General features: G+C 71.3%; 55 protein-coding genes, 1 tRNA gene and 2 pseudogenes (1 of these 58 cut by a window edge). 36 read left to right on the forward strand and 22 right to left on the reverse strand.

What is annotated here, in order from left to right; translation table 11 throughout:
* Positions 1-111, forward strand: a pseudogene (locus tag ACMGFG_RS15815) (IS6 family transposase); the annotation flags it as partial.
* A 205-nt stretch (positions 112-316) separates the two neighbouring features.
* Here the strand turns inward: ACMGFG_RS15815 and ACMGFG_RS15820 are convergent.
* Positions 317-391 (reverse strand) — tRNA-Ile (locus tag ACMGFG_RS15820).
* Between the two features lie 101 nt (positions 392-492).
* Here ACMGFG_RS15820 and ACMGFG_RS15825 point away from each other — a divergent pair.
* On the forward strand, positions 493-999 hold the full coding sequence (locus ACMGFG_RS15825; protein ID WP_436931292.1) for a macro domain-containing protein: 507 nt from the start codon (positions 493-495) through the stop codon (positions 997-999).
* A 6-nt stretch (positions 1000-1005) separates the two neighbouring features.
* Here ACMGFG_RS15825 and ACMGFG_RS15830 read toward each other — a convergent pair whose 3' ends face one another.
* Positions 1006-1869: an ATP-grasp domain-containing protein gene (locus tag ACMGFG_RS15830; protein ID WP_436931293.1), complete on the reverse strand. Its 864-nt coding sequence runs from the start codon at positions 1867-1869 to the stop codon at positions 1006-1008.
* A gap of 210 nt (positions 1870-2079) precedes the next feature.
* Between ACMGFG_RS15830 and ACMGFG_RS15835 the strand changes: the two genes are divergently transcribed.
* The gene (locus ACMGFG_RS15835) at positions 2080-2511 is read left to right on the forward strand and encodes a universal stress protein (protein ID WP_436931294.1); all 432 of its coding nucleotides are present in this window, start codon (positions 2080-2082) and stop codon (positions 2509-2511) included.
* Between the two features lie 87 nt (positions 2512-2598).
* Here ACMGFG_RS15835 and ACMGFG_RS15840 read toward each other — a convergent pair whose 3' ends face one another.
* Complete coding sequence (locus tag ACMGFG_RS15840) at positions 2599-3129, reverse strand: 50S ribosomal protein L16 (protein WP_436931295.1); 531 nt, start codon at positions 3127-3129, stop codon at positions 2599-2601.
* Positions 3130-3227: 98 nt separating this feature from the next.
* Entirely contained in the window at positions 3228-5606 is a 2379-nt protein-coding gene (locus ACMGFG_RS15845; protein ID WP_436931296.1) for a hypothetical protein, read from the reverse strand.
* Between the two features lie 844 nt (positions 5607-6450).
* Here ACMGFG_RS15845 and ACMGFG_RS15850 point away from each other — a divergent pair.
* Positions 6451-7449 (forward strand): glutathione S-transferase family protein, encoded by a 999-nt coding sequence (locus ACMGFG_RS15850; RefSeq protein ID WP_436931297.1) that lies wholly within the window; start codon positions 6451-6453, stop codon positions 7447-7449.
* 19 nt (positions 7450-7468) lie between these two features.
* Here ACMGFG_RS15850 and ACMGFG_RS15855 read toward each other — a convergent pair whose 3' ends face one another.
* A complete protein-coding gene (locus ACMGFG_RS15855; RefSeq protein ID WP_436931298.1) occupies positions 7469-8557 on the reverse strand; it encodes a hypothetical protein in 1089 nt (362 codons plus the stop codon).
* Positions 8558-8733: 176 nt separating this feature from the next.
* Between ACMGFG_RS15855 and ACMGFG_RS15860 the strand changes: the two genes are divergently transcribed.
* The 7 genes from ACMGFG_RS15860 to ACMGFG_RS15890 all read left to right on the forward strand — a co-directional run bounded on the left by ACMGFG_RS15860 (position 8734) and on the right by ACMGFG_RS15890 (position 13549).
* Positions 8734-9702, forward strand: a complete 969-nt coding sequence (locus ACMGFG_RS15860; protein ID WP_436931299.1) for a beta-ribofuranosylaminobenzene 5'-phosphate synthase family protein — start codon at positions 8734-8736, stop codon at positions 9700-9702.
* Positions 9703-9786: 84 nt separating this feature from the next.
* The gene (locus ACMGFG_RS15865) at positions 9787-10629 is read left to right on the forward strand and encodes an RAD55 family ATPase (protein ID WP_436931300.1); all 843 of its coding nucleotides are present in this window, start codon (positions 9787-9789) and stop codon (positions 10627-10629) included.
* Positions 10630-10752: 123 nt separating this feature from the next.
* Complete coding sequence (locus tag ACMGFG_RS15870) at positions 10753-11670, forward strand: hypothetical protein (RefSeq protein ID WP_436931301.1); 918 nt, start codon at positions 10753-10755, stop codon at positions 11668-11670.
* A gap of 4 nt (positions 11671-11674) precedes the next feature.
* Positions 11675-12442, forward strand: coding sequence for a DUF8135 domain-containing protein (locus ACMGFG_RS15875; RefSeq protein WP_436931302.1), 768 nt, complete (start codon positions 11675-11677; stop codon positions 12440-12442).
* Positions 12443-12556: 114 nt separating this feature from the next.
* A complete protein-coding gene (locus ACMGFG_RS15880; protein WP_135365568.1) occupies positions 12557-12880 on the forward strand; it encodes a transcription factor S in 324 nt (107 codons plus the stop codon).
* A 106-nt stretch (positions 12881-12986) separates the two neighbouring features.
* A complete protein-coding gene (locus ACMGFG_RS15885; RefSeq protein WP_436931303.1) occupies positions 12987-13211 on the forward strand; it encodes a hypothetical protein in 225 nt (74 codons plus the stop codon).
* Positions 13208-13549 (forward strand): hypothetical protein, encoded by a 342-nt coding sequence (locus tag ACMGFG_RS15890; RefSeq protein ID WP_436931304.1) that lies wholly within the window; start codon positions 13208-13210, stop codon positions 13547-13549. The genes ACMGFG_RS15885 and ACMGFG_RS15890 overlap by 4 nt, the downstream gene beginning before the upstream one ends.
* A 48-nt stretch (positions 13550-13597) precedes the next feature.
* Here ACMGFG_RS15890 and ACMGFG_RS15895 read toward each other — a convergent pair whose 3' ends face one another.
* Positions 13598-13858 carry a MarR family transcriptional regulator gene (locus ACMGFG_RS15895; protein WP_436931305.1) on the reverse strand — a complete coding sequence of 87 codons (261 nt, stop codon included), beginning with the start codon at positions 13856-13858 and terminating at the stop codon, positions 13598-13600.
* A 133-nt stretch (positions 13859-13991) separates the two neighbouring features.
* Between ACMGFG_RS15895 and ACMGFG_RS15900 the strand changes: the two genes are divergently transcribed.
* Complete coding sequence (locus tag ACMGFG_RS15900; protein WP_436931306.1) at positions 13992-14447, forward strand: SHOCT domain-containing protein; 456 nt, start codon at positions 13992-13994, stop codon at positions 14445-14447.
* A 107-nt stretch (positions 14448-14554) separates the two neighbouring features.
* On the forward strand, positions 14555-16420 hold the full coding sequence (locus ACMGFG_RS15905; protein WP_436931307.1) for a receiver/sensor box histidine kinase: 1866 nt from the start codon (positions 14555-14557) through the stop codon (positions 16418-16420).
* 77 nt (positions 16421-16497) lie between these two features.
* On the opposite strand, the gene ACMGFG_RS15910 is transcribed toward ACMGFG_RS15905, so the two are convergent.
* The 3 genes from ACMGFG_RS15910 to ACMGFG_RS15920 form a co-directional block, all read right to left on the reverse strand.
* The gene (locus ACMGFG_RS15910; protein WP_436931308.1) at positions 16498-17361 is read right to left on the reverse strand and encodes a hypothetical protein; all 864 of its coding nucleotides are present in this window, start codon (positions 17359-17361) and stop codon (positions 16498-16500) included.
* A gap of 73 nt (positions 17362-17434) precedes the next feature.
* The gene (locus ACMGFG_RS15915; RefSeq protein WP_436931309.1) at positions 17435-18310 is read right to left on the reverse strand and encodes a ZIP family metal transporter; all 876 of its coding nucleotides are present in this window, start codon (positions 18308-18310) and stop codon (positions 17435-17437) included.
* Between the two features lie 131 nt (positions 18311-18441).
* Entirely contained in the window at positions 18442-19128 is a 687-nt protein-coding gene (locus tag ACMGFG_RS15920; RefSeq protein WP_436931310.1) for an SDR family oxidoreductase, read from the reverse strand.
* 134 nt (positions 19129-19262) lie between these two features.
* Between ACMGFG_RS15920 and crtID the strand changes: the two genes are divergently transcribed.
* Genes crtID through cruF form a run of 3 tightly spaced genes read left to right on the forward strand, consistent with a single transcriptional unit; the run spans position 19263 to position 22638 of the window.
* Positions 19263-20816: a bifunctional phytoene desaturase/3,4-desaturase gene (gene crtID / locus ACMGFG_RS15925; RefSeq protein ID WP_436931311.1), complete on the forward strand. Its 1554-nt coding sequence runs from the start codon at positions 19263-19265 to the stop codon at positions 20814-20816.
* A 30-nt stretch (positions 20817-20846) separates the two neighbouring features.
* The gene (locus ACMGFG_RS15930; protein WP_436931440.1) at positions 20847-21725 is read left to right on the forward strand and encodes a prenyltransferase; all 879 of its coding nucleotides are present in this window, start codon (positions 20847-20849) and stop codon (positions 21723-21725) included.
* Positions 21715-22638, forward strand: a complete 924-nt coding sequence (cruF, locus tag ACMGFG_RS15935) for a bisanhydrobacterioruberin hydratase (RefSeq protein ID WP_436931312.1) — start codon at positions 21715-21717, stop codon at positions 22636-22638. Before ACMGFG_RS15930 ends, cruF begins: the two co-directional genes overlap by 11 nt.
* Positions 22639-22693: 55 nt before the next feature.
* On the opposite strand, the gene ACMGFG_RS15940 is transcribed toward cruF, so the two are convergent.
* Entirely contained in the window at positions 22694-23350 is a 657-nt protein-coding gene (locus ACMGFG_RS15940; RefSeq protein ID WP_436931313.1) for an HAD family hydrolase, read from the reverse strand.
* A 154-nt stretch (positions 23351-23504) separates the two neighbouring features.
* Between ACMGFG_RS15940 and ACMGFG_RS15945 the strand changes: the two genes are divergently transcribed.
* The 4 genes from ACMGFG_RS15945 to ACMGFG_RS15960 all read left to right on the forward strand — a co-directional run bounded on the left by ACMGFG_RS15945 (position 23505) and on the right by ACMGFG_RS15960 (position 26064).
* Complete coding sequence (locus tag ACMGFG_RS15945; protein ID WP_436931314.1) at positions 23505-23777, forward strand: DUF7571 family protein; 273 nt, start codon at positions 23505-23507, stop codon at positions 23775-23777.
* Between the two features lie 57 nt (positions 23778-23834).
* Positions 23835-24365, forward strand: coding sequence for a GNAT family N-acetyltransferase (locus tag ACMGFG_RS15950; RefSeq protein WP_436931315.1), 531 nt, complete (start codon positions 23835-23837; stop codon positions 24363-24365).
* Positions 24366-24468: 103 nt separating this feature from the next.
* Positions 24469-24843, forward strand: a complete 375-nt coding sequence (locus ACMGFG_RS15955; protein ID WP_436931316.1) for a rhodanese-like domain-containing protein — start codon at positions 24469-24471, stop codon at positions 24841-24843.
* 102 nt (positions 24844-24945) lie between these two features.
* Entirely contained in the window at positions 24946-26064 is a 1119-nt protein-coding gene (locus ACMGFG_RS15960) for an NADH:flavin oxidoreductase/NADH oxidase (RefSeq protein ID WP_436931317.1), read from the forward strand.
* A gap of 6 nt (positions 26065-26070) precedes the next feature.
* Here ACMGFG_RS15960 and lipP1 read toward each other — a convergent pair whose 3' ends face one another.
* Together lipP1 and ACMGFG_RS15970 are read right to left on the reverse strand one after the other, a co-directional pair.
* A complete protein-coding gene (gene lipP1 / locus ACMGFG_RS15965; RefSeq protein ID WP_436931441.1) occupies positions 26071-27033 on the reverse strand; it encodes a LipP1 family hormone-sensitive lipase in 963 nt (320 codons plus the stop codon).
* Positions 27034-27232: 199 nt separating this feature from the next.
* On the reverse strand, positions 27233-27958 hold the full coding sequence (locus tag ACMGFG_RS15970) for an alanyl-tRNA editing protein (RefSeq protein ID WP_436931318.1): 726 nt from the start codon (positions 27956-27958) through the stop codon (positions 27233-27235).
* Between the two features lie 189 nt (positions 27959-28147).
* On the opposite strand from ACMGFG_RS15970, the gene ACMGFG_RS15975 reads away from it, so the two are divergent.
* Positions 28148-29356, forward strand: coding sequence for a CaiB/BaiF CoA transferase family protein (locus ACMGFG_RS15975; RefSeq protein ID WP_436931319.1), 1209 nt, complete (start codon positions 28148-28150; stop codon positions 29354-29356).
* Positions 29357-29368: 12 nt separating this feature from the next.
* Here the strand turns inward: ACMGFG_RS15975 and ACMGFG_RS15980 are convergent, their stop codons facing one another.
* On the reverse strand, positions 29369-29998 hold the full coding sequence (locus ACMGFG_RS15980) for a TetR/AcrR family transcriptional regulator (RefSeq protein WP_436931320.1): 630 nt from the start codon (positions 29996-29998) through the stop codon (positions 29369-29371).
* A gap of 127 nt (positions 29999-30125) precedes the next feature.
* On the opposite strand from ACMGFG_RS15980, the gene ACMGFG_RS15985 reads away from it, so the two are divergent.
* Positions 30126-31481, forward strand: a complete 1356-nt coding sequence (locus ACMGFG_RS15985; RefSeq protein ID WP_436931321.1) for an amidohydrolase family protein — start codon at positions 30126-30128, stop codon at positions 31479-31481.
* Between the two features lie 85 nt (positions 31482-31566).
* Positions 31567-32451 (forward strand): fumarylacetoacetate hydrolase family protein, encoded by an 885-nt coding sequence (locus tag ACMGFG_RS15990; protein WP_436931322.1) that lies wholly within the window; start codon positions 31567-31569, stop codon positions 32449-32451.
* Between the two features lie 27 nt (positions 32452-32478).
* On the opposite strand, the gene ACMGFG_RS15995 is transcribed toward ACMGFG_RS15990, so the two are convergent.
* Positions 32479-33489, reverse strand: a complete 1011-nt coding sequence (locus ACMGFG_RS15995) for a TatD family hydrolase (RefSeq protein WP_436931323.1) — start codon at positions 33487-33489, stop codon at positions 32479-32481.
* A 162-nt stretch (positions 33490-33651) separates the two neighbouring features.
* Here ACMGFG_RS15995 and ACMGFG_RS16000 point away from each other — a divergent pair, with 162 nt between their 5' ends.
* From ACMGFG_RS16000 to ACMGFG_RS16030, 7 genes and pseudogenes are all read left to right on the forward strand, one after another.
* The gene (locus ACMGFG_RS16000) at positions 33652-34692 is read left to right on the forward strand and encodes a WD40/YVTN/BNR-like repeat-containing protein (RefSeq protein ID WP_436931324.1); all 1041 of its coding nucleotides are present in this window, start codon (positions 33652-33654) and stop codon (positions 34690-34692) included.
* Position 34693: 1 nt separating this feature from the next.
* Positions 34694-35104, forward strand: coding sequence for a DoxX family protein (locus ACMGFG_RS16005; protein WP_436931325.1), 411 nt, complete (start codon positions 34694-34696; stop codon positions 35102-35104).
* A 125-nt stretch (positions 35105-35229) separates the two neighbouring features.
* Positions 35230-35785: pseudogene (locus ACMGFG_RS16010) on the forward strand (NAD(P)/FAD-dependent oxidoreductase).
* 94 nt (positions 35786-35879) lie between these two features.
* Positions 35880-36284: a universal stress protein gene (locus ACMGFG_RS16015; protein WP_436931326.1), complete on the forward strand. Its 405-nt coding sequence runs from the start codon at positions 35880-35882 to the stop codon at positions 36282-36284.
* A 129-nt stretch (positions 36285-36413) separates the two neighbouring features.
* Positions 36414-36722 (forward strand): hypothetical protein, encoded by a 309-nt coding sequence (locus tag ACMGFG_RS16020; RefSeq protein WP_436931327.1) that lies wholly within the window; start codon positions 36414-36416, stop codon positions 36720-36722.
* 57 nt (positions 36723-36779) lie between these two features.
* Entirely contained in the window at positions 36780-37043 is a 264-nt protein-coding gene (locus tag ACMGFG_RS16025; protein WP_436931328.1) for a DUF7553 family protein, read from the forward strand.
* A 624-nt stretch (positions 37044-37667) separates the two neighbouring features.
* Positions 37668-38279 (forward strand): DUF998 domain-containing protein, encoded by a 612-nt coding sequence (locus ACMGFG_RS16030; RefSeq protein WP_436931329.1) that lies wholly within the window; start codon positions 37668-37670, stop codon positions 38277-38279.
* Positions 38280-38333: 54 nt separating this feature from the next.
* Here ACMGFG_RS16030 and ACMGFG_RS16035 read toward each other — a convergent pair whose 3' ends face one another.
* From ACMGFG_RS16035 to ACMGFG_RS16055, 5 genes are all read right to left on the reverse strand, one after another.
* On the reverse strand, positions 38334-38798 hold the full coding sequence (locus ACMGFG_RS16035) for an NUDIX domain-containing protein (RefSeq protein ID WP_436931330.1): 465 nt from the start codon (positions 38796-38798) through the stop codon (positions 38334-38336).
* Between the two features lie 673 nt (positions 38799-39471).
* Positions 39472-40206, reverse strand: coding sequence for a hypothetical protein (locus ACMGFG_RS16040; RefSeq protein WP_436931331.1), 735 nt, complete (start codon positions 40204-40206; stop codon positions 39472-39474).
* Entirely contained in the window at positions 40196-41791 is a 1596-nt protein-coding gene (locus ACMGFG_RS16045; protein WP_436931332.1) for a protein kinase domain-containing protein, read from the reverse strand. Before ACMGFG_RS16045 ends, ACMGFG_RS16040 begins: the two co-directional genes overlap by 11 nt.
* A gap of 112 nt (positions 41792-41903) precedes the next feature.
* On the reverse strand, positions 41904-43376 hold the full coding sequence (locus ACMGFG_RS16050; RefSeq protein ID WP_436931333.1) for an MATE family efflux transporter: 1473 nt from the start codon (positions 43374-43376) through the stop codon (positions 41904-41906).
* Positions 43376-44203, reverse strand: coding sequence for a TetR/AcrR family transcriptional regulator (locus tag ACMGFG_RS16055; protein ID WP_436931334.1), 828 nt, complete (start codon positions 44201-44203; stop codon positions 43376-43378). The genes ACMGFG_RS16050 and ACMGFG_RS16055 overlap by 1 nt, the downstream gene beginning before the upstream one ends.
* 168 nt (positions 44204-44371) lie before the next feature.
* Here ACMGFG_RS16055 and ACMGFG_RS16060 point away from each other — a divergent pair, with 168 nt between their 5' ends.
* Complete coding sequence (locus ACMGFG_RS16060) at positions 44372-44680, forward strand: Hsp20/alpha crystallin family protein (RefSeq protein WP_436931335.1); 309 nt, start codon at positions 44372-44374, stop codon at positions 44678-44680.
* A gap of 78 nt (positions 44681-44758) precedes the next feature.
* Here ACMGFG_RS16060 and ACMGFG_RS16065 read toward each other — a convergent pair whose 3' ends face one another.
* Positions 44759-45721: a C-terminal binding protein gene (locus ACMGFG_RS16065; protein WP_436931336.1), complete on the reverse strand. Its 963-nt coding sequence runs from the start codon at positions 45719-45721 to the stop codon at positions 44759-44761.
* 154 nt (positions 45722-45875) lie between these two features.
* On the opposite strand from ACMGFG_RS16065, the gene ACMGFG_RS16070 reads away from it, so the two are divergent.
* The 4 genes from ACMGFG_RS16070 (at position 45876) to ACMGFG_RS16085 (ending at position 53392) form a co-directional block, all read left to right on the forward strand.
* Complete coding sequence (locus ACMGFG_RS16070) at positions 45876-47150, forward strand: AGE family epimerase/isomerase (protein WP_436931337.1); 1275 nt, start codon at positions 45876-45878, stop codon at positions 47148-47150.
* A 129-nt stretch (positions 47151-47279) separates the two neighbouring features.
* A complete protein-coding gene (gene gcvPA / locus ACMGFG_RS16075) occupies positions 47280-48611 on the forward strand; it encodes an aminomethyl-transferring glycine dehydrogenase subunit GcvPA (protein ID WP_436931338.1) in 1332 nt (443 codons plus the stop codon).
* Position 48612: 1 nt separating this feature from the next.
* Positions 48613-50067 carry an aminomethyl-transferring glycine dehydrogenase subunit GcvPB gene (gcvPB, locus tag ACMGFG_RS16080; protein ID WP_436931339.1) on the forward strand — a complete coding sequence of 485 codons (1455 nt, stop codon included), beginning with the start codon at positions 48613-48615 and terminating at the stop codon, positions 50065-50067.
* 211 nt (positions 50068-50278) lie between these two features.
* Positions 50279-53392, forward strand: coding sequence for a PAS domain S-box protein (locus ACMGFG_RS16085; protein WP_436931340.1), 3114 nt, complete (start codon positions 50279-50281; stop codon positions 53390-53392).
* Positions 53393-53515: 123 nt separating this feature from the next.
* On the opposite strand, the gene ACMGFG_RS16090 is transcribed toward ACMGFG_RS16085, so the two are convergent.
* Complete coding sequence (locus ACMGFG_RS16090; protein WP_436931341.1) at positions 53516-53689, reverse strand: DUF7838 family putative zinc beta-ribbon protein; 174 nt, start codon at positions 53687-53689, stop codon at positions 53516-53518.
* A gap of 110 nt (positions 53690-53799) precedes the next feature.
* Between ACMGFG_RS16090 and ACMGFG_RS16095 the strand changes: the two genes are divergently transcribed.
* Complete coding sequence (locus ACMGFG_RS16095) at positions 53800-54336, forward strand: cob(I)yrinic acid a,c-diamide adenosyltransferase (RefSeq protein ID WP_436931342.1); 537 nt, start codon at positions 53800-53802, stop codon at positions 54334-54336.
* 23 nt (positions 54337-54359) lie between these two features.
* On the opposite strand, the gene ACMGFG_RS16100 is transcribed toward ACMGFG_RS16095, so the two are convergent.
* A protein-coding gene (locus tag ACMGFG_RS16100; protein ID WP_436931343.1) for an MBL fold metallo-hydrolase crosses the window boundary here: on the reverse strand, positions 54360-54454 show its final stretch. Its footprint extends 856 nt past the window's final position; only the last 95 of its 951 coding nucleotides appear in the window; the start codon falls outside the window, past its right edge; the stop codon is at positions 54360-54362.

Here is a 54454-nt window from a genome sequence, read left to right on the forward strand (position 1 = left end):
GAGGTAAAACGCCGAACCAATTCGTTCTCAAACTGTTTCAGTCACGTCGATCCGGCAACCGCCGACGACTGGCTTAGCTCTTTCGCGTTCGCATGGAATCGGCTTATCTGAACACTGCCCTACGACGAAGGCGAGGATACGCTATCGCTCGCCGGCTCCGAGCGCGAGATCCGGACACGGTTGACCGAGGCCGCCGCGGAGGCGCCCGAGGAGTCGTACAAGTAACCACTCAGCGGCCGGAGTGGCACGCCGCTCGCGCCGACCACCTCGGTTGTCGAAAAACCGGCAGAGATGGCCGCTTTCCTTTATTCTGGAGTGGGCCCGCCCGGATTTGAACCAGGGACGAAGCGGTTATGAGCCGCTCTCTCTAACCAGACTGAGATACGGGCCCTCGCGTCTAGCGGTTCCGGACGCCCGCCCTTTAGCCTACCGGGTTCGTACGCCCCACGGGCCGGGAACGCCTTTTAGCCGCTCGCGCCCGGAGCCTCGGGTATGGAGTTCGACACCGTCCAGGGCGACATCGCCGCCCAGTCGGCCGACGCACTGGTCAACGCCGCGGGGACGAGCCTGCGGATGGGCAGCGGCGTCGCGGGTGCGCTCCGGCGGGCCGCGGGCGGGCCGATCAACGAGGAGGCGATGAACAAGGGGCCGGTCGACCTCGGCGCCGCCGCGGTCACCGGCGCCTACGAACTCGACGCCGACCACGTGATCCACGCCGCCGCGATGCCACACTACGGCGACGGCCGGGCGACCGAGGAGTCGATCCGCGACGCGACGCGCAACGCGCTCGCCGCCGCCGACGAACTCGGCTGCGAGTCGGTCGTCGTCCCCGTGCTCGGGACCGGCGCCGCCGGCTTCGAGTTCACCGAGGGCGCGCGGATCGTCTCCGAGGCCGTGGCCGAGTACGACCCCGACACGCTCTCTGACGTACGGGTCATCGCCTACGCCGACGAGGAGTTCGCCGAACTGGAGCGGGTCGCCGAGGAAGTCCGGAACTAGACCGTCTCAGGCGTCGGCTGTCCGCCGAATCAGGTCGGCGAGGTCGTCCCAGAAGCCGTCGGCGTACTTGTCGGCGTCGTCGATGGTCGGGCGGGCGTTGGTCTCGTTGACGACCGCGCGGTCGTCGGTCACGAGCAGGTCGACGCCGAGGAAGGGGATGTCCAGCGCGTCGGCGGTCCGCTCGGCCAGCTCGCGGAGTTCGGGGTCGAGGTCGACGCGGCTGGCCTCGGCGCCGCGGTGGACGTTGTGCTTCCACTGGCCGGCGGCGAGGGCGTCGTCGGGGAGTCGGCGCTCGACGGCGCCGACGTACTCGCCGTCCAGCACCATCACCCGGTAGTCGGTCGCGTCGTGGAGGAACTCCTGGACGAGGAAGGACTTGTCGCCGGTCGCTCGAAAGTCGTGGACCAGATCGAGGTAGTCGACGACGCCCAGTAGCGAGTCCAGGTCGCCGGCCTTCGCGACGCCGACGCCGCGGGTCGTGGAGTTGGGCTTGACGACGACCGGCGAGTCGAGGGGTTCGACGGCCTCGACGATATCGGACTCGTCCGCGGGGTTCGAGACCATCACCGTCTCGGGGACCGGCACGTCGGCGGCGGCGAGACGGGCGACGACCCCCGCTTTGTTTCGCGAGCGGAGGACCGCCTCGCGGTCGTTGACCCAGGGGACGGCGAGGGCGGCGTCGGCGACGCCGCCCTCCATCAGCCGGGGCGGGAAGACGAACCCGGCGTCGAACTCCGCCCAGGGGGGGTCGGTCAGGTGGACCGTCCGCTCGCGGGTGCGGACGTGTTCGACCGCGATGTCGCGGTCGGCGAGCGGCCCCTGCATCCGCTCGTACGTTTCGGCGTTGGTGGCGACCGCCAGCCTGCGCATACCTGTCGGTTGGCGGGTTTCGACAAAAACCCGCCGACCGCCGCCCCGCGAACGAGCCCCGCCGCGAGGGCCCGAACGACAGGACGAATAGTCGATAATCGGGTGGATTATCGGACATTGTTGAAAATAATTCACCATAAGCGTTTGTTCGATCCCTGTGCGCTGGGAATGCCGGAAACCGGGATGGTTCCGGGGTCGGAAGGGTCGCGTGTGTACGACGAGATACTCTACCCGACGGACGGGAGCGAGGGAGCGGACGCCGCGCTGGAGCACGCGCTGACGCTGGCGGACGCGATGGACGCGACCGTTCGCGTGCTGTACGTCGTCGACACGACGTATCTCGGCAGCGCCGCGGCCGAGGGGACGACGGTCGAGTCGCTGCGGGCCGCGAGCGAGGAGGTCGTCGCGGAGACGGTCGAGACCTTCGCCGACCGGGGCGTCGAGGCGACCGGCGAGGTGCGCGAGGGCGAACCGTACAAGGAGATCCTGGCGGCGGCCGAGGGATCGGGCGTCGACGCGGTCGTGATGGGGACCCACGGGCGGCGCGGACTGGACCGGTACCTGCTGGGGAGCGTCACCGAGAAGGTCGTGCGCGCGGCCGACGTGCCGGTGTTGACGGTCCGGCTCGGCGACGGGGAGTGACGGGGCACCGGTGACGCCGGCTGCGGGGCCGTCGCGGCCGGGGAGACCTGCCGGTCACCGACGGGAGAGACCGAGAGGAAGGTCGCCTCAGGCGATCAGCAGTTCCTCGCCGCGCTCGACCTTGATGCGGCAGGGCGGGGTGATCTTGTTGTACGCGCGGCGGAACGCCTCCTTGACGGCGTCGGCCTGGTCGACGTCGCAGTAGGCCGTGAAGAGGCGCTCGCCGGACTGGATGCGCGCGGCGGTGCCGACGATCTTGCCGAACGACTGGCGCATGCCGTCGGAGACACGGTCGGCGCCGGCGCCGGTCGCCTGTTTGTTCTCGCGGATGACCTGGTGGGGGAACTTCCGGAGGACCATCTTGTAGTTGCCCTCGCCGAGCTCCTTGATCAGGTGGCGGTTGGCCGAGAGCCGCGAGGCCTCCATGGAGCCGTGGCGCAGCTGGACCGACTCCTCGACCACGAGGCTGATCTGGACCGGGTAGTCCTCGGGGTCGGCGTTCTTGTCGCCCATCTGGTGCTGTGCGATCTTCGAGCCGGGAATACCTGTGATGTACTCCCGTCGGGTGTACGCGGGCTTGTCGATGTCCCGGTACATCGAGGCAGGTTTGTCCGACATAGTCTTGCCGTAAACGAGTCCGAGCGCGTGGATAAAGCCTTCGAACCCGCCCGGCCCCCTGCGAACTGATGACAGCCGCTCGCCGCGTTCGCGGTCCCTCACTCGCGGTCCGCGTCCGCCTCGTCGTCGGGGGCCGGGACCTCGGAGCCGCCGAGTTCCTCGACCAGCGCGTCCGGTTCGACCACGTCTACACCGGTCTCGGCCGCGCGCTCGCGGACTGCGGGCGGGGGCGCTGCGCCCGCGACGAGGACCGCCGCGTCCAGCCGCTCGTCGCGCTCGACGGCGGCGGCCAACCGGTCGACGGCGTCCCCGTCGAGGGTCGACGCGTCGTCCGCGGGGACGGTGAGTACGCCCACGCACACGCCGACCGGTCCCGGCGGCGTCGCGCGGAGATCGGGACCAGCCGCTGCATCGTCGCCGTCGACCGCGCCGTCATCGGCCGCGTTGTCGACCGCGCCGTCGTCGATAGCGTCGGCGCTCCACCCGGCTGCGCGGAGGCAGTCGGCCACGGTTTCCCCGAACGCCTCGGCGCCGAGCGCCGCCAGCGCCGCCGGCGTCCACCCGTTCGACGCACCGGACCCGGGGTCGCCGTCGGATCCGCCCCTCGTGGTGCACCCGCTCGTGTCCCGCGGTTCGGCCGCGCCGTCCGCTTTCTCCGCCCCGTTCCCGAGGACGGTATCGGCCGACTCGGCTGCGTCGGCGACGACCTCGGCGTCGGCGGTGTCGGCGACCGCATCGGCGACCCTCTCCGCGTCGGTCGTGTCCGCGCCGGCGTCGGCGTCAAGCGGCTGGCTGGTCGCGTCGGTATCGGCGGCGTCGGCATCGCCCCCCGTCGTGTCGGTGTCGGTCGTCCCGGCGGCGTCGCCCGCGGTCCCGGTCCGCTCGGCGGACAGCCACTCGTCGTCCCCGCCGTCGTCGGCGAGCATCCAGCCGTCGCCCATCGCCGCGGACGCGTCGTCGGCCTCGGCGGTCGCCGCGTCGGTGCCTCCGCTCGCGGTACCGTCCTCGTCGGCGTCCGCTGCGGGCCCTGCGCCGTCGGCGCCGTCGGCGTCCGCGTCGCGGCCGTCCTCGCCGGGCGAGACGACGACCGTCCCGGCGTCGGAGACCTCGTGGTCGTCGTCGGGGTCGGGGCGGCAGTCGGCGAGCCGTTCGTCGAGCGCCTCGACGGCGTCGAGCGCGTCGGGGACCCGTTCGCGGGCGACCGACCGGGCGGCGTCGAGCGCCGTTTCGGCGCGCTCGCAGGCCGCCGCGGCCGCCCCGGGCGGGGCCTCCTCGGCCGCGTCGAGCGCCCCGCGGGCCCGCTCGCAGCGTACCTCGACCAGCTGTCGGGCGACCGTCGCCAGCCGCTCGCGGACCGCCTCGCGGTCGCCCTCGAAGCGCGGCTCGTCGCGCCCCCAGTCGAGCGACCGGACCTGTTCGTACCGCTCCAGCGCCCGCTCCCACCACGCCTCGGCGGTCTCGAGGTCGTCGGCCCCCCGGGCCACCTCGACGGCCTGCTCGGCGCGTTCGAGCGGCGCGGCGGCCAGCCGCTCGCGCTCGGTGGCCAGGTTCGCCCGCCGGCGCTCGATCAGCTCGTCGCCCGGCCGGTCGGCGTCGACCGACAGCGCCGCCGCGTAGCTGTCGGCCGCCCGCTCGAAGTGGTCCGCGGCCGCCTCGTAGGCGTGGTCGTCCCAGCGGGTGTGGCCCCGCTCGCGGGCCTGCTCGGCCTGCTCGGCGTAGGCGCGGCGCTCGACGGCCGCCAGCCGCGCCCGGCAGTCTTCGGCCCGGTCGGCGATCGACGCGGCGGCGCCGTCCAGCGGCGCCGCGGCCTCGCGGGCGTCGTCCAGCGTCTCCCGCACGTCCCCGACCGCCGCCAGCACCACGTCCACGTCGCCGGCCTCGAAGGCCCGCTCGATCCGGTCGAGCGTCTCCGCGGCGCTCTCGAGGTGGCGCTCGGCGCGCGACCAGATCCCCGCGGCGGCGTCGACGAACTCCCGGACCTCGGTCAGGTCCCCCCGCGACGGGAACCGGTACTGCGCGCCCGAGACGAGGTCGACGACGAGCGCCTCGTTGAGTAGCCCCGCCTCCGTCCGGGCGTCGACCACGTCCGCCAGCGGGACCGAGCGCGTCCGGTCGCCCCCGGCGCGGCCGGCGGCGAACAGCACCCGCGTGTCGGTCACCAGCGCCGCAGCGCTGTGGTCGCCGTCCGGCGCGACCTGCCCGGTGTCGACGGCGTCGTCGCCGTTCGCGACACCCTGTTCCGTCCCGGCGTTCGCGACCCTCCGTTCCGCGTCGCCGGCGTCGTTCGCCTCCTCCTCGGTCCGTTCGACCGTGAACCCCCGTTTCTTGTTCCGGACGACGAACCGCGGCGTCTCGCTCGGCTCGACGTACTCGGCGAGCGGCCGGTCGTGCAACAGCCCCCGACCGATGAGCCCGCCGCTCCCCGTCTCCGTGAGCACCTGTGCGTCCCCGTTCTCGACTTCGATGACGTGTTCCATGTCGCCCCCACCGCGCGTGACTGGCGTAACCGTCGAATGGGTGATACTAAACGCTTGCGTCGGTTCGGCGTGTGTCCGATTTCTGTGTGCCATCACCGCTGTTCCCCGACGAACAGTCACCGGTGGTATCGACTCTCCCGCCAGCGGCTGTCCCGACCGCACAGGAGACAACAAGCGCTGAACGCCCTCGCCGGGCTCGCTCTGAGTTGACTCGACCGCACTCGACAGCAAGCGCTGAAAGCCCTCGGCCCGCTCGCTAGCAGTCGTCTCGACCGTACTCGACAGCAAGCGCTGAAAGCCCTCGGCCCGCTCGCTAGCAGTCGTCTCGACCGCACTCGACAGCAAGCGCTGAAAGCCCTCGGCCCGCTCGCGGTCGCTGTCTCCGAAAATCGGAGATTTTCGGGATCGGGCGAGAGCACAGCTCTCGCAGACCTCGCGAATCTTCGATTCGCTCAGTGACGAGAGAGCTTCGCTCTCTCGAACCAAGCGGGATATCCGCGCTCTCCGCACCGCCCGCGCGGATAGGGCCCGCTCAGACGACTGAAGTGAACGCGGCGCGCCTCGCCCTTTCAGTCCGCCAGGAACAGCACCGCGACCGCCCCGCATGGCACCGCAACGGGCCACGAGCCTCCCCAGCCGATTCGCTCCGTCACTCCGTTCCTCCGCTCATCCCTCGCGCGGCTACGGTCGCGCGCACGAGAGCGCGCTCCAGCGCGCGCCGACCGCATTCGGTCGTTCGGTCGTCGAGCGTCCGGGTCGGGGGTATCGCAGGGTGGACGCGCGTCCGGTTACTCGTGTGTCACTGGTGCCCTTTTGGGTGTCGCGGCCCAACGGACGACCAGCCATGAACAAACTCGTCGACGGCGAGTGGCGGACGGATGTCGAGGGCTACACGAACGACGACGGGGAGTTCGAGCGCGAGGAGACGAGTTTCAGGGACCGCGTCGAGGACGACCCGGACGCCCGGTTCCAGCCGGAGGCCGGCCGGTACCACCTCTACGTCTCCTACGCCTGTCCGTGGGCCCACCGGACCCTGCTGATCCGGTCGCTGAAGGGGCTCGAAGACGCCATCTCGGTCGACGTGGTCGACCCCTACCGCGACGACGACGGCTGGCAGTTCACGCCCGAGAAGGAGGGGTGCACGCCCGACACCGTCAACGGCAGCGACTACCTGCGGGAGGTCTATCAGAAGGCCGACGCCGACGCGACCTGCCGGGTGACGGTGCCGGTGCTGTGGGACAAACAGGAGGAGACCATCGTCAACAACGAGTCCGAGGAGGTCCTGCGGATGCTCGACACGGAGTTCGACGAGGTGGCCGAGCGCGACGTGGACCTGTACCCCGAGGGGTATCAGGAGGAGGTCGACCGGATCGTCGACGACATCTACGAGCCGATCAACAACGGCGTCTACCGGGCTGGCTTCGCGAGCTCCCAGGAGGCCTACGACCGGGCCGTCGACGACCTGTTCGACGCACTGGACCACTGGGACGAGGTGCTGGCCGACCAGCGCTACCTCGCCGGCGACCGCCTGACCGAGGCTGACATCTGCATGTTCACGACGCTGGTCCGGTTCGACAACGTCTACCACACCCACTTCAAGTGCAACGTGAAGGCGATCCACGAGTACGACAACCTCTGGCCGTACCTGCGCGACCTCTACCAGACGCCGGGGGTCGCCGAGACGGTGAACATGGACCACATCAAGGAGCACTACTACACGACCCACCCGGATGTCAACCCCAAGCGGCTGATCGCCCGCGGGCCGGACCTGGCGTTCGACGCCGAACACGACCGCGACGAACTGCCGGGCAGCCCGCCCGCGGAGCTGCTGCCGCTGGCCTGACGGGGCGGTTCGAGCCCGGTCAGTCGTCGTCACCGGGGACCGGACGCTCCGAGAGGTCGCCGACGCGGGCCGCGAGTTCCCGGTCCAGCGGCGAGTCGGGGTGCGTGCGGACGGCGAGCGTCGAGCCGTCGTCGAACCGCGCGGTGACCGTCCGGCGGCGCCGCCGGACCACCTCCATCCCCTCGAAGTCGTCGCCGTTGCGGACGGCGTGGACGACCAGGGCGAACCCGCCGACCGTCGCCAGCGCGAACAGCGGCGGGAGCACCGTCCCCTCGAGCGCGACCAGCGCCGCGAACGGGCCGACCGCGAGCGCCCCGGCCCCCCAGCGACCGAGCGGGTCGGCGCCGGCGCGACCGCGGACGCGCCGCTCGAGGCCGGCGAGTGCGTCGGCGAGGGTCGCGAGCGGGCCGAAGCGCCGGAGCCGGTCGGTGAGCGTCCGACCGTCGAGTGCGACCCCCTCGCGGCGGACGTGGTCGGCGGCGAGCGCGCCCCCGACGGCGGCCAGCGCGAGCGCCGGCGTCAGCGGGACGGCGGCCGTCCCGAGGACGCCGAGGAAGGCGACGACCGACGCGCAGTAGCCGAGGGCGCCGAGCAGCCGGGCGTCGCGGCCGCGGACGCCGACGGTCGCGTCGACGGAGCTGCGGACCCCTGCGAGGCGGTCGAGGCCGACGCTGACGAGGCCGTCGTCGGTCGCGGCGACCAGGCGGTCGCCGGTGAGGCCGACCGTCGCCCGGTCGCCGCGGCCGTCGAGCAGCCGGGCGCCGTCGACGGCCTGCAGCGACTCGTCGGGGCGGAGCTGACGGCGGAGCGAGGCGGTCCCGCGCCCGGGCGGCGACGGGGCGGTCCACGCTTCGACGGTCGTCGCGTCCGCGAGGACCGCCGCCAGCGGACCCGGGCTCCCTCCGTCGGTCCCGTCGCCCGTCGGGTCGTCGTGGTTCCCCCTCGCGCTCCCGGACGGGAACCGGCGGTCGGTCGGTTCCACGCCGTTCCCGCCGCTGGCCTCCGGGACTGACGGACCGCCGTCGCCCACCGTCGACGCGTTCGGCTCCCCCTCCCGGTCGCGAGCGGACTCCTCCCGGCCGTCGCCGGGCGGTCGTTGCTCACTCATGCCAGGGGCTACGCCGCCCGACACCGATTGTAAATGACGGCTTATCGGCCCGGACGGCCCGGGCGCGGCCGATTCGCGGGTGCGACCGGGCGGGCGGTCGAGCGGTGCCGTCACGGACTCCGGCGACGCCGGCCGCTGTCGAAAGGCCGTAGGGCCGGGGGGACCTCGGTGACGGCATGACCCGGGTCACGGTCGGCGGGCGCCTCCACGTCGGCTTCCAGAATCTCTCGCTGGCACACGAGCGCCTCTACGGCGGCGTCGGCCTCGCGCTCGCCGAGCCGCGGCTCGACCTGCGCGCCGAGCGCGCCGACGGGGTCGACTGCGACGACGACGCGGCGCGGCCCTACGTCGAGCGGGTCGTCGACCACCTCGACGCGCCCGGCGCGACCGTCCGCGTCGACGAGCGGCTCCCCCGCCACGCCGGGCTCGGCAGCGGGACGCAGCTCGCGCTCGCCGCGCTCGTCGCCGTCGCCAGCGCCTACGACATCGACGTCGACCCCCGCGAGTGCGCGCCGGCACTGGGCCGCGGTGGGCGCAGCGGCATCGGCGTCGCGACCTTCGAGTCGGGCGGGTTCGTCGTCGACGGCGGCCACCCGACCGAGCGGTTCACCACCGCGCCGCCCGCGGAGGGCGAGTGGGCGGTCCCGCCGGTCGTCGCCCGCCACGACCTGCCCGGCGACTGGCGGTTCGTCCTCGCGATCCCCGACGCGGGACCGGGCCGCAGCGGCGACGAGGAGGACGAGAGCATGCGCTCGGTCGTCGAGCGCGCCGACCCGGGCATCGCCGAGGACATCGCGGTCGTGGTCACCCAGCAGTTGCTCCCGGCGGCTGCGACGGGCGACCGGGCGGCCTTTGGCGACGCGGTCGCACGGCTCGGCCGGCTCAACGGCGCGTGGTACGCCGACGAGCAGGGCGGCGTCTACCGCCCGCCCGCGGGGGCGATCATCGACGCCCTCTCGGACCACCCGGCGGTCGCCGGCGCCGGCCAGTCCTCCTGGGGCCCCACCGTCTACGCGCTGACCGACGCCGACTACGCGCCCGACGTGGCCGACGCGGCCCGGACAGCACTCTCGGACGTGGGCGAGGGCGGCCGCGTCGTCGTCGCTCGCCCGCGCAACGAGGGCGCGACGGTCGGGGACGCCTGAGGACCGCCGCAGCCGGTCGAGCCCGTTTCAGCGAGCGAGAATCGCGGGGCAACAGGTAAACGGCCGGCGGCGGATGGTGGTCGCATGGACCGGATACCCTTCGGGGTCCGCCAGCTCGACACGACCCTCGGCGGCGGGGCGCCGACGGGCAGCGTCGTCCTCGTCGCGGGCGAGGGCGGCGCGGGGTCGCGGGAGTTCCTGCACACGAGCACGCTGATGAACGCCCTCGCGGAGGCCGACGGGGAGTTACACGACCTCTACTACGGCGACGTGGCGGCCGGCGCCGCCACGCCGGCGGAGATCCACTTCGTCTCGTTCACCGCCGACGAACGGCGCTTCGCCGACGAAGTCGGGATGACCATGGACGACGACATCGTCGACGCCGGCATGGAGGCGGTCCGGTACCACGACCTCTCCGAGCAGTACTTCCACCAGAGCCCCGTCCCGCGGGACTGGTACGCCGAGGAGACCGCCGACATCAAGGACCTCCGGGCGCGCCAGGAGCGCGACGACATCCTCGGCGAGCTCGGGCGCCTGCTCGTCGAGCACGCGCCGGGGAACCTCGTGGTCATCGACTCGCTGTCGGACCTCATCAGCACGGCCGGCCGCGACGAGAACGTCAACTGGTCGGACGTCGTCTTTCTCATCAAGGGGCTCCAGAAGGGCGCCAACGAGTGGAACGGGGTCATCCTCGTCCACGTCGGCCGGGAGACGGTCTCGGACACGGAGTACGGCCAGCTCGTCGACAGCGTCGACGGCACCCTGGAGTTCGAGTGGGCCAGCGGCGGCTCCACCCGCGCGCGGACGCTCGTCGTCAAGCAGTTCCGCGGCGTGCTCTCGCGGATCGACGACGAAAACATCGTCCAGTTCGAGACCGAGATCGGCGACGGCGGCTTCGACATCAGCGACGTGCGCAAGATCCGATAACGGGAAGCGAACCCGAGTCCGCCCGATCGTCGCTCAGAGCGGTGTTCTCGACGAGTACTCCGAGTTCGATTTTCGAGAACCGGTGGCAAACCCTTAACTGCCTACTCGCGTCAAGGGGAACTAATGGCGAGCGAGTCGTCGGACGACGCCGGTGTGTCCGTGTCGCTCCCCCCGGACGTAGAGGCCTGGCTGGACCGCAAGGCCGCCGACCTGGGGGTCGACCGCGAGGCCGTCGTCGTCCAGTTACTCGCCGCTTACCGCGCCGCCGAGGAGTTCGACGACGCGGACGTGGCCGCCGCCCTCGGCGGCCGCGACGTGGAAGACGAAGTGCGGGACGCGGTCGCCGACCGCCTCCCGGACATCGCCGAGGCCGTCGCCGAGCGCGTCGACGCCGGCGGGGACGTCGACGCCGTCGAGGAGGGGCTGTCGGCGGAGATCGACCGCGTCGAGTCGGAGTTCACCGACAAGATTCAGGACGTGCGCGAGCGTGTCGTCCAGGTCAAACGCGAGGCCGACGGCAAGGCCGAGACCGACCACACACACCCGGAGTTCGACGAGTTCTCGACGGCCGTCGACGACCTGGAGTCGTCGCTCGCCGCCCTCGAATCGCGGGTCGACGAGGCGGCCGACGACGCCGCCGCGGCCGAGGAGCGGGTCGACGCCCTCGACGACCGCGTGAGCGAGATCGAGCGGGCGACCGACCGCCTCGACGAGGTCGAGGAGCGGTTGCGGACGGTCGCCTGGGTGGTCAGCGACCTCCGGGAGGCCGAACAGGCCCGGTCGAGCGGCACCAGCGCCATCGACCGGCTCAAGGCCACGGCGGCGGAGCTCGACGTGGACCGCGCGGTCTGCGAGAACTGCTCGCAGGCCGTCGACATCGCGCTGCTGCACGAGCCGAAGTGCCCCCACTGCGACGCGACCGTCAGCGACGTGGCGCTGCCGGGCGGGCTGTTCGGCAAGCCGAAGCTGACCGTCGCGCGCAAGCTGGAGGCCGGCGACGAGGACCGCTCGAACGTCCCCGACGCCGCCGACGGGAGCTGATACCGTGACCGACGACCGGAACACCGACGACGCCGACGACTCCGGGAAGTCCGGGGAGGACGCCGACGAGCACGGCGGGGCGTCGGGCGACCGCCGCGACCCGTTCGACTCGTTCGACGACTACCGCGACCGCGAGGGCGACCCCTTCGACTCGCTGGGCGAGGCTCCGGACGGCGACCGGAGCGGCGGGACCGGGGGCGACGACTCCGGGGGCGACGAGGAGTCCGCGGGCCGGGAGCCGGCCGCCGGCGTCGACCCGGACCCGTTCGAGTACGTGGACGACCGGGACGGCGGGAGCGAGCGGACCGACAGCGGAGTCGCCGGCGACCCGCTCGACAGCGGGGCTGGAGGCGACTCGTTCGACGGCGACAGCGGGGGCGGCGACCCGTTCGGCGAGCGGGGCGATGACCCGCTCGCGGACGTAGAGGTCTCCGAGGGCGACCCCTTCGAGTCGGCGTCGAGCGCCTTCGAGCGGTCGGGCGTCGAGGGGATCGACCCCGACGAGGTGTGGGACCGGCTCACCGCCGACCCCGACGCGGACGCGGCGGCCGGCGGGGACGGCGAGGTCGACCCGCCGGACGGCGACGAGGACGACGTGGTCACGGTGTCGAAACACAGCTACTGCGAGGGCTGCGAGCACTTCTCGCCGCCGCCGGACGTGACCTGCACCCACGAGGGCACGGACATCCTGGAGTTCGTCGGCGTCGACGACGTCCGGGTGAGCAACTGCCCGGTCGTCGAGGAGCGGCGCGAACTCGAAGAGGACGCCTGAGCGGGAGCGGGCGGTTCACGGCCGGCGGGACGGACGACCCGGGGGATCGGACGACTGGGGACGACCGCGAGAGCGGGGTATACTTACGGCCGGGCGGCCAACGGGCGTGGTACCATGCAGTTCTGCGACGACTGCGGATCGATGATGCACTCCGAGGGCGGCGAGATGGTCTGCAAGAGCTGCGGCGCCACCGCGGGCCGCGACGACGAGCTGGCCGAGCAGTTCGTCAGCACGGCCGAGCAGTCCGGCGACGAGGTCGTCGAGACCGAGGAGGGGGCCAACTTCGAGGGGAAGCCGAAAGACAAGAGCGTCACCTGCGAGGACTGCGGCAACGGCGTCGCCTGGTACACGATCAAACAGACCGGCTCCGCCGACGAACCGCCGACGCGATTCTTCAAATGCACGGAGTGTGGCCACCGCTGGCGGGAGTACAACTGATCTGCGTGGGCGCGGCGGGGTCGCTGCCGACGGGCCGACAGGCGCCGGTGGTCGCCGCGTGGTCCGTACGAGGGTATATGTCAGACCAGTCCAAAGCCGAGGTGGGATGAGCTCCGACGATACCACAGCCACGGATGCGACGGTCGACGAGACGACGACGTGGCCGGAACTGGCGATCGGCCTCTACGAGCGGCTGACCGGCCGAGGGGCAGCGATCACCTACGAGTTCGAGGACATGGAGGTCGACGTGCCGAGCAAGGCGGGCGAGGACGCCGAACACGCCCACTGGCGCGTCGACGGGACCCTGCGGATCACGACCGAAGAGGAGTGACCGGGCGGACGCTGGCGGTCGACGCGGAGCTGGTCGTCGAGAACGGGGGCCGGACCTACCGCGTCTGGAGTGAGGACGACCGGCTCGTCCTGAACGCGCCGTCGCTCTCCGCGCTGCGGGCGCTCGGGGACCTCCGGGATACGCTCCCGCCCGGTGTCGCGCCCGACAGCCGCCTCGCGGACGCGGGGCTGACGGTCGAGCTTCAGGTGCGACGTGCGCACGTGGCGTCGCTGGGCGCGGGGGCTGCGGGCGACCCGCTCGGTCGGTTCGTCACGGGTACGGACGCGACACTGAACCCGACTGGCGTCCTCGCGGCCGTGGTCCGCGCGCTCGGCTGACGGGGACGAACGACGCCGGTCCCGTGGGTGGATCTCGTGCTCCTCGGCCTATCGCGCGGTCGCCTCCGGACTGACGGTCCAGTAGGCGCCGCGGTGGCGGACGAGCCCCCGGTCTTCGAGGCGCGCGAGGGAGACCCCGACGCTCCCGCGGGGGACGCCGGTACCCTCGCAGATCTCGGCGGGCGTGAACGCCGCCGCGCGGCGCTCGGTGAGGAAGGCGAGCACGCGGTCGGCGTTCTCCGAGCCGGCCGCGGGCGGGCGGAGCCGCTGCTCGGGCGTCTCCTCGAACTGGTCGATACTGATGGGCATAGGGCCTCTACGCCGGCTGCGAGTATAGCGCTGTCGGCGCCGATGGGATGCGCACTCGGGGGCGTCCGAGGCGGCGGCCAACCGGGCGCGGTCGTCCCCGAGAATTATGGCCCCCGGCCCGGTAGCGTCGGCCATGAGCGACGGGACGGACGACGCGACCGACGACCCGATGGAGGCGCTGGTCGGGATCGTCGCGGTCGCGACGCTTCCGCTGGCGGCGCTGGCGGCCATCTTTATCGGCGGGAACGCGCCCGCCGTCGTCGCCATCGTCGGGTGGTTCTTCCTCGTGCCGGTGCTGGGGATCCTCTCGGACCACGTCGACCTGCGCGAGTACCTCGGCGAGCGGGGGGACCGCGACCGGACGGCCGGCGGGGCTCGCGGCGAACGCGAGGAGGCGGACGACGCCCTCCAGCGGCTCCGCGAGCGCTACGCCGCCGGCGAGATCGACGACGTGGAGTTCGAGCGCCGGCTCGAACGCCTGCTGGAGACGGAGGGCGTCGAGGTGCCCGAGGGCGCCGACCTCACTGACTCCGCCGGCGCGGGCGTCGACCTGTCGGCCGACACGGAACCCGAGCGCGAGCGGGAGTGAGCTGGTCCGGCCGAACCGGAGCCGACCACCGCCGTACGCCGCGCGCTCGTTTCCCCGCCGATACTGTGCCCCAAACCGTTATGAACGGCCTGTGCGTTGGACCACTGATGAGTCGGTCGTCTCCGGACCCGGTCCGGGTGCTCCACGTCGACGACGACCCCGAGTACGCCGAGTTCGGCGACGCGGTCGCGGCGGCGAACGAGCGACTCGCCGTCGAGAGGGTGACCGACGCCGAGGCGGCCCTGGAGCGCCTCGCCGACGGCAATGTCGACTGCGTCGTCGCCGAGTACGACCTGCCGGGGCGCGACGGCCTCGCGCTCCTCGACGCCGTCAGGGACGACCACTCCGACCTCCCGTTCGTCCTGTTCACCGACGAGGGGAGCGAGGCGGTCGCGAGCGAGGCCATCGCCGCGGGCGTCACCGACTACCTCCCGAAGGGCTCCGACGCCGACCGCCCGGCGAAACTGGCCGACCGGGTCGAGGCGGCCGTCGAGTCCGCCCGCGCCGAGCGCGAGCGGCGGCGGCGCCTGGCGGCGATCGACGCCGCCCGGGAGGGCATCGCGATCATCGAGGCGGACGGCACCTACAGCTACGTCAACGAGGAGTACGCGGACCTCTACGGCTACGAACCCGAGGAGATGGTCGGCGAGTCGTTTCAGATCACCTACCCCGACGGGGCCCTGGAGACGGTCAGGGCGGACGTGATGCCCGCCGTCGAGGGGACGGGGTTCTGGCGCGGCGAGACGACCGGGCTCCGGGCCGACGGCACCACGTTCGTCGAGGACCACACGCTCACCAAGACCGAGGGGGAGCGGCTCGTCTGCAGCGTCTTCGACAAGACCGACCGCGGGGGCCACGAGGACGCCATCGAGGGGATCCACACCACCGTCCGCGGGCTCATGGAAGCGACGACATTCGAGGGGGTGGCGGAGACACTCGTCAGGGCTGTCCGGGACGTGGTCGGCCTGTCCAACAGCGCTGTCCACCGCTACGACGCGGACGCCGAGGCGCTGGTCCCGGTCGCCTGGACCGACGAGGGCGAGGACCTGCTGGGCGAGATCCCCGCGATCCCGCGCGGCGAGGGGCTCGCGTGGGAGGTCTTCGAGTCGGGCGAACGGCGGGTGTACGACGACGTGTCGACGGCCCCCGGGCGGTTCGCCGAGGACACGCCGATCCGGAGCGAGCTGATCCTCCCGCTGGGCGACCACGGCGTCCTCCTGGCCGGCTCGGCCGAGCCCGACGCGTTCGACCAGGTGGACGTCACGCTGGCCGGGACACTCGCGGTCCACGCGACGACGGCGCTGGACGGCATCCGCTCGGAGCGGGAGCTCCGGGCCGAGCGCGAGGCGCTCGAACGACAGAACGAGCGGCTCGAACGGCTGGCCGGCATCGTCAGCCACGACCTGCGCAACCCGCTCACCGTCGCGAAGGGGCGGCTCGAACTGGTCGCCGACGAGACCGACGACGAACACGTCGCGGCCATCGAGCGGGCCCACGACCGGATGGAGACCCTGATCGAGGACCTGCTGGCGCTCGCCCGGGAGGGTGAGGGGGCGACCGACCCCGAGCCCGTCGCCCTCGCCGCCGCGGCGCGGGAGTGCTGGGAACACGTCGGGACCGGCGATGCGACGCTGGTCGTCGACGCCGCGTCGACGGTCCGGGCCGACCCCGGTCGCCTGCAGCAGTTGCTCGAAAACTGCGTCAGGAATGCGGTCGAGCACGGCGGCGGCGACGTGACCGTCACGGTCGGCGACTGCGAGGACGGGTTCTACGTCGCCGACGACGGCCCCGGGATCCCCGAGGACGAGCGCGAGCGCGTCTTCGAGGCCGGCTACACGAGCACCGACGACGGCACCGGCCTGGGGCTGAACATCGTCGCGGGCATCGCCGAGTCACACGGCTGGGACGTGGCGGTCCACGAGAGCGAGGGCGGCGGCGCGCGATTCGAGTTCACCGGCGTCGAGACCGTCTGAGCGGCCGGTTCGACGCGGAACGCGACGGGGATCCGCGGGCGAGTGGGCGACACCGACCGGAGAGCGGCCGCGCCGGATCACTCCGTGGCGTCGGCCGCGGCGGTGGACTCCCCGGAGCCCCCGTCGGCGAGCCGCCAGACCAGTTCCGCGCCGGCGGCCAGGGCCATCGCCGCGACGCCCGCGAGGACGAACGCGGTGATCACCTCGTCGGCCAGGGAGACCGGGCTCCCGTCGGGCGGCCGCGGCGGGAGGCCGTCCGGCGGCGGGACCACGTCGGTCACGCCGATGAGCTCCGGGCGGACGTAGGTCCACGGCGGGACCGCGAGCAGGGCCGCGGCGAGGAACCAGACGGCGTGGGCGCGCAGCCAGCCCAGCGGCGCGCGGACGACCAGCAGGTACGCGCCGAGCGCGATCGCGAACGGGACGAGCGTGACCAGCGGCCAGTACCCGAGCACCGTCGCGGCCGCGAACCCCACGAACACCGAGACGCCGCCGAACGTCGCCAGGCGACTCGGCAGGCCCTCGCGGTCGCGGGACCCTCGTTCGAACAGCCCGCCGGTCCCGGTCGCGACGAGGAAGCCGCCGGCGACCAGCGGGGGCCAGGCCCAGAGGGTGACCGGGACGACGAACGCCCATCCCGCGAGCGCACCCATCGCGCAGAGGTGCGCGCCGACGAGCGCGCGCGAGCGGGCCCTGCCGGACCACCAGAGCAGGGTCACGCCGAGCGAAAGGGGGATCGAGAGGAGGTACGCGCCCCACTGAACGAGCGTGGGGCAGTCCGCGGCCGCGCAGTAGATCGACGGCGCCCAGAGAACGGACAGGCCGGCGGCCCGCGCGTAGAGAAGCGGCACGACCAGTCCGAGGGTGACGAGCACGAGCCCCCAGCCGACCCGGCGGCCGTAGTCCGGGTCCTTCGGCCGATACACCGGCGGGGAGGCCATATGGCACGATTCCGACGGCGACGGCAAAGGTCTGGCGGCGGCACCCGGTCGCGGACGCGCCGGACGGTCGCGGTTACGGCGTGACCGCGACCCAGGCGACCACGACGGCCGCCGCGCCGACGACCGTGCTCCCCACCGCGTGGAATCGTAGCCGGTCCAGCAGTTCGTGGGACTCCTCGCTGAGCGAACACACCTGGTCGATCTCCGAGCCGGCGTCGCAGTGGGGGAGAAAGTCCATCGCGACGTGGAGGAAGATGCCCGCGGCGAAGCCGAAGACGACGGCGTTGAGGACCGGGACCTCGGGGACGGGGAGCGCGGCCGTCGGGATGGCGGTGATGCCGACGCCGGCGGCCGGCAGCAGGAGCGCCGAGACGGGTTTGCCCGCCCGCTGCATCCGGCGGGCGGCGGCGTAGCCCGCCGGTCCCTTGTGCGAGACGATGGCGAGCCCGAGCAGCAGGCCGAGCGTCGGCATCGAGCCGTAGACGAGGCCGATGATCAGCCCGGCCGAGAGCGCGTGGGCGGTGATCTGGGCGGTCGTCACGTCCATCGGCCAGTCGTAGTGCGAGAGCCGGTGGCCGACGACGTGGCCGCTGTAGCCGACGACGATCCCCGCGGCGATGCCGATCCCGCCGATCTGGGGGGCGCCCGCCGAGCCGCCGATGCCGATGGCCTGGGGGACCAGGAACATCGCCGCGCTGGTCACCATCGCGCCGCTGGCGAGTCCGTAGCCCCACACGAGCCGCTGGGGGTCGGTCTCGGTCGCCCGCGCGCCGAGATACGTCCCCGCCGCCATCGCCGCGAACGCGACCCACCCGACGACCAGCACTTTCCAGGTCTCGGCCAGGACCGCCACGACCGACAGCCCGACCAGAACCGCGACACCCGCGCCCCCCACCAGCGAGAGCCGCCCGGCGCCGTTATTAACATCCATCGTTTCGTTAATACCCATCGTTTAGCAACACGGTCACTGTTGTTAATAAGACTGTCGCTCGGAGGTTGCGGCGGTCGGGGGCCGTCGGTCGGGGCGGTAGGGGCCCGGAACCGGTGGTCGAGCGGAAGGGGCCGGGGGGAGCGGGTCGCTCAGCCCTCGCGCATGGCGCGGCGGTCGAGGACGCCGCCGTCGAGCCGGTCGGGGTCGGCGGCGCGGGCCGCCCACAGGACCAGGTCGGCGGCGCGCTCGGGATCGGTCCCCCGGCCGCCGGTCAGATCCGTGGCGACGGCGCCGGGGTCGACGACAGCGGCCGGCCAGTCGGTGTCGGCGGCGAACTGGCGGACGACGGCCTCGGCGGCGGCCTTCGAGACGGCGTAGGCGCCGAACCCCTCGCGGGCCTCGCGGGCGACCCCGCCCGAGAGCGCGAGCAGGCGCGCCCCGTCGGCGAGGTGCGGGCGGGCCTCGCGGAAGGTAGCGAAGACGCCGCGGGCGTTGGTCCGCATCGTGTCGTCGAACGCCCCGTACGATTCGCGGTCGACCGGCGTCTCGCCGGCCTCGCCGTGGTAGACGCCGGCGTTGGCGACGACGGCGTCGACGGCCCCGCCCTCGCGCGCGGCGGTCTCCAGCAGCCGCTCGACGTCGAACTCGTCGCGCACGTCCGCTCGCTGGGTCGTGACCGCTCCGCCGGACTCGCGGACCCGCTCGGCGAGGTCCGCGAGCGCGTCGGCGTCGCGGGCGCAGGTGACGACGTGGGCACCGGCGTCGGCGAACGCCTCGACCGTCGCTGCCCCGATCCCGCGCGTTCCTCCTGTCACGACGACCGTGGCGTCGTCCATACAGCGGCGTTGGGACCGGTCCGTCATGAGCGTCCCGACGAACCGGGAGCGGCCGCCCTCCCTGGGCCCGACACCCGGCGACCGCAACCGGTTGGGCACCTCCTTTTTCAGTGGCGGGCGCCGATAGACGGGTAATGGCAGGGCTCTCGGGACGCGCGGACGGCGAGTCGGTGACGGTCGTCGGCGGCGGCGTCGGCGGCCTCTCGGCGGCGGCGTACCTCGCGGACGCCGGCGCGGACGTGACGCTCGTGGAGAAAAACGACCAGCTCGGCGGCCGGGCCAGCCGCCTCGAGGCCGACGGCTTCCGCTTCGACATGGGTCCTTCGTGGTACCTCATGCCCGACGTGTTCGAGCGCTTCTTCGGCCATTTCGGGAAGACCCCCGGCGACTACTACGACCTCGAACGGCTCGACCCGCACTACCGGATCTTCTTCAAGAACGAAGGGCCGGCAGCGGGCGACGGCGAGCGGGTCGACATCGCCGCCGACCGGGCGAAAAATCGGGAGCTGTTCGAGTCCATCGAACCCGGGGCGGGCGAGGCGTTCGACGAGTACCTCGCGACCAGCGAACGGCACTACGAGACGGCGATGGAGAAGTTCGTCTACGAGGATCGGTCCTCGCTCCGTGACTGGGTCGACCTCGACGTGATGCGCGCGGCCCCCATCGGGGTCAAGCTCATGCGCTCGATGCAGGGCCACGTGGACAACTACTTCGAGAACTCCAAGCTCCAGCAGATCATGCAGTACACGCTGGTGTTCCTGGGCGGCTCGCCGCGCAACACGCCCGCGCTGTACAACATGATGAGCCACGTCGACTTCAACATGGGCGTGTACTACCCCGTCGCCACGGAGGCCGACGAGGACGGGAACCACCCCGGCGGCATCGGCGTCGTGGTCGACGCGTTCGTCGACCTCTGCCGTGAACTCGGCGTCGACTTCGAGACGGGCGTCGAGGTCGAGGAGATCACCCGCCGCAAGCGGGGCTTCCTCGTGGTCGACGAGGCGGGGGCCGAACGGCGGCCGGACCGCGTGGTCGTCAACGCCGACTACGCCCACGCCGAGCAGGAACTGCTCCCCGAGCACGAGCGCCAGTACGACGCCGACTACTGGGACGACCGGACCTACGCCCCCTCGGCGTACCTCCTCTATCTCGGCGTCGAGGGCGACGTGCCGGAACTGGCCCACCACACGCTCGTCCTCCCGGACGACTGGGACCCACACTTCGAGAAGATCTTCGACGACCCCGCGTGGCCGGACGAGCCCGCCTACTACCTCTGCGTGCCCTCGAAGACCGACGACACCGTCGCACCCGAGGGCCACAGCAACCTGTTCGTCCTCGTGCCCATCGCGCCGGGGCTGGACGACACACCCGCTCAGCGCGAGCGGTTCCGCGAGCAGATCCTCGACGACGTTGCCGAGCACGCCGACACCGACCTCCGGGACCGGATCGTCTTCGAGGAGGAGTTCTGCGTCTCCGAGTTCGTCGACCGTTACAACGCGACCCGGGGGACGGCGCTGGGGCTGGCCCACACGCTCCGCCAGACCGCCCTGCTGCGGCCGCCGAACCGCTCGACGGCCGTCGACGGCCTGTACTTCACGGGGTCGTTCACGACCCCCGGTATCGGCGTGCCGATGTGTCTGATCAGCGGCCAGCACACCGCGCAGGCGCTGGTCGACGACGCCAACTAAGCCCCTCCGAGTAGTATGTCCGACGACGCGATGGCTTCGCTGACCGCACGCCTCGGCGCGCTCGCGCCCCCGGACACCACCGTCGGGTACCTCCTGCGGCTCTCGCGACCGCGGTTCTGGCTCTACCTCGCGGGCCCGGCGATGGTCGGGACCGTCTTCGCGGCGCGGTCGACCGCGGAACTGTTCACGCCCCTGACGGTCGCGCTGGCCGCGTACTTCCTGCTCCCGGCGAACGTCTTCCTCTACGGCGTCAACGACGTGTTCGACGCCGACATCGACGAACAGAACCCGAAGAAGGAGGACAAGGAGGTGCGCTACCGGGGGAGTCGCGCCGTCGTCGCCGCAGTCCTCGCCAGCGGCGTCCTGGGCATCGCGATACTGCCGGTCCTGCCGACCGAGGCGGTCTTCGCGATGCTGGCCTTCCTCGCCCTGTCGGTCCAGTACAGCGCCCCGCCGTTCCGGTTCAAGACCACGCCCCTCCTCGACTCGCTGTCGAACGGGCTGTACGTCCTGCCGGGCGTGGTCGCCTACGCGACCGTCGCCGGCGCGTTCCCGCCGACGCCCGCCGTCGCCGGCGCGTGGCTGTGGACGATGGCGATGCACACCTTCTCGGCCATCCCCGACATCGAACCCGACCGCGCCGCGGGCATCGAGACGACCGCGACCCTCCTCGGCGAGGGGCCGACCTACGCCTACTGCGCGGTCGTCTGGGCGGCGGCCGCGGCGGTCTTCTGGCGGGTCCACCCCTACTGGGGCGGCCTGCTCGCCGTCTACCCCGTGTTCACCGCCGCGGTCGCGCTGTCGGACGTGTCGGTCGACCGCGCCTACTGGTGGTTCCCGTTCCTGAACACCGCCGTCGGGACGGCCCTGACGATGGGCGGCCTCTGGGTGATGCTCTATGGCGCCTGACTGGGTCGAGCGGGCGGGCCTGCCCGCGCCCGCCGCCATCGACCGCGACCGCGTCGAGGCGCGCCTCGACGGTCTCGTCCGACGGAATCGGTTCACCATCGCCGTCGTCTTCCCCGTCACCGGCGCGGTCCTGCTCCTGGCGAGCGCGCTCGGCTGGTTCGGGGCCGCGGTCGCGGCGCTCCCGTCCGCGCTGGCGGCCGAGCTGGCGTGGCTCCCCGACGCGCTGGCGTTCAACCCCTGGCTCGTCCTCGTGGGCGTCGTCGTGATGCGCCTGCCGCTCGTGGCCGGCGTCGCGCCGCTGGTCGACCGGCGGGCGACCGCGGCGCTGCTCGCGCTGACCGCCTACGCCTACGGGATCGAGTTCGTCGGCGTCACGACCGGCTGGCCCTACGGCGCCTTCGAGTACGGCGTCGCCCTCGGGCCGATGCTCGGCGGCGTCCCGCTCGCCTTGCCCGTCTTCTTCTTCCCCCTCGTCCTGAACAGCTACCTGCTCTGCCTGCTCCTGCTGGGCGACCTGGCCCGCTCGCCGTGGGTCCGCCTCCCGGTCGTCGTCGCGACCGTAGTGGGGATCGACCTCGTGCTCGACCCCGGCGCCGTCGCGCTGGGCTTCTGGACCTACGACGCCGGCGGCCCCCTCTACGGCGTCCCCCCGAGCAACTACGCCGGCTGGGTGCTCTCGGCGACGGTCGCCGTCGGCGCCTTCGACTGGGGTCTCGACCGGGAGGCGCTGCTCGCGCGGCTGGACGCCTGCCCGTTCATGCTCGACGACATGGTGAGCTTCGTCATCCTCTGGGGCGGGGTCAACGCCGCCTTCGGCAACTGGCTCCCGGTCGCGCTGGCGGGGCTGTTCGCCGCCGGCCTCGTCGTCACCGACCGATTCGACGTGCCGACGCGGCCGCGGTGGGCGAAGTAGTCACTCGGAACCCCGCGAGCGCTCGCGCGACGCCGGTCGGCCGTTCCGTCGCGAGTCAGCCGCAGATGTCGTGGAGGCGGTCGAGCGAGTCGATGTCCCAGGTGGGCCAGACGTTCAGGTCCCAGTCGCTACGGTGGGGCCGGCGGATGAACGCCGAGTCGATGCCGGCGTTGTGGGCGGCCTCGATGTCGGACTCGTTGTCGCCGACGTACAGCGCCGAGTCGGCGTCCAGGTCGGCGAGCGCCCGCTCGATGTAGTGGGGGTTCGGTTTCCGCAGCGTCAGGCTCTCGACGGTCGCCTCGCGGCCGTAGGCGGTATCGAAGTGGCCGCCGAGGTCGAAGTGGTCGAGGAGGAAATCCACCGTCTCCTGCTGGTTCGAACTGACGATCCCCGTCGCTACGTCCAGGTTCGCCAGCGTGTCGATGTCCCCGTAGGGCGTCTTCCGTCCGGCGCGCGCCTCGTCCTGCTGTGCGCCCGAGACGGTGCCGTCCCGGGTGCGCCAGAACTCCTCCGGCTCGAAGCCGTAGGTATCGCAGACCGCGTTCACCTGCTGGGGGGTCGCTCCGATCGTCATGTCCTCGACGTGGTCGGGGTCCGGGTCGGACACACCGAGCTGCGCGAACGTCTCCCCGGTCGCCTCCCGGAGGACGTCGAACCGCGTTCTGCCGACGAGGACACCGTCGTTGTCGAACACGACGGTATCGTAGGTCATAGCATCACTGCGTCGCCGACCGTGAAAGGGCTTCCGACCGTCCGTTCCCCGGCCGCTGCCCCGTCCCCGCCACCCCATCCGGCCGCCCGCCGGCGATATATCGCGACAACGGCAGACCTTTGTGATAGTATCCCATGGGTGTGGTCGTATCGCAATGCAAGCGTGCCAGAACTGTCAGACGGTCATCGACGAGTACACCCTGGACAAACAACTCGAACCGCTGCGCGAGCTGACAGTCGACGACTTCAACCTCTGTAGCGACTGCGTGACGGTCGCCGACGGCGCGTGCGTGGAGTGCGGCGGCGCGGTCTACGTCCCCCGGAACGCCGACAGCCGACCCGACTACTGCCCGGCGTGTCGCGCCGACCGCTTCGAGCAGACGGGTCGCGACCCCGGGTGGCACGCCGACCCGCCCTCGACGACCTGACGGCGGGGGGCTGTTCGAGCGAGCGGGTTTTTATCGCCGGGCCGCGACGGTTCCTTCATGCCCGGACCGATCTTCATCGCGGGCGAGACGGTCGATCTGCGAACTATCGAGGAGGAGGACACCGAGTTCCTCCGGGAGGGGTCACATCACCCCCAGGTCCGGCGTTACGCCGGTCCGGACGCGCCGGTCGGCGGCGACGACTACGAGTCGCGCCTCTTCGACCGGATGGGCGTCCCCGATGCGGTAGAGCTGTTGATCTGCGACGGCGACGAGCGGGTGGGAGACGTGTCGCTGGCCCCAATCGACGACCGCCGCGGCTGGGCCAACCTCGGCTACTGGGTCCACCCGGACCGCCAGGGCGAGGGGTACGCAACCGAGGCCGCCCGACTCGTCGTCGACCACGGTTTCGCCGAGTTGCGACTCCATCGGATCTCTGCAACCGTCCACGCGGGCAACGAGGCCTCGAAACGGGTCGTCGAGAAACTGGGATTCGTCCACGAGGGTACCAAGCGCGACGACGACTTCGTCGACGGCGAGTACGCCGACCGGGACGTGTACGCCGTCCTCCGCGAGGAGTGGTCCGGATAGCACCGGCCGTCGACTCCCTGGCGGCCACCGGTCGGGCGTCGTAGCCCGTCGACCGGCGCCGGGAACCCAACCAGTTTTGTCCGGCCGATACAATCTCGAACTGATGAGTGCGATCCGTCCGTCGGAGCTCGCGGAGCGACTCGAATCGGGATCGAGCGACCGGCCGTTCCTCCTGGACATCCGGCCGGCGTCCGCCTACCGCTCGGACGCGATCGACGGCAGTCACAACCTCCCGGTGTACGACGAGTTGCGGCGGGGCGAGGACGACGCGCTGCTGGACCGACTGGACGAGGTGCCGACCGATCGCGACGTGGTCGTCGTGTGCAAGATGGGCATCGTCGCGAAGGGAGCGGCCGAGCTGCTCGCCGACGAGGGGTACGACGCGGCGGTGCTGCTGGGCGGGATGAGCGGCTGGAACGGGTATCACGAGGGGTCGCTGACGTACCGCGTTCGGTCGTTGATCTGGCGGTTGCGGTAGCGCGACGGCGTCGCGAGCCGCTGGGTGGGCGGGAGACGGGGAGAACCGGAAAGGCCCGCGGCGGGCGGGCGATACTTGGGGGTCCGGCGGCTAGGCACGCCGATGACCGACCTGTTCGACCCGCTCGAACTCCGGGACACCACGGTCCCGAACCGACTGATGGTGTCGCCGATGTGCCAGTACTCCTGCGAGGCCCGCGACGGGCGCGCGACCGAGTGGCACCACGTCCACCTCGGTTCGCGGGCCGTGGGCGGCGCCGGCCTCGTCATGGCCGAGGCGACTGCCGTCGAGAAGCGCGGCCGGATCACCCCCGAGGACCTTGGGATCTGGAACGACGACCAGGCCGACGCGCTGGCGCGCACCACGCGGTTCGTGAGAGAGCAGGGCGCCGTGCCGGGCATCCAGCTGGCCCACGCCGGCCGCAAGGCCTCGAAGAGCCGCCCGTGGGAGGGGAGCCGTCCCCTCTATCCCGACGACGGCGGCTGGGAAGTCATCGGCCCGAGCGGGAACCCGTGGCCCTACGAGGACGACGACGGCGAGCAGGTCGAGGCGCCGCCGACCCGCGAGATGGACCAGGGCGACATCGAACAGGTGATCGACTCGTTCCGCCGGGCGGCCGAGCGGGCCCGCGACGCCGGCTTCGAGGTCGCCGAGGTCCACGCCGCCCACGGCTACCTCCTCCACGAGTTCCTCTCGCCGGTGACCAACCACCGCGAGGGCGACTACGGCGGCGACTTCGAGGGCCGCACCCGCCTCACCCGGGAGGTCACCGAGGCCGTCCGTGAGGTGTGGCCCGACGGCAAGCCCGTCTTCGTCCGGGTCTCCGGCACCGACTGGTTCGACGACCGCGAGTCGTGGACCGCCGAGCAGTCCGCCCGGCTCGCCGACCGGCTGGCGGGGATCGGCGCGGACCTGGTCGACGTGTCCAGCGGCGGGATCGCGCCCGGCTCCTGGCCCGAGCAGGCGGGACCGAACTACCAGCTCCCGCTGGCCGAGACGGTCCGCGAGGAGTCCGAGAGCGACATCGCCGTCGGGACGGTCGGCGGGATCACCACCCCGGAGCAGGCCCAGGCGGTCGTCGCCAACGACCGGGCCGACCTGGCCATCGTCGGCCGGCAGTTCCTCCGTGACCCCTACTTCGGGCTCCGGGCGGCCGACGCGCTCGACGCGACCGACGAGGTCTCGGGACCGCCCCAGTACCGCCGGGCGTTCGGGTTCTGAACGGGGTCAGTCGCCCGCGCCGAGTTCGTCCCGCAGGTCGGCGCCGACGGCCGCGACGGCCTCGGCCGCGCGCTCGACGCCCTCGCTCTCCGAGAGCATCCCGGCGAACCCGTGGACCATGTCCGGGTAGTTACGAAAGCGGACGGGGACGCCGTCGCCGACCAGTTGCCTGGCGTAGGCGATCCCGCCGTCCCGCAGCGGGTCGAACCCGGCCGTCACGACCGTCGCCGGCGGCACGCCCGACAGGTCGCAGGCCCGCGAGGGGTCGGCGTAGGGGTTACGCCGGTGGATCTCGGTCCCGTAGTACGAGCGGTCGAACCAGCGGATCGTCTCCTCGTCGAGGACGTACCCCGTGTACTCCCGCATCGACGGCTGGTCCTCCCGGGTGCCCACGGCGGGGTAGACCAGGCTCTGGTAGTCGAGGTCGGGGCCGTCGCGCTCGGCGACCAGCAGGGAGACGACCGCAGCGAGATTGCCGCCGGCACTGTCGCCGGCGACCGCCAGGCCGCCGTCCGGGTCCAGCACGTCGGCGCCCGCCTCCGGGTCGGCCGCCCACTCCAGGGCCGCGTAGGCGTCCTCGACGGCCGCCGGGAACGGGTGCTCGGGCGCGAGGCGGTAGTCGACCGACAGAATCTCGCAGTCGCTTTCGACGGTCAGACGCCGACAGAGGTGGTCGTGGGTGTCCAGGCTCCCGACCACGAAGCCGCCGCCGTGGTAGAAGACGACCGTCGGGTACGGTCCCGCGCGTTCGGGCCGATACCGGCGGACGGGGAGGTCGCCGTCCGGCCCCGGGATCGTCAGGTCGGCCACGTCGCCGACTTCGGGCGGGTCGGAGTCCTGGAGCCACAGCCCGAGTCTCGTCAGGAGGCGAGCGCCGCGGGCGCCCATCGTCGGGAGCGACACCACCCGAAGCCGTTCGCGCGAGCGCAGCACTGACTGGACGTCCGGATGGGGCTCGTCGGTCGCCAGCGGCGGCCGGCCCTCGGCCTCGGGAGCGATATCGGCTAGCGTCGGCCCCTCGTCGGACTCCCCGGTCGGTTCGTCGCTGGACCCCTCGGCCGGCTCGGAACGACGGAGGGCGTCGATGACCATGGCCGGCGATCCGGCCGGATTCGTAAACAACCTACCGCTCTCGGCGGGGGGCGGCCGGTCGGCACGCCAGCCCCTCTCACCCGTCGCGGAGTTCGAACTCGATCCGCTCGACGTCGGCGCCCTTCGACGTCCGGTCGGTGATATCGATCCGTCCGATCTCGCCGGTCCGGTCGACGTGGGTGCCGCCGCAGGGACAGGTGTCGAACCCCTCGATCTCGACGACGCGGAGCGGGTCGACCGAGTCGGGGATGAGATCGAGTTGCGTCCGCCCCTCGGGCGTCTCGCGCTCGACGCGGTCGCGGGGCCGTTCGGCCTTCTCGACGGGGCGGTCGGCCTCGACGACGGCGTTGCTCTCGCGCTCGATGGTCCGCAGGTCCGCCCCGTCGAAGTCGGCGGGCTCGAAGTCGATCCGCGACCGCTCCTCGTGGATCTGGTTGCCCGACGTGGTCGCGCCGAACGCCTCGAGGACCACCCGGGAGACGACGTGCTGGGCGGTGTGCATCCGGCGCAGGCGCTGGCGGCGCTCGGCGTCGATCTCTCCGGTGACGGCGGCCCCCGGTTCGGGGAGCGCGCCCTCGACGTCGGCGACCTCGTGGCGCACGTCGCCGTGGTCCTTCCGCACGTCGACGACCGCCGCCCGGCCGCCGTCCCACGAGAGCGTCCCCCGGTCCGGCGGTTGGCCGCCGCCCTCGGGGTAGAAGTGGGTCCCGTCGAGGACGACGTAGTCGTCGCCGGTCTCGGTGACGGTCGCCTCGAACTCGGTCACGCCGTCGGCGTCGGGGAGGTACAGCAGGTCGGTCATAGAAGCGGATAGGCGGGGTGTGGTCAAAAGCGGCCGGGCCGCGGGGCGAGGTCGGACGCCCGTCTCCGCCGCCCACTCATGGACCCGTCTGGACGCCCAGGCACAGAGTTAAGTGGGGGTTTACCAAATAGTAAACACGGCGGGCGTCCCTGGCGGTAGTTTTACCACGTGGTAAACCCAACGGCGGGTATGGCAGCCGACGACAGGATACTGGACGGGATCACCGTCGTCGACCTCTCGACGTTCGTGACGGGTGGGTTCGCCTCGTCGATGCTGGCGAACCTCGGCGCGGACGTGGTGAAGGTCGAACAGCCGGGGTACGGCGACGCGATCCGTCACACCGGGCCGCCCTTTATCGAGGGCGAGTCGCCGTACTACTGGACGGTCAACTACGGCAAGCGCAGCGTCGAACTCGACCTGAAAAACGACGAGGCGCTGGAAGCCCTGTACGACCTGATCGAGGAGACCGACATCTTCGTCCAGAACTTCCGGCCGGGGACCGCCGAGCGGCTCGGCGTCGACTACGAGACGCTGTCCGAGCGCAACGACGACCTGATCTACCTCGCTATCTCGGCGTTCGGCCAGACCGGCCCCTGGCGCGAGCGGTCGGGCTACGACCTGTTGATCCAGGGGATGGGCGGGATCATGGACGTGACCGGCGAGGAGGGGCGCCAGCCGGTGAAGGTCGGGCTGCCGATGACCGACCTGATCACCGCGATGTGGGCCGCGTTCGGCGCGACCTCGGCGCTGTACCGCCGGGAGCTGACCGGCGAGGGCGAGTACATCGACCTCGGCATGCTGGAGTCGGTGCTGCCGTGGCTGACCAAGCAGGCCGGGCAGGTGTTCGCCGGCGAGACGCCCAGGCGGATGGGGACGAAAGACCCCGTGCTCGCCCCGTACCAGACGTTCGAGACGGGCGACGGCTACATCAACATCTGCATCCTCAACGAGAAGCTCTGGGGCGAGCTCTGCGAGGCCATCGACCGGCCGGACCTGGTCGACGACGAGCGCTTCGCACAGAACGCCGACCGGGTCGAACACCAGGACGAACTGGAGGCCGAGATCGAGGCGACCCTGGCCGAGAAGCCGACCGACGAGTGGATCGAGGTCATCGCCGAGGACAACGGGGTGCCGGCCGGTCCCGTCTACAGCGTCGAGGAGGCGCTGACCAACCCGCAGGTCGAAGCGAGGGGCGCGATTTCGGAGATCGAACACCCCGAGATCGGCGAGGTTCCGGTCGTCGAACACCCGCTGAAGTTCGAGGGGAGCGACAGCGGGTTCGAACTGCCGCCGCCGCTGCTCGGGGAGCACAACCGCGAGGTGTTCCGCGACCTGGGGTACAGCGAGGAGGAGGTCGACGAACTGGCAGCGATGGGCGTCTTCGGCGGCGACGAGTAGGTCGCCGGCCGCTCAGGCGGGCCCGGACTCGTCGTCGACGTACAGCGAGTCGAGGACGAACGCCTCGATGGCGGCCTGCGTCTCCTCGGGGGCGTCGTCGTGGCCGAGCGAGAGGCGCCGCTCGCGGCCGACGTGGATGGCGTCGGTGATGAACTGGCCCATGCGCTCGGCGTCGACGTCGCGGAACACCCCCGCCTCGATCCCGTCCTCGACGACGCGGACGATGCTGTCTTTGATCGCGTCGTAGTGCTCGTCGAGGATGGCCTGGTGTTCCTCGTCGTTCTGGGCGTGGGCGAACAGCTCGTGGTAGACTTTCATCCGCTCCCAGTGGCCGAACTCGTCGAACCCGGGTCCGAACAGGCACTGCTCGATGCGGGCTTCGAGTTCCGCCCGCGGGTCGTCGTACTCCTCGACGTCGATAGCGCCCTCGTACTGCTCGGCCACGTACTCGAGAAACGACGACATCAGGTCCCGCTTCCCGTCGAAGTGGTAGTGGATGACCTGCCGTGTCAGCTCCATCTCCTCGCCGATGTCGCGCATCCGGAGGTCGCTGTAGCCGTGCTCGCTCAGCGCGCGGAAGGTCGCCTCCATGATGACCTCCCGCGTGTCCTTCGACCCGACCGTCTCCTCGGTACTGCCCATACATCCACTCTATCCACTCCCGTATTTATATTGATGGTTCCGGGCAAGCGGTTTACCGCACAGTCTTACCGCATTGTCTTACTGCCCGGTAAACTTATGCCGGCTCGGTCGAACGGTACGGGTGAGCATGACACGAACGATCATTCGGAACGGGACGGTCGTGTCCCTGGACCCGGAGGTGGGGCAGTTGGACGACGCGGACGTACTGGTCGAGGACGGCGAGATCGTCGAGATCGGACGCGGGCTCTCGGCGTCGACCGCCGAGGAGATCGACGCCAGTGACCACATCGTCCTGCCGGGGTTCGTCGACTCGCACATCCACCTCGCCCAGACCCAGGTCAGGGGCATCGCGGGGGACTGGTCGCTGATGGGCGAGTACTTCGACCACATGCTCGGCAATATTACCGGGCTCTACCAGCCGGAGGACATGTACCTCGGCGGCCTCTTCGGCGCCTTCGAGAAGCTCTACACGGGGACGACGACGGCCCTGGACTGGTCGTATCCCAACTCGCTCGAACACGCCGAGCGGGCCGTCGACGCGCTGCAGGACGCCGGGCTGCGCGCGGTGTACACCTACGGCCCGCCGGGCGACGACGCGGCGAAGTGGTGGTTCGAGAGCGACGTGGGCCTCCCGGAAGAGAACATCCGGGACGTCTACGACGGGACGATCCGCGACGACGACCGGCTCAGCCTGGGGCTCGGGCTCCGGGGGCCGGACTTCTGCGTCGACGAGACCGCCCGCGCCGACCTGGAACTCGCACGGGAACTGGACGCCCTGGCGACGGTCCACATGGGCGCGGCGCTGTGGCCCTCGTCGGTCTACGGCGAGGACTACCAGGGCTTCGGCTGTCTCCACGACATGCTCGGCCCCGACGTGAACGTCGCCCACGGCAACCACTTCGCCCAGGAGGACATCGACCACGCCGTCGAACAGGGGGTCTCGTTCTCGTCGACGCCGGAGGTCGAGATGCAGATGGGCCACGGCATCCCGGTCACGGACAAGGTGCTCGAAGCCGGCGGGCGGCCAACCTGGGGCGTCGACGTCTGTTCGTCCATCAGCGGCGACATGGGCTCGCAGATGCGAATCGGGCTCCAGCTCCAGCGGATGTTCGACAACCAGGCGGTCCTCGAAGGGGACGAGGAGGTCGGCGAGGTGAGCATCTCCTGCCGCGACACCCTGGAGATGGCGACTATCGAGGGCGCGAAGGCGCTGGGCCTGGAAGACGAGGTCGGGACGCTGACCCCGGGCAAGCGCGCGGACATCCAGCTGCTCCGGACGAACGACTTCATGACCGCGCCGAGCCACGACCCGGTCCAGACGGTCGTCTTCCAGGCCGACCCCTCGCACGTCGACACCGTACTGGTCGACGGCGAGGTCGTCAAGCGCGACGGCCAACTGACCAGCCCCCTCGTCGACGAGGAGTTCGACCGGTTCTGCGAGTCCGGCCACCGACTGCTCGACGAGGCAGGTATCGACCTGTGACCGGGACCGCCCCCGCGACCGCAGCGACATTCGCCAACGCGAACCGACCCGACTTTGCGGTGCGACCGCAAACTGCGACACGACCATGAGAGTAGGACAATACAGCGCGGACGGCGAGCAGCCGTGGTGTGGCATCCAAACCGACGACGGCGTCGTCGCCCTCCCCGAGGCCGGGGCGGCCGCGGGCGTCGACATCCCGCGGACGACCCGCGAGCTACTGGCGACCTGGGAGTGGGAGCGCAAGGCCGAACTGGCCGTCGACCACGCGACCGAGACGGGCGAGGGACTGCGCGATCCCGACGACCTGGACCGGCACGCGCCGGTCACCGCTCCCGAGAAGGTCGTCTGCGTCGGACTCAACTACCGCGACCACGCCGAGGAGGGCGACAACCCGATCCCCGACACGCCCGTCCTCTTCTCGAAGTTCCCGACGACCGTCAACGGGCCCAACAGTACCGTCCGCTGGGACCCCGACCTCACCGGGAAGGTCGACTACGAGGCCGAGTTGGTCGTCGTGATCGGCGAGGAGGCCCGCCGCGTCGACCCCGACGAGGCGATGGCCCACGTCGCCGGCTTCACCGTCGGCAACGACGTGTCCGCCCGCGACCTCCAGCACGGCGACGGCCAGTGGATCCGCGGCAAGAGCCTCGACGGCTTCGCCCCGACGGGGCCGGATCTTGTCACCCGCGACGAGGTCGACGACCCCCACGACCTGGACATCTGGGCCGAGGTCAACGGCGAGCGCCTGCAGGACTCCTCGACCGAGGAGTTCATCTTCGGCGTCGACGAGCTGGTCTCCTTCTGCAGCCAGGCGTTCACCCTCAAGCCCGGCGACCTGCTGTTCACGGGGACGCCCCCGGGCGTCGGCGTCTACCGCGACCCGCCCGTCCTGCTGGAGGAGGGCGACGAGGTGACCGTCGGTATCGAGGGGCTGGGCGAACTCACGAACGACTTCGCCTACCTCGACTGAGCGGCGAGAAACCGACTTTTCGGCACGTCAGTCCCCGAACCCGAACAGTTCCCGCTGGTTCTCGAACACGACCTGGCGGATGTCCGCGGCGTCGATCCCGTAGCGGTACAGCTCGAAGATCGCCCGCTTGAGCGCGAACGGGTCCGTTCTGAGGACGTTCGCGCAGTCGGTATCGACCATGATCCGGTCGGGTCCCCAGCGGTCGATGGCGTCGGCGACGTCCGCCGCGTCGACGCCGACCAGCCAGGAGTGGCCGATAGTAAAGCTCGCGTAGCAGTCGGTCTCCTCCATGATGTACTCGATGTTGTTGGGATCGGCGTGGGAGGCGACGACCCGCTCCTCGGCGAGGCCGGCGTCGTGAGCGGCTTCCACGTCGATCTTCACGGCCTCCAGGTGCGGGTTCTCGCCGTCGATGACCGGATCCTGCCCGAGCGCGGTGTTCTTCTCGTAGCCCGGGGTACCGCCCTGGGGTTGGACGTACTCCCGTTTCGAGTCGGTGCCGGTGTTGGGCGTGTGGAGGATGACCGGCAGGTCGTGCTCGGCGGCCAGTGCCATCTGGGCCTCGACGACGGCACGCTGCTCGTCCAGATCCCAGACCTCCGCGTGCTGGGCGGGCGTGACGCCCGTCTCGCCGACCGTGACGACCTCGTCGAGTTCGCAGTAGTCGGCCATCGCGTCGAGCAGTTCGTCGGGGTTCTCGATCCGGACGCCGGTGTGGACGCCCAGCCCGAGCTTCGCCTCGAAGAAGTGGTCCCGTTCGATGGCCGCCCGGCGGTTGATCGCGTCGTCCCAGAGGTAGCGCACGTCCTCGGCGCGGACGGGCTTGTAGGGGGTCCAGTGATACCCCGAGGAGACCATGATCATCCCCTCGCAGCCCGACAGCGCGTAGCGCTCGCGGTCGCTCCACGAGAGCGTGTGGGCGTGGTTGTGCGCGTCGATCCACGGCAGGTTCAGCAGTTCGGTCGGCGGGTCGACCCGGTCGGCGTCGTCGAGATACGCCGCGTCGGTCGGCCGCCTCGTCGGCTGTGGTCGTGTCATAGCGGTAGTACGGTGGTCGTGTGATGGTCCCGGCGATCTCCGGTAGTCGTCCGGTAGCGGGCGAGTCGCCGCGCGCGCCTCGCCGACCGTTGGCTCGCCTCGCACTTAGCGTTTTACAGCCTGGTAAACATTTATGAGCGGCCGATCCTTTTGTGGTACTGTATGACACTGTTGATCGGGACAGACGCGGGACTGCACCGGGTGGACGACCTGCCGTTCGAGGACGGTGGGGTCGAGCAGGTACTCGACTGCGGGGTGGTGACGGCGGTGAAGACCTTCGACGGCGTCGACGGCGTGTTCGTCGCCTCGTCGGAGGGGGCCTATCGGTCGACCGACGGCGGCGACACCTGGGAGGACCTCGGGGTTCCTATCGGCGACCGCTTCTGGCACGCCGGGACCAGCGAGGTGTGGTCGATCCTCGGGACCGACGACGCGCTCTACGCCGGGACGAACGACCCCTACGTCTTCCGCTCGACCGACGGGGGCGAGACCTGGTCGGAGCTGAAGGGCTTCCGTGATCTCCCGTCGCGGGGCCACTGGGAGTCGCCCATCGACCCCCACTACGCGCGACTGCGGGTGCTGGAGCAGGTCCCCGGTCGCCCCGAGCGACTCATCGCCGGCGTCGAAGCTGGCGGGATCCATCTCAGCGACGACGGCGGCCAGACCTGGACGGACCGTCGGGACACCATCGTCGACGACGTACACCAGGTGCTGCCCGTCTCGGAGGACGTGTGGCTGGCGACGACGGGGTACCTCGACCACAACCTCGAGAATCTGGGACTGGGCCACGCCGTCGGCGAGGGCGGCCTCTGGCGGACGGTCGACGCCGGCGACTCGTGGACCCGCCTCGACCGCGGCAACGACTTCTCGTACATCCGCCGGGTGTTCGTCCACGACGGCCGCGTGTTCTTCTGCGGCGGCGAGGAGGCCCCGCCCGCGTGGGTCGAGGACGAACACGGGGTGGCGCTGTTCGAGTCGACCAACTTCGGCCGCGACTTCGAGCGGGTCGAGTTCCCCGGCGAACCCCACGAGGTGATCGAGACCTGGGCGGTCTACGAGGGGAGCGTCGTCTGCGGGTCCGGGCTGTTCGACGTGCCCGACGCCCGCGACGACGTGCGCGGTCGCATCATGCGACGGACCGACGGCGAGTACGAGACCGTCGGTCGCGTCGACGCCAACGTCAGCCGTATCGAGGCGATCTGATATGGGGGACGCAGACGCTCCCGCCGCGACCGCCGGAGCCCCCTCGGCGCTCGGCCGCCTCCTCTACAGCGGCGTGCTCGCCTACATGGCGCTGGACGGGTTCCGGAACAACGAGAAACGCGTCGCGGTCGCCGAGGAGAGCGGCGTCCCGATGCCCGACGTGATGGTCCCGTTCGTCACCGGGATGCTGTTCGTCGCCAACCTCGGGATCGCCCTCTGGAAGTACCCCCGCGCGTCGGCCGGCGCACTGGTCGTCTTCTTCCTCGGCACCACGCCCGTCATCCACAACTTCTGGACGATGGAGGGCGCGGAGCGCCAGGGCAACAAGATCAACTTCCTGAAGAACCTCGCCCTGCTCGGCGGCGCCGTCGTCCTCCTCGAGGCGGCCGACCGCCAGCAACGCGAGGCGTGACCGGCTGACGGCCTCTCGACACGCCGTTCACGACCGTTCGCAACGACCTGACCGCCGAACCGGCTGCGATTGCCGGTTTTTACTGGATGGTAAAACATATCCCGCGACGGTCCGCAGGGTCGGGTATGGTAGACGTAGCAGTCGTCGGCGGCGGCCCCGCCGGCCTGAGCGCAGGACTGTACGCGGCGAAAAACGACCTGGAGACCGTGGTCTTCGACACCGACGAGTCGTGGATGCAGAAGGCCCACCTGTTCAACTACCCGGCGATCCGCTCGATCAGCGGCGACGAGTTCCTCGAAGTCACCCGCGGGCAGGTCGAGGACCGCGGCGCTCGAAGCGGCCGAGGTGACGGCCGTCGAGCAGGACGGTGACGGGTTCGCCGTCCACACCGACGACGCGGAGTACGCCGCCGACTACGTCGTGCTGGCGACCGGCGGCGACCGGAGTCTCGCGGAGGACCTGGGCTGCGAGTTCACCGACGAGGATACCGTCGACGTGACCGTCGACATGGAGACCTCCGTCGACGGCGTCTACGCCACCGGCGCGATGGGCCGCGCCGAGAAGTGGCAGGCCGTCATCGCCGCCGGCGACGGCGCCGCCGCGGTACTCGACATCCTCTCGAAGGAGAAAGGCGAGTACTACCACGACTTCGACATGCCCTCGGACGTGCCCGACCTGTAGTCGGTCCCCTCCAGTCCTTCCGCCCTCCCGCCTCCCCCGCCAGCGCCCCGTTCGACCGCCCAAATTTATCATCGTCGTCCGTGAACGTAGCGTCATGACCGAACTCGTGGTCGGGACGGACACGGTCGAATCGAGCGAGGCGCTGTCGTCGTACCTGCGGCGGGTCGTCGAGCCGGACGACACGATCTACGTCGTCAACTCCCTGGAGGGCGGCGAGGACACGAGCGGCGAGGACGTGCGCGCCGGCGAGGACGCCATCGAAGCCGTCGTCGACGCCCTGGAGGACCTGGCGGTCACCGTCGAGACCCACCAGTTCGTCCGCGGGAACGAACCCGTCGAGGACCTGATGACCTTCGCTCAGGAGGTCGACGCCGACGAGTTCGTCGTCGGCATCCGCAAGCGCACCCCGGTCGGGAAGGTCGTCTTCGGCTCGACCGGCCAGAACCTCCTGCTCGGGACCGACCGCCCGGTGCGCTGTGTCCCGCTGGTCGAATCGTAAGGCCCGGGGACCGGCGGGCCCGCAACGCACGAGACGCGTGCGGGCAGCGCCGACGCCGCGCCGCCGGGCTCGCCCCGGTGGCCACAAGACTGATTCCGCGGTTCTCCGAAGCGGTGACCACGCCGACACATGCCCTCCGCTCCCCGGTGGTTCCCCGGCGACTGGCAGGTCTGGCACGCGGCGACGCTGGTCTCGCTCGCGACGTGGGTCCTCGTCTACACGAACCGGTTCTGGCTGATGAGCCGCCTCCAGGCGCTGGCCTGGTCGCTCCACGGGACGGTTCCGGGCGTCCCGCAGGCGGGTCTGGACCAGGTGCGGCCGGTCGTGGAGGCCCTCGTCGCGATGTGGTTCCCCGCTGCCCTCTGTACGTTCTTCATCGGATTCTTCGCGTTCCACGCCGAGGCCGAGCGGCGCCGCGCGGCCGACGAGGAGCGGTGACCCCGTCCGAAGACGTTCTCCGCAAGGATTAGGAGGACCACCCGTGAAGCGTCGCGTATGACACGCGAGAACCTCGCGGACGCGAGCGACACCCTCGAATCGGCGGCCGACGAGACGAGCGACGACGACGCGGCCGAGCGCCTGTCCAGTCTCGCCGACCAGCTCGACACGCTGGCCACCCGCGACCGCGACCCGGACCACGGTCGCCTCGCCCGCATCGAGAACGCCCTCAACGACCTCGAAGACTCCGACGTGGGTGACAGCGTCGAGTCTGCCCACGAGTCGGTCGTCGCCTTCCGCGAAACCGTCGAGGGCGTCTAGAAACCATCTTTTTCGCGGAGGGGTGGGCAAACCGCGCCCATCCCTCCATCAAAAACATGGGTGAAAAAGGCCGCCTCAGCGCGGTTTCACCCCGCTCCGGCGGTTGAACCGCGCGCCTGCGGCGCGCGGATGTTCAGTGCAGGCGGTAGCTGTTGCAGTGAGCGGTCGCGGTGCGGTCGGCGCGCGCTGTCGCGAGTCTCGTCTGCGACAGTAGCCGCGCGAGGTCTTCTCGAACTCGTGAGAGAAGGCTCGTCAGAGCTTGTCTCTGACGGTGGATGAGCATCGCAGGCCGAAGGCCGAGGAGCGCAATCGGGTGGGGAGGCTCGTGGCCCTCTGCGGTGCTGTGCGGGGCGGTCCCTGGTGTCCGCGCGAACGTGTGAGCGCGGGCTCGGGAGAGGGTGCTCTCCCGGCGGACTGAACGGGCGAGGCGCGCTCGCTGTCCTCTGTGGTCGAGTCGACTGCGAGCGAGCGCGGCGAGGGCTTTCAGCGCTCGCTGTCGAGTGCGGTTGTCCTCACAAGACTTCATTTCACGACACGTTCGACAGAAACATCCACTCAACGAACACGCCGTACTGAACGTCGTCGACCCCCTCTTTTTTCGTGGGGGCGGACCCAGCGCGCGGTATGGCCGACTACGACCCCCTCCGTCCGCTGGTCCCGCCCGCCGTCGGGCTCGCGGCCGTCGTCGTCGCGTTCGGCGGCGTCGTCTACGCGATGGCCGCGGCGCCGTGGTTCTCGCCGCTGTACTACGCCCTCTCGGACCTGGGCGCCCGCGGCGTCCCGACGGCGCCGATCTTCAACGGCGCCCTCCTCGTCGGCGGCGCGCTCGGCGCCGGCTTCGTCGTCGCCGTGCTCGCAGACACCGACCACCCGGTCCGGCGAGCGGGAGGTATCTTCGCCCTGCTCGCGATGCTGTTCATGGCGTTCGTGGGCGTGTTCCCGCTGCCGCACCCGCTGCACGGCGTGGTCGCGGTCCCGTTCTTCCTGTTCCTGACGCTCGCCGTTTTCCTGTGGGGCGGCGGCGACTACGCCGCCGGCCGGGAGCTCCGCGGACTCGTGCTGGTGTTGCTCGGCGTCCTGCACGTCGTCTCGTGGGCCTGGTGGGCGTTGTTCCCGTGGTTCCCGCCCGGGATCGCCATCCCGGAGCTGTTCGGGGCGGCCGCCTTCGCGGTCTGGGGCGCCTGGCTCGCCGCCGCGGAGTTCGATCGAGTCCGCGTCGACCGCGACCGGCTGTGAGCGGTCTGCGCGGTCACCGGACCACTCCGGCCCGCGGACTGTCGGGCCGCCGACTCACTCCGACCCGCGGACCGCCGCGGCGCGCTCGACGTAGGTCTCGGTGAACGCCGGTACGTCCTCGCGGGCGCGGAGTTCGTCGAGCGTGAGCCAGTGGACCGCCGCGACCTCCTCGGGGTCGCGGACGCGGGCCTCGCCGCCCTCGTACTCGCAGCGCGTGACGACGTTCAGACACTGGTGGCCGGTGTCCGTCTCGAACGTGCCGCTACAGACGTACGCGACCTCGCCGGCGGTGACGCCGACCTCCTCCGCGATCTCGCGTCTGACCGTACTCTCGAGGGCGTGGTCGGCGCCGGGTTCGGGTTCGAGTTTCCCGCCCGGGAGGCCGAGCAGGCCGGCCGCGTGGTCCTCCTCGGCGCTCCGCTCGATGACGAGGAACTCGGGCGTATCGTCGCCGGAGTCGTCGTCGCGTTCCCTCGCGACCACCCCGTCGACGTTGACGACGTGTGTGTACTCGTCCATGGTGTGTCACGTGGTTGATCTCGGCTTTCGCTCTTTCGAGTCGGCGTGGCTCGAGTGGGTGCTGGCCGGCGTTGGGCTCTCTCGACGCGCTCGCTCTGAGTCGGATCGACTGCATGCGACGGCAAGCGCTGAAAGCCCTCGGCGCGCTCGCTCGCTGGAGATACTACCGCACTCGACAGCAGGCGCTGAAAGCCCTCGGCGCGCTCGCGGTCGCTGGAGATACTACCGCACTCGACAGCAGGCGCTGAAAGCCCTCGGCGCGCTCGCGGTCGCTGAGCGACATATCCGCGCTCTCGGCACCGCCCGCGCGGATAGGGCTCGCTCAGGCGACTGAAGTAGACGCGAGCGCGCCTCGCCCGTTCAGTCCGCCAGGCGGGATCTCGTCACGGTGGCCTCAGAAGACGGCTGGCCGGCCAGCCGTGAACCTCACGCCTCCCCAGCCTCCTGCGATGCTCGCTTCGCTGCGCGTCTCGTCCACCGTCAGAGCAAGCTCTGACGAGCCTTCGCTCGCAGGCTCGCGAAGACAGCGAGGGACCGGCGGTCCCTCGGGCCGTGCGGGCGACGACCGGGTCGCCCGCAGACCTCGCGCGGCTACGGTCGCCCGCAGACCTCGCGCGGCTACGGTCGCGCGCATGAACGCGCGCGACAGCGCGCCGATTCGGAGATCCACCGGTCACAGACCGGCGAGGTTCTGTCGGAGTTTGATGGTGGCGGTCATGAGGGCGGTGGCGGTCATGATGACGAAGACGATCTGGACGTGCATGACGACGACGCGGTCGAGGCCGGCGACGGTGGCCAGGTCGACGGCGGGGACGAGGGTGGCGAACGCGAGCACCGGCAGGAGGTGCCGCAGCAGCGAGTCGATCATGGTGCCCTGGACCATCGCGGCGGCGGTCTGCTTGCGGCCGAACCAGAAGCCGTAGCCGGCGAAGGCCAGCGCGCCGACACCCTGGAGCGCCAGCAGCGGCCGGCGGAGGCCGAAGACGGCGATCCCGAAGACGACGGCGGCGACGACCGCGACGAAGGCGACTTCGACGAGGCGCCGCCCCGTGAAGACGCGGTCGGCGCCGGTCGTCGAGAGCGCGGCGTTGAAGTAGACCTCCCGGACGGCGAGCGCGAGCAACAGGACGACCGCGAGCATGAGACCGGCCTTGTAGGGGGTGCGGACCGAGGAGACGATCTCGAGGATGCCGACGACGCCGTAGCAGGCGGCGACGAACCCGACGTACAGCAGGTACTCCCAGAGGACCCGCTGGGCGTCGACGCCGGTGGCGCGCATGTTCAGGTAGGCGTAGGCCCCGAAGCGGGCGGCGATGACCGTCAGGAGGACGAGCCCGACGAAGACGATGAAGGTGAGGCTGGGGTCGTCGGCGAGGAGGTAGAGGCCGAACTCCACGTCACCGGCCATCGCCGACCACTCCCTGCAGCTCCTGCCGGAACCCCGTGACCGTCTCGTACCTCGTGAGCTTCCCAGTCGCCGTCGCCTTGCGGACTACCTGGTCGAGCCCGTCGGGGAGGTCGGGGTCGACCTCGCTCGGCACGGGCGTCCGGTCGGAGCACACGCCCGCGCGGACCTCCTCGACCGGGCCGTCGTAGGGCGGTTCGCCGGTGACGAGTCGGTAGAGCAGGGCGCCGAGCGCGTACACGTCCGTCGCGTGGTCGACGCTGCCGAAGCGACCGGAGTAGTGCTCCGGCGCGGCGTAGCGGGGGTCGACGACGGTCGCGAGGCCGAGGTGGTCGGCGTAGACGCGGGCGAGGCCGAACCCGGTCGCGCGCGGGCGCTGGCGCTCGCGCTCGGTGAGCCGGGCGCCGGGGTAGGCGACGGTCGCGGGGTCGAGCGCGCCGTGGACGACGCCGCGCTGGTGGGCGTGGGCGACCGCGTCGGCGAGCTCGACGGCGTTCGCGACGGCCTCCTGCGGGTCGAGCGCCTCGCCGTCGCGGTCCGCCAGCGTGGCGCCGGTGTGTTCGAGCGCGGCCCACGGCCGCGGGCGCAGGCCCCAGTCGTGGACCGACACCACCGAGTCGTGGTCGTCGACGCCGGCCCACGCGTCGAGGGCGTCCCGGAGTCCGCCCGCGAACGCCGCCCGGTCGTGGTCTGGTACCCGGAAGACGACCAGCGCGAGCGGCGCCTCCTCGTCGGCGACGGTCCCGACGGCGCGGTAGCGGTCGCCGAACCGCCACTCGCCCCGGTCCGAGAGCACCGACAGGTCGTCGAAGCGGCTCCGCTCGATCACCGCCGAGAGCCGGCGCGTCACGAGCGCCAGCCGCCCCCGCGTCAGCTCCCGTCGGTCGTTGTCCGGATCGTCCTCGCCGACCTCGGTGTCGTCGCCGGGCTCGTCGCGCTCCGGTCTGTCCTCGTCGCCGCCCTCGGCGAGCGTGGAGGGGTCGAAGTCGGCCCCGGGCGAGCGGTCGGTGTAGACGCGCTGGCCGCCGCCGTCGTCGCCCTCGGCGCCCGCCACGCGGGTCCGGCCGACGCCGCGGTCCCCGGGGGACGGCGAGAGGTACTCGCTGCGGGCGAACCCGCCGCCGGACTGGTAGAGGTGCTCGCGCGCCCGCAGTTCCCGCTCCTCGTCGAACTCGGTGATCACCTCGTCGACGGCCCTGGGCCGGCGGGCCGCGAGGTAGTCGAGCGCGTGGGGCACCTCGACGGGCGGGTCGCCGTCGAGCCGGTCGACCAGCCGGCGCACCACGGGGTCGAGCAGGTCCGGGTCCGCCTCGATGACGAGACAGAGCGCGAGCGCCGCCCGGAGCCGCTGGGCGCGGTCGTCGCCGTCGAGCGCGCCGAGCAGTTGCGGCAGCCGCTCGCCGCCGCGAGCGGGGTCGGCGACGACGGGCACGAGCGGGTCCCCGGCGTCGTGACCACGGTCGGCACCACCGTCGCCACTGCGACCCTCGCTGCTGCGGTCCTCGTCCCCGCCGTCGCCGCCACCGTTGCGGCCGCTCCCGTCGGCGCCCGTCCCGGCTCGGCTCGCCCCGTCGGTGTCTTCGGCCATGTGGTCGGTCGCCGCGCCCCGCTGCGCGGTACGTCTCGGATAGTTTACCGATCATCTACCAAGACTGTTTGGGTCCGCGTGCGGAGGGGTGTGGAACCCGCAACGGGCGGCGTCAGTCGTCGGTCGCGGGTTCGGCGTCGGGGTCGGGCGAGGGGCCGACGCCGGGGGCGGTGTCGGTGAGCGAGGCGTCGCGCCAGGTGCCCCGGGAGTACCACGCGAAGGCGATGGCGGCGCCGGCGACGTTGGAGACGGCGAACGCGAGCCAGATGCCCTCGTAGCCCATCTCGCCCGAAGCGAAGTAGGCGACCGGGAGGCGCACGAGGCCGAGCATCGTGATCGAGATGGCGGCGGCGGTCAGCGTCTTGCCGGCCCCGCGGAACCCGCCCTTGTACGAGTGGAAGATGCCGGTGAAGCCGAAGGTAGGGGCGACGTACCGGAGGAACAGGCGCCCGATCTCGACGACTTCGGGGTCGTCGGAGAAGATGGCGACGATGTTGGGGGCGCCGAGCCAGGTGAGCACGCCGACGGCGGCGAGGGTGCCGAACATGGCCTTGGCGGCGAAGTTGGTCGCGCGGCCGGCCCGCTCCTGCTCGCCGGCGCCGATGTTCTGGCCGGCCATCGTCTCGACGCCGCGGCCGACCGCGATGGCGGGCAGGAAGATGACCGAGAACATCCGGACGCCGACGGTGTAGGCGGCGATCACCGTCTCGCCGAAGGGGGTGACGATGGTCAGCATCAGCACGACGGCGATGGAGTTGCCGGTGTTCTCGATCGAGGCGGGGACGCCGACCCGGAGGATCTTCCGCAGGTACCCGAGGTCGGGCCACATCTCCGAGAGGTGGATCTGGACGCCGCGGTTGCCCCGGAACATGATCGCCATGCCGATGACCGTCGCGAGCGCCCGCGAGAAGATGGTGGCGTAGGCGGCGCCCTCGATGCCGAGCTCGGGGAAGACCCACCAGCCGAAGATGAGGAACGGGTCCAGCACCATGTTGACGACGACGGTGACGAACATGACGAGCATCGGGGTGATGGTGTCGCCGTAGCCGCGCATCAGCGACATGAACACGAAGAACGCGAACATGAACACCATCCCGAGCGAGATGATCTGCAGGTAACCGGTCGCGCCGGCGACGACGTTGGCGGGCCCGCCGATGAGGTTCAGCAGCGTCCCGACGTTGAGGTAACCGAACGCGCCCAGCAGCAGCGACGCGATGATCGCGAAGGTCACGGTCTGGGAGGCGGCGAACTCCGCCTGGTCCTCGTCGCCGGCGCCGATGTTCTGCGCGACGAGGATGCTCCCGGCGATGGAGATGCCCAGCCCGAGCGAGATGAGGAAGAAGACGAGCGGGAACGCCATCCCGATGGCGGCCAGCGCCGTCTCGCTGTACTGGCCGAGCCAGATGGTGTCGACCAGGTTGTACGCCGTCTGCAGCAGGTTCGTGACGACGATGGGCAAGGAGAGGTAGAACAGGGGCCGGGGGATGTCGCCCGAGGTGAGGTCGAACTCCTCGCGGTCCTTGAAGACCATGTTTACCCGCCTGCGGACACCCGCGACGAGGCGGTCCAGCGACGAGTCGGCCATCAGTCGTCGCCTCCCGTGGCGGCCGTCGGCGCGCTGTCGTCGGTGTCGTTCCCCGCCTCGCCGTCGGCCTCGTCGCCGTCCGTATCGCCGTCGGCCTCGTCACCGCCCGCCCCGCTGTCGGCCTCGCCGCCGAGGTCGACGGCCACGTCGGCGCCCGGGGCGACGAGGTTCTCGCGGACGTACGCGAGGAAGGTGTCGCGGACGCTCCCGTCGGTCTCGCCGAGGGCGACCCGGCGGGTGTTCACGCCGTCGACGAGCGTCGCGACGAAGGCGGCGGTGTCGTCGGGGTCTACGTCCGCGCGGACCGTCCCCTCGTCGATCCCGTCGGCGACGATCTCCTGGACGCGCCCGCGGACGAACGCGTCGACCCGCTCCAGTTGCTCGCGGTAGGCCTCGACGTAGGGCCCCTGGGCCTTGATCTCCAGGAGAGCGGTCTGGAATTCCTGGAACTCGTCGGTCTCGTCGTTCGTGTCGTCGTCGCTGGCTCCGGCATCGCCCGACGATTCGCCCTCCGGCTCGTCCGCTCGCTCGGCCGGGCAGAGCAACTCGTCGACGAACGTCACGAGCCGCGCGACGGCGTCGTCGCCGTCGGGGTCGGCCACGTCCTCGGTGAAGGCGTCGTAGAGGTGGTCGAGGAAGGCGAGCAGCAGCTCCTCCTTGGTGTCGTAGTGGTAGTGCAGCGACGCCTTGCTGCGGTCCGACTGGTCGGCGATGTCCTGCATCGTCAGGTCCGCGTAGCCGTGTTCGCACAGCGCGCGGTAGGTGGCCTCCATGATGGCCTCCGGCGTGGAGCCGTCGGCCGCGGCGCTGTCCGTCGTGCCGGTCATTACCGATCTTAACTGACCGGTCAGTCAAAAACGTTCCGAACTGACTGACTGGTTAGTCAACGGATCCCACGGCCGGGCGACAGCGACGGGTGGGTCGCTCCCGGCGGACGGGAATCGGGACGGCGATTGAAATGGCTCGGTGCCGTCGTCTGAGGTGGAGGGAACCCCGTGACACACCACCCGGACCACGAGGTCGAACTGTTCAGAGACGAGGGCGCCTACGAGGTGTACGTCGACCTGCCGGGGTACGACCGCGCCGACGTCGACCTGCGCTGGCACGACGGGCGGCTCCACGTCACCGCCGAACACCGGACCGACGAGGGCGAGACGCGCGTGTTCAACCGCCACGTCTCGGTCCCGCGGCGGATCGACGCCGACGGGATCACGGCCACCTACCGCGACGGCGTGCTGAACGTGCGCCTCCCCGTCTCCGACGACGACGCCCGGCCCGGGACCCGGATCGAGGTCGAGGAGTAGGGCGCGACCGTCGGACGACCGACCGGCAACCAGCGGGCGGTCACCCGCCGGTCCCTCGCCCGCGTTCGCCGGGCCGTCTCACACCCAGTCGAGGTCGGGGTCGATCCGGTCGGGGGGCGCCTCGCCGGCCAGGGCCGCCCGGACGTTGGCCGCGACGGTCTCGTGGAGGTCCGCGCGGGCCTCCTCGGAGTACCACGCGGCGTGGGGCGTCAGGACCGCGTCGTCGCGGTCGAACAGCGGGGAGTCCTCGGGGGGCTCCTCTGCGAACACGTCCAGCCCGGCGGCCGCGACTTCCCCGCGTTCGAGCGCGTCGGCCAGCGCCCCCTCGTCGACGACGCCGCCGCGGCCGGTGTTGACCACGACGGCGTGGTCGGCCAGCCGCTCGAAGGCCGCTCCGTCGACCATGTCGCGCGTCTCTTCGGTCAGCGGCGCGTTGACCGAGAGCAGTGCCGTCCGGTCGAGCAGTTCCTCGAAGTCGACTTTCTCGACGCCGTCCTCGGCCATCTCTGCGGCGTCGACGTACGGGTCGTAGGCGACGAACTCGGCGCCGAACCCCTCGGCCAGCTCGCGGACGCGGCGGGCGATGGGGCCGTAGGAGACGAACCCGAACGTCAGCCCCGACAGGCGGTGGATCTCGCCGCCGGCCCGCCAGTCCCACCCGCCCGCCTTCACGTCGCGGTCGTAGCGTCCGAGCGAGCGCAGCGCGGCCAGCGCGAGCGCCACGGTGTGGGTCGCCACCTCCTCGGTGCAGTACTCGGGGACGTTCGTCACGACCACGTCGCGCTCGGCGGCGGCTTCCACGTCGACGGTGTCGATACCGACGCCCGCCCGGGCGACGATCCGCAGGTCCGGGCACGCGTCGAGCACGTCGGCGGTCACCGGCGTCGACACGTTCGCGACGAGCGCCTCGGCGTCGGCGGCGGCCTCGCGGACCGCCTCCTCCGTGCCGGTTTCGGCGACGGTGACGGTCACGTCCTCGCCGAGTTCCTCGGCCAGCAGTCCCGCGTCGATCATCGGGTCGTCGCTCGCGACGACTTCCATACCGGGCCACAGGGCCGAACCGAAATAAGGGGGTCGGCCGTTCCCGCTCGCCGGGGATCGGCGGTGGCCGCCGTCGTGGTGGAGATCGGTGGGGCCCGAACCGCTCGCTTCCGCCTTGGGAGCGTTCAAGTAGCGGCCGGGAGAACCGTGGGGCATGACACGCGACCCCGACGCCCTCGCCGAGGCGTACCTGCCCCGACTCCGGGAGAACCTCCGCGAGACGGTGATCGACTTCTGGTACCCCCGCGCGGTCGACACCGAACACGGCGGCTTCCTCACCAGCTACGACGCCGAGGGGGCGTTCGCCGGCAACGACCGCAAGATGGTCGTCACCCAGGCGCGGATGCTCTGGTTCTCCGCCCGGCTCTACCGGGCGGGCTACGGCGACGAGTTGCTCGACGCCGCCGAGCGCGGCTTCGACTTCCTCACCGGGGAGATGCGCGACGAGGACAACGGCGGCTACTACTGGGAGGTCGAACGGGACGGCACCGTCCGCAAGCCGAACAAGCACATGTACGGCCAGTCGTTCGTCCTCTACGGTCTCTCGGAGTACTACCGGGCCAGCGACGACGAGGCCGCCCGCGAGGCCGCCGTCGACCTCTTCGAGCGGTTCGAGGAGCACGCGTACGACGACGACCACGGCGGTTACGTCGAGTACTTCGAACCGGACTGGACGCCCATCACCGAGGGCGGCACCTACCTCGACAACATCGAACCCGACTGGTCGCCCAAGGAGGACGTGGACGCCGAACTCGACCCGACGACGAAGCTGATGAACACTCACCTCCACCTGATGGAGGCGTTCACGACCTTCTACGAGGCGACCGGTCATGATCTCGGCGGCAAGCGCCTCTCGGAACTGCTCACCATCAACACCAACACCGTCGTCCGGAAGCGGCTGGGCGCCTGTACCGACAAGTACGCCCCCGACTGGCAACCCCTGCTCGACGACGAGAACTACCGGGTCGTCTCCTACGGCCACGACGTGGAGAACGTCTGGCTGACGATGGACGCCGCCGACGCGCTGGACTCCTCGCTCGACTACTACCGCGACCTCTACGAGACGCTGTGGGACTACTCGCTGGAGTACGGCTACGACGACGACCACGGCGGCTTCTACTTCTACGGCCCCTTCGAGGAGCCCGCCACGAGCCGGATCAAGGCGTGGTGGGTCCAGGCGGAGGCGCTGACGAGCGCGCTCCGGATGTACGAACTCACCGGCGACGACCGCTACGCCGACGTGTTCGCCGAGACCTACGACTTCGTCGACGAGTACCACGTCGACAGGGAAGTCGGCGAGTGGCACTCCGGCGTCACCGAGGACCTGGAACCCGTGGGCCGCAAGGGCGCGATGTACAAGGGCGCCTACCACAACGGCCGCGCCCTGCTGGAGTGCATCGAGGCGCTGGAGCGGTTGCAGGACGGGTAGCGGGCGACGCTGTCGCTCCGGGGAACGGGTGACCACCGGCGGTACGTCGAAACGGGAGGCTCATGTGCGAGCGTCCGATAGAGTCGCCCATCCCCGACGGGAGCCTACTATGACACGCGAGGGACGACGATGACACGAGAGACGCGCGGAAGCCCGTACGCGCCGGGCGACGCGGCCGACACCGAGGCGATGCTGGACGCGGTCGGCGTCGACGACGTGGAAGAGCTGTTCGACATCCCCGAGCCGGTCCGCTTCGACGGCGAGTTCGGCATCGAGGCGCGGGGCGAGCGCGACGCCGTCCGCCTGGTCGAGCGGACGCTGGGGCGCAACGACGACCTGACCGAGTTCATGGGCCGGGGCCACTACGACCACTACGTCCCGGCGCTGGTCGACGACCTGGCGAGCCGCCAGGAGTTTCTCACCTCCTACACCCAGTACCAGCCCGAGATCGCCCAGGGCTTCCTCCAGGCGCTGTTCGAGTACCAGTCGATGCTGGTCGAGCTCACGGGGCTGGACGTGGCCAACTGCTCGATGTACGACGCCGCGACGGCGCTGGGCGAGGCCGCGACGCTCTCCCAGCGGGTGCGGTCGGTCTCGGGCGACCGGATCCTCGTGCCCGACCAGCTGCGCGAGGGCAAACGCGAGGTGCTGGAGGCCTACGCCGACGGCCCCGACCTCTCGGTGGAGACGTACCCCACCGCCGAGGGAACCGTCGACACCGATGGCCTCGCCGACGCGCTTGACGACGACGCGGCGATGGTCTACGCCGAGAACCCGACGGTCTGTGGCGCAATCGAGCCCGAACTGGGGACGGTGGGCGAGTTCGCCGACGAGCACGACGCGCTGTTCGTCCTCGGGTCGGACCCGGTCGCGCTGGCGCTGCTGGAGCGGCCGGCCGACGCCGGCGCCGACGTGGTGGTCGGCGAGGCGAGCGCGCTCGGCGCCGGCACCGCCTACGGGATGGGCGCAGGGCTCTTCGCCACCCGCGAGGAGCACCTCCGGCAGGTGCCCGGCCGGCTCGTGGGGGTGGGCGAGGACGCGACCGGCCGGCGGGCGTTCACCCTCACCCTGCAGACCCGCGAACAGCACATCCGGAAGGAGCGGGCGACGAGCAACATCTGCACGAACCAGGCGCTGCTCGCGCTCCGGACGGCGATCCACGCCGCGACGCTGGGACCGGGCGGTCTCGTCGACCTGGCGGAGGACTGCGTCACCCTCGCCCGTGACCTGGCCGCCCGGCTGGACGAAGTCTCGGGGCTCCGGGCGCCCGTCAACGACCGCCACCACTTCCGGGAGTTCCAGGCCCGCACGGACCAGCCCGCCGCGGCGGTTGCGAGCGACCTCGAATCGGAGGGGTTCGCCGTCCACGTCGTCGGCGAACACCGGATCCAGGTCTGCGTGACCGACGCCAACGAGCCCGCCGTCGACCGGTTCGTCGACGCGGTCGCGGAGGTGGCCTGAGATGAGCGAGGAAGACCACGCCCCCGAGGCGGGGACGCTGTACGACCAGGCGCGCTGGACCGACGACGGCGAGTACGAGCCGCTGCTGGCCGAGAAGGACACCACCGGAGTCGAGATCGGCGACGACTCGCCGCTGCCCGACGACCTGACGCGCGACTCGCTGGAGTTGCCCGACCTCGCGGAACCGGAACTCGCGCGTCACTACACCCGGCTCTCACAGATGAACTACGGGGTCGACAGCGGCCCGTTCCCGCTGGGATCGTGTACGATGAAGTACAACCCCAAGTTCACCGAGCAGGTAGCGGGCCTGTCGGACGCGGCGGTCCACCCCGACAGGTCCGCGGGGAGCGTCCAGGGCACGCTCGAACTCCAGGCGCGATTGCAGGACTACCTCGGGCGGATCGGCGGGATGGACGCGGTGACGCTCCAGCCGCCGGCCGGCGCCGCCGGGGAGTTCACGGGCATCCGGATCGCCGCCGCGTACCACGAGGCCAACGACGAGGACAGGACCGAGGTCGTCATCCCGGACAGCGCCCACGGGACGAACTTCGCGACGGCGGCGATGGCCGGCTTCGACGTGGTCGAACTCCCCAGCGGCGAGGACGGCCGCGTCGACATCGAGGCACTGGAGGCCGCCGTGGGCGACGACACCGCGGCGCTGATGCTCACCAACCCCAACACCCTCGGACTCTTCGAACGGGACATCGAGGCGGTCGCCGAGGTCGTCCACGACGCCGGCGGGCTGCTGTACTACGACGGCGCGAACCTCAACGCCCTGCTCGGCCGGGCGCGGCCCGGCGACATGGGCTTCGACGTGATGCACTACAACGTCCACAAGACGTTCGCGACGCCCCACGGCGGGGGCGGCCCCGGCGCCGGCCCCGTCGGCGTCGCCGAGGAGCTGACCGAGTTCCTGCCGACGCCCCACGTCCGCGAACAGGCCGACGGCAGCGGTTACGAACGGTACGAGCCCGAACGGTCGATCGGCAAGGTCCACGGGTTCGCCGGCAACTGGCTCGTCCTGGTGCGCGCGTTCGCCTACATCGCGCGGCTGGGCGACGCGGGGCTGGCCGACGCCAGCGCCCGGGCGGTGCTCAACGCCAACTACCTCGCGAGTCAGATCGGCTACGAGGTGCCCTACGGACCCTTCCACCACGAGTTCGTGGCGAGCGCCGGCGAGCAGGACGCGGCCGACGCGGCCAAGCGGATGCTCGACTACGGCGTCCACCCGCCGACGACGAAGTGGCCCGAGATCGTCGACGAGGCGCTGATGACCGAGCCGACCGAGGCCGAGACCAGGGAGTCGCTCGACGACCTCGCCGCGGCATTCAATGCTGTCGCCGGGGAGGACGACGCGACCCTGGAGGCGGCGCCCGAACGGACCGCGGCCCGCCGGATCGACCAGGTGCGCGCCGCCCGCGAGCCGCGGCTGTCCTGGCAGGCGCTGGACGACTGATACGGATTATTGCAAGCGTTTACCGGGTCGACCGCACGATTGCGTGCGGTCGATCCCGAAATGACTTGCAATAATCCGTATGAGCCGCTCGGCACCGCTCGTCTCTCACTGCGCGCGTCCGGCCCGGGGAGCACCGTTCCCGCTCGCGCCTCAGTTTCGATAATCGGGGGGAAGCGGATTTATGGGGGGATCGCTTTGATCCGGGTCACGAATGGGAGCCACGGTGCTTGCGGTCGGTCCCTCGGGCGACCGCCCGTGGGTGGAGGTGCTCGAAGCCGACGGGTGGGACGTAGCCCGGGCCGGGTCGACGCGGGCCGCGCTCTCGACGCTGGGGTCCGAGGACGTGCGCTGTGTCGTCGTCGACGGCGACGCCGACGGGGCCGTCGACCCGCTCGACGCGCTCGCCGGTGTCCGCGAGTTCGGCTACGACCAGCCGGTCCTGCTGACCAGCGGGGAGCCCGACGGCGAACTCGCGGCGGCCGCGACCCGACACGGCGTCACGGAGTACGTCTCCCGGGCGACGACCGACGGATCGCTGGCCGACCGCGTCCGAGCGAACGCCCCCGAGGGTGGACAGGCGGGTGACCGAGCGGCCCCGCCGACTGGACGCGAGTCGGACACGTCCGGCGTGGCGACCGCCCGGTCGGCCGACACGGGGAGCGCCGACGAGGGTTCGGAGAGTACGCTCGTGGAGATGCGGGACGCGGGCGTCTCTGCGGCAACCGCCCGGGAGGCGGCCGCGGCGCTCGACGCGGTCGACGACGGGCTCTACGTGCTCGACCTGCAGGGACACTTCACCGTCGTCAACGAGCCGCTGGCGGAGATGGCCGGCCGCGACGCCGACGAGCTCGTCGGCGAGCACGTCTCGACGATCACGACCGAGGCGGCCGCCGAACGCGTCTTCCCGGCGGTCCGACGGGTGGTCCGCGGGGAGACAGCCTCCGAGACCGTCGAGACGACGGTCGTCCCCGCCGAGGGCGAGCCGTTCCCCGCCGAGGACCACCTGACAGCCGTCGAGGAGGACGGCGAGGTGGTCGGCGTCGCGGGCGTGCTCCGGGACGTGTCGGACAAGCGCGAACGGACCCGCGAGCTCGAACGCTACGAGTCGATCATCGAGGCGGTCGACGACGGCGTCTACGCGCTCGACGACGAGGGACAGTTCGAGGTGGTCAACGACGCGCTGGTCGAGCTGACGGGCTACGACCGGGCGGAACTGCTCGGGGAGCACACCTCGATCGTCAAGGACGACGAGACCGTCCAGCGGGCGGAGAACAAGCTCCGGGACCTGATCCACGGCAACGTCGTCGAGACGACCTTCGAGTTGGACCTGGTCCCGGAGTCGGGCGAGCCGGTCGACGCGGAGGACCACATGGTGATGCTGACCGACGAGGACGGCGAGTTCGCGGGGACGGCGGGCGTCATCCGGGACATCACCGACCGGAAGGAGCGGGAACGACAGCTCCGGGCGGCCCGCGAGCAGTTCGCCGAGCTGCTCGACACCGCGCGGGCGCTGCTGGGCGCCCACAGCCCCGAGCGGGTCGGCGAGATCGTCGTCGACGCCGTCGCGCACACGCTGGGGTTCGACATGAACGTCGTCCGCATCCACGACGCCGAGCGCGACCGGCTGGTCCCGCTGGCGGCCTCCGCCAGCGACGCGGTGTCGGTCGCCGACCGGCCGGACTACGCGGTCGGGGAGGGCGGGCCCGGCCGCACCTTCGAGGCCGGCGAGATCCGCCACGCGCCGGCTGACCTGGCGGTCCGGCCGGCCGAGCTACCCGGCGACGCCGTCGAGACGCTGTACGTCCCGCTGGGCGACCAGGGGGTCGTGAGCATCGGCGCGACGGAACCGGGCGCGTTCGACGAGCGGGCGCGCGAGCTGGCGGAGATCCTCGCCTCGAACGCGGCCGTCGCGTTCGACCGCGTCGCCTACGAGGCGGAGCTGGCCCGCTACCGGACCGTCATGGAGAACGTCCAGGACATGGTGTACGTCGCCGACGAGGACGGGCGGTTCTCGCTGGTGACCGACCCGCTTGCGACGTGGCTCGGGGTCGACCGTGCGGACCTGGTCGGCCGGCCGGTCGCCGCGGCCCTCGCCGACCCGGATGCGCTCGACGAGGCCGTCGACGCCGTCGGCGACGGGACGGACAGCCGCGTACTGGAGGCTGACTTCGAGCGGGCCGACGGCACGTCGCTCCCCGCGGAGGTCGAGGTGTCGTCGCTCCCCGCCGACGAGACCGTCTCCGGGACAGTCGGGGTGGTCCGCGACCGCACGGAGCTGGTCGAGACGCGCGAGCAGCTGGAGACCCAGCGCGACCGGTTCACCTACCTCTTCGACAACCTCCCGGACGCCGTCGTCGAGGCCACCCACGCCGACGGCGAGCCGGTCGTCACCGCCGTCAACGACGCGTTCACCGACGTGTTCGGCTACGACGCCGCGACGATCAGCGGCGAGCCGCTCAACGACTTCGTCCTCCCGGACGACGACTACGAGAACGGCCGCGCGCTCGACCGGCGGGCCGCCGAGGGCGAGACGGTCCAGAGCGAGGTCCGCCGCCGGACCGCCGACGGCTATCGCGACTTCCTCTTCCGGGGGATCCCCTACGACACCGGCGACGGGACGGTCAACAGCTTCGGCATCTACACCGACATCACCGAGCAGAAGGAACGGGAACGCAGGCTCCAGGTCCTCAACCGCGTCCTCCGGCACAACCTGCGCAACGACCTCAACGTCGTGCTGGGCTACGCGGAGATGATCGCCGCCCGCGTCGACGACGACACCGTCGACGAGTGGGCGGAGACGCTCATCGAGACGGCCTCGGAAGTGGCGTCGCTCGGCGACCGCGCGCGCTCGCTCGACCGCACGATGCGCGAGGGGTCGCTGCGCGACCACGAGGTCGACCTCGGGTCGGTCGTCGACGCCGCCGTCTCGGAGTACCGCCGCGAGCACCCCGACGCGCGCATCGAGACCGACGTGGACGACCTGCGGGTCGTCGGCGACGGCCGGATCGAGCTCGCGCTGACCGAGTTGCTCGAGAACAGCGTCGAGTACGGCGGCGAGGGCGTCCACGTCCGCGTCGCGACCGACCGTTCGGACGGGCGCGTCGCCCTCCGCGTCGACGACGACGGCCCCGGGATCCCCGACTACGAGCGGTCCGTCGTCGACGAGTCGTCGGAGATCACCCAGCTCGAACACGGCAGCGGGCTCGGGCTCTGGATCGTCCGCTGGGTCGCCGACTCCTGCGGCGGCCGCCTGCGGTTCGAGGAGAGCGACCTCGGCGGGACCGCCGTCGTCCTCTCGCTGACGCCCGCCGACACGGTCGACTGACCGGCGGGCGCGGCCGACGGGCTGTCCGCCGACGCGGAAGACGAGTGACTGAACGACCGACGAGCGACCCGCCGGCGCGGTCGCTACGGGGTCGACGATTCCGGGACGGGCCGTGAGAACCGCCTACGCGGAGGCTTCGCTCGTGTCGACGGTGTGGTCGATGCGGACGAAGCCGTAGTCGCAGTCCCAGCAGTGCCACTTGACCTTCTCGCCGATGTGGACCTGCATGCTGGCCGCCTGGTAGAACTCCTTCTCGGCGTCGCAGTTCGGACACTCGTGGGTGATGACCTCGCTCATGCGTCCGTCTTCCGGGCGACGGTAATTTAACGTCCCGATTTTCGACCGGCCCGCTCGTCGTCCGCCCGTTCGGACCCGGAGTTAAGTCGCTGGCCGCCCGAGCGGCGGACATGAAGATCTACACCGGCCGCGGCGACGAGGGCCAGACGGACCTGCGGGACATGTCCCGCGTCTCGAAGGCCAGCCCGCGCATCGAGGCCTACGGCACCGTCGACGAGGTCAACGCCATGGTCGGGTCGGTCCGCCCCACCGGGTACGACGACGTGGACGACCTGCTGCGCGAGGTGCAGAACCACCTCCACGTCGCACAGGCCGACTTCGCCAACCCCGACCCCGACGAGGACGACCCCCGCGTCCGCGAGGACCACGTCGAGGCAATCGAGGACAGCATCGACGAGTTCGACGCGGAGCTCGAACCCCTGGAGAACTTCATCCTCCCCGGCGGGTCCGAACCCGGCGCGCGGCTCCACCGGGCGCGGGCGGTCTGTCGGCGCGCCGAGCGCCGCGCGGTCGCGTTCGCCGAAAGCGAAGACGGCGTCAACGAGACGGCCATCGTCTACCTCAACCGGCTGTCGGACCTCCTCTTCACGCTCGCCCGCGTGGTGAACCAGCGGGAGGGCGTCCCCGAGGAACAGCCGACGTACTGACTCGTCGACTCCGCTGGGGCCGGTCACCCGGTCCGCTCGTAGACGATCTCGCCGTCGCGCTCGGTTGCGGTCGCGCGGCCGGCGGCGTCGAGCACGTCGAGGTGGCCGACCGCCTCGC

The organism is Halosimplex halobium (genome assembly GCF_051414055.1).
In the GTDB taxonomy this organism is placed as follows: Archaea; Halobacteriota; Halobacteria; order Halobacteriales; family Haloarculaceae; genus Halosimplex; species Halosimplex halobium.

What these genes read in the sequence shown, in the direction of transcription:
- ACMGFG_RS15825 (WP_436931292.1), top strand. Translation starts at nt 493, where the DNA reads ATGGAGTTCGACACCGTCCAGGGCGACATCGCCGCCCAGTCGGCCGAC.
- ACMGFG_RS15830 (WP_436931293.1), bottom strand. Translation starts at nt 1,869, where the DNA reads ATGCGCAGGCTGGCGGTCGCCACCAACGCCGAAACGTACGAGCGGATG.
- ACMGFG_RS15840 (WP_436931295.1), bottom strand. Translation starts at nt 3,129, where the DNA reads ATGTCGGACAAACCTGCCTCGATGTACCGGGACATCGACAAGCCCGCG.
- ACMGFG_RS15845 (WP_436931296.1), bottom strand. Translation starts at nt 5,606, where the DNA reads ATGGAACACGTCATCGAAGTCGAGAACGGGGACGCACAGGTGCTCACG.
- ACMGFG_RS15850 (WP_436931297.1), top strand. Translation starts at nt 6,451, where the DNA reads ATGAACAAACTCGTCGACGGCGAGTGGCGGACGGATGTCGAGGGCTAC.
- ACMGFG_RS15855 (WP_436931298.1), bottom strand. Translation starts at nt 8,557, where the DNA reads ATGAGTGAGCAACGACCGCCCGGCGACGGCCGGGAGGAGTCCGCTCGC.
- ACMGFG_RS15860 (WP_436931299.1), top strand. Translation starts at nt 8,734, where the DNA reads ATGACCCGGGTCACGGTCGGCGGGCGCCTCCACGTCGGCTTCCAGAAT.
- ACMGFG_RS15865 (WP_436931300.1), top strand. Translation starts at nt 9,787, where the DNA reads ATGGACCGGATACCCTTCGGGGTCCGCCAGCTCGACACGACCCTCGGC.
- ACMGFG_RS15870 (WP_436931301.1), top strand. Translation starts at nt 10,753, where the DNA reads ATGGCGAGCGAGTCGTCGGACGACGCCGGTGTGTCCGTGTCGCTCCCC.
- ACMGFG_RS15880 (WP_135365568.1), top strand. Translation starts at nt 12,557, where the DNA reads ATGCAGTTCTGCGACGACTGCGGATCGATGATGCACTCCGAGGGCGGC.
- ACMGFG_RS15885 (WP_436931303.1), top strand. Translation starts at nt 12,987, where the DNA reads ATGAGCTCCGACGATACCACAGCCACGGATGCGACGGTCGACGAGACG.
- ACMGFG_RS15895 (WP_436931305.1), bottom strand. Translation starts at nt 13,858, where the DNA reads ATGCCCATCAGTATCGACCAGTTCGAGGAGACGCCCGAGCAGCGGCTC.
- ACMGFG_RS15900 (WP_436931306.1), top strand. Translation starts at nt 13,992, where the DNA reads ATGAGCGACGGGACGGACGACGCGACCGACGACCCGATGGAGGCGCTG.
- ACMGFG_RS15905 (WP_436931307.1), top strand. Translation starts at nt 14,555, where the DNA reads ATGAGTCGGTCGTCTCCGGACCCGGTCCGGGTGCTCCACGTCGACGAC.
- ACMGFG_RS15910 (WP_436931308.1), bottom strand. Translation starts at nt 17,361, where the DNA reads ATGGCCTCCCCGCCGGTGTATCGGCCGAAGGACCCGGACTACGGCCGC.
- ACMGFG_RS15915 (WP_436931309.1), bottom strand. Translation starts at nt 18,310, where the DNA reads ATGGGTATTAACGAAACGATGGATGTTAATAACGGCGCCGGGCGGCTC.
- ACMGFG_RS15920 (WP_436931310.1), bottom strand. Translation starts at nt 19,128, where the DNA reads ATGGACGACGCCACGGTCGTCGTGACAGGAGGAACGCGCGGGATCGGG.
- crtID (WP_436931311.1), top strand. Translation starts at nt 19,263, where the DNA reads ATGGCAGGGCTCTCGGGACGCGCGGACGGCGAGTCGGTGACGGTCGTC.
- ACMGFG_RS15930 (WP_436931440.1), top strand. Translation starts at nt 20,847, where the DNA reads ATGGCTTCGCTGACCGCACGCCTCGGCGCGCTCGCGCCCCCGGACACC.
- cruF (WP_436931312.1), top strand. Translation starts at nt 21,715, where the DNA reads ATGGCGCCTGACTGGGTCGAGCGGGCGGGCCTGCCCGCGCCCGCCGCC.
- ACMGFG_RS15940 (WP_436931313.1), bottom strand. Translation starts at nt 23,350, where the DNA reads ATGACCTACGATACCGTCGTGTTCGACAACGACGGTGTCCTCGTCGGC.
- ACMGFG_RS15945 (WP_436931314.1), top strand. Translation starts at nt 23,505, where the DNA reads ATGCAAGCGTGCCAGAACTGTCAGACGGTCATCGACGAGTACACCCTG.
- ACMGFG_RS15950 (WP_436931315.1), top strand. Translation starts at nt 23,835, where the DNA reads ATGCCCGGACCGATCTTCATCGCGGGCGAGACGGTCGATCTGCGAACT.
- ACMGFG_RS15955 (WP_436931316.1), top strand. Translation starts at nt 24,469, where the DNA reads ATGAGTGCGATCCGTCCGTCGGAGCTCGCGGAGCGACTCGAATCGGGA.
- ACMGFG_RS15960 (WP_436931317.1), top strand. Translation starts at nt 24,946, where the DNA reads ATGACCGACCTGTTCGACCCGCTCGAACTCCGGGACACCACGGTCCCG.
- ACMGFG_RS15970 (WP_436931318.1), bottom strand. Translation starts at nt 27,958, where the DNA reads ATGACCGACCTGCTGTACCTCCCCGACGCCGACGGCGTGACCGAGTTC.
- ACMGFG_RS15975 (WP_436931319.1), top strand. Translation starts at nt 28,148, where the DNA reads ATGGCAGCCGACGACAGGATACTGGACGGGATCACCGTCGTCGACCTC.
- ACMGFG_RS15980 (WP_436931320.1), bottom strand. Translation starts at nt 29,998, where the DNA reads ATGGGCAGTACCGAGGAGACGGTCGGGTCGAAGGACACGCGGGAGGTC.
- ACMGFG_RS15985 (WP_436931321.1), top strand. Translation starts at nt 30,126, where the DNA reads ATGACACGAACGATCATTCGGAACGGGACGGTCGTGTCCCTGGACCCG.
- ACMGFG_RS15990 (WP_436931322.1), top strand. Translation starts at nt 31,567, where the DNA reads ATGAGAGTAGGACAATACAGCGCGGACGGCGAGCAGCCGTGGTGTGGC.
- ACMGFG_RS15995 (WP_436931323.1), bottom strand. Translation starts at nt 33,489, where the DNA reads ATGACACGACCACAGCCGACGAGGCGGCCGACCGACGCGGCGTATCTC.
- ACMGFG_RS16000 (WP_436931324.1), top strand. Translation starts at nt 33,652, where the DNA reads ATGACACTGTTGATCGGGACAGACGCGGGACTGCACCGGGTGGACGAC.
- ACMGFG_RS16005 (WP_436931325.1), top strand. Translation starts at nt 34,694, where the DNA reads ATGGGGGACGCAGACGCTCCCGCCGCGACCGCCGGAGCCCCCTCGGCG.
- ACMGFG_RS16015 (WP_436931326.1), top strand. Translation starts at nt 35,880, where the DNA reads ATGACCGAACTCGTGGTCGGGACGGACACGGTCGAATCGAGCGAGGCG.
- ACMGFG_RS16020 (WP_436931327.1), top strand. Translation starts at nt 36,414, where the DNA reads ATGCCCTCCGCTCCCCGGTGGTTCCCCGGCGACTGGCAGGTCTGGCAC.
- ACMGFG_RS16025 (WP_436931328.1), top strand. Translation starts at nt 36,780, where the DNA reads ATGACACGCGAGAACCTCGCGGACGCGAGCGACACCCTCGAATCGGCG.
- ACMGFG_RS16030 (WP_436931329.1), top strand. Translation starts at nt 37,668, where the DNA reads ATGGCCGACTACGACCCCCTCCGTCCGCTGGTCCCGCCCGCCGTCGGG.
- ACMGFG_RS16035 (WP_436931330.1), bottom strand. Translation starts at nt 38,798, where the DNA reads ATGGACGAGTACACACACGTCGTCAACGTCGACGGGGTGGTCGCGAGG.
- ACMGFG_RS16040 (WP_436931331.1), bottom strand. Translation starts at nt 40,206, where the DNA reads ATGGCCGGTGACGTGGAGTTCGGCCTCTACCTCCTCGCCGACGACCCC.
- ACMGFG_RS16045 (WP_436931332.1), bottom strand. Translation starts at nt 41,791, where the DNA reads ATGGCCGAAGACACCGACGGGGCGAGCCGAGCCGGGACGGGCGCCGAC.
- ACMGFG_RS16050 (WP_436931333.1), bottom strand. Translation starts at nt 43,376, where the DNA reads ATGGCCGACTCGTCGCTGGACCGCCTCGTCGCGGGTGTCCGCAGGCGG.
- ACMGFG_RS16055 (WP_436931334.1), bottom strand. Translation starts at nt 44,203, where the DNA reads ATGACCGGCACGACGGACAGCGCCGCGGCCGACGGCTCCACGCCGGAG.
- ACMGFG_RS16065 (WP_436931336.1), bottom strand. Translation starts at nt 45,721, where the DNA reads ATGGAAGTCGTCGCGAGCGACGACCCGATGATCGACGCGGGACTGCTG.
- ACMGFG_RS16070 (WP_436931337.1), top strand. Translation starts at nt 45,876, where the DNA reads ATGACACGCGACCCCGACGCCCTCGCCGAGGCGTACCTGCCCCGACTC.
- gcvPA (WP_436931338.1), top strand. Translation starts at nt 47,280, where the DNA reads ATGACACGAGAGACGCGCGGAAGCCCGTACGCGCCGGGCGACGCGGCC.
- gcvPB (WP_436931339.1), top strand. Translation starts at nt 48,613, where the DNA reads ATGAGCGAGGAAGACCACGCCCCCGAGGCGGGGACGCTGTACGACCAG.
- ACMGFG_RS16085 (WP_436931340.1), top strand. Translation starts at nt 50,279, where the DNA reads ATGGGAGCCACGGTGCTTGCGGTCGGTCCCTCGGGCGACCGCCCGTGG.
- ACMGFG_RS16090 (WP_436931341.1), bottom strand. Translation starts at nt 53,689, where the DNA reads ATGAGCGAGGTCATCACCCACGAGTGTCCGAACTGCGACGCCGAGAAG.
- ACMGFG_RS16095 (WP_436931342.1), top strand. Translation starts at nt 53,800, where the DNA reads ATGAAGATCTACACCGGCCGCGGCGACGAGGGCCAGACGGACCTGCGG.